General features: G+C 63.1%; 50 protein-coding genes and 2 pseudogenes (2 of these 52 only partly in view). 29 read left to right on the top strand and 23 right to left on the bottom strand.

From position 1 onward, the window contains the following. Both LOY54_RS22185 and olsB read right to left on the bottom strand, forming a co-directional pair. On the bottom strand, window positions 1–578 hold the 5' portion of the coding sequence (locus LOY54_RS22185) for a 1-acyl-sn-glycerol-3-phosphate acyltransferase (RefSeq protein ID WP_258607943.1). 208 nt of this gene lie to the left of the window's left edge; 578 of the gene's 786 nt are visible here — the first part of the coding sequence; the start codon lies at window positions 576–578; its stop codon lies off the left edge, out of view. Further along, on the bottom strand, window positions 578–1,333 hold the full coding sequence (olsB, locus tag LOY54_RS22180; protein ID WP_093379894.1) for an L-ornithine N(alpha)-acyltransferase: 756 nt from the start codon (window positions 1,331–1,333) through the stop codon (window positions 578–580). Before olsB ends, LOY54_RS22185 begins: the two co-directional genes overlap by 1 nt. 133 nt (window positions 1,334–1,466) lie before the next feature. Between olsB and LOY54_RS22175 the strand changes: the two genes are divergently transcribed. From LOY54_RS22175 to LOY54_RS22150, 6 genes are all read left to right on the top strand, one after another. Beyond that, on the top strand, window positions 1,467–2,354 hold the full coding sequence (locus LOY54_RS22175; protein ID WP_258607942.1) for an acyl-CoA dehydrogenase family protein: 888 nt from the start codon (window positions 1,467–1,469) through the stop codon (window positions 2,352–2,354). Window positions 2,355–2,417: 63 nt separating this feature from the next. Then, window positions 2,418–3,494 (top strand): serine hydrolase domain-containing protein, encoded by a 1,077-nt coding sequence (locus LOY54_RS22170; protein WP_408980604.1) that lies wholly within the window; start codon window positions 2,418–2,420, stop codon window positions 3,492–3,494. Next, window positions 3,491–3,787, top strand: coding sequence for an amidase (locus tag LOY54_RS22165; protein ID WP_258607940.1), 297 nt, complete (start codon window positions 3,491–3,493; stop codon window positions 3,785–3,787). Before LOY54_RS22170 ends, LOY54_RS22165 begins: the two co-directional genes overlap by 4 nt. A gap of 45 nt (window positions 3,788–3,832) precedes the next feature. Then, window positions 3,833–4,414, top strand: a complete 582-nt coding sequence (locus LOY54_RS22160) for a YceI family protein (RefSeq protein WP_045197427.1) — start codon at window positions 3,833–3,835, stop codon at window positions 4,412–4,414. Between the two features lies 1 nt (window position 4,415). Further along, complete coding sequence (locus LOY54_RS22155) at window positions 4,416–5,573, top strand: phosphatidylserine/phosphatidylglycerophosphate/cardiolipin synthase family protein (protein ID WP_258607938.1); 1,158 nt, start codon at window positions 4,416–4,418, stop codon at window positions 5,571–5,573. A 290-nt stretch (window positions 5,574–5,863) separates the two neighbouring features. After that, window positions 5,864–7,159: a hypothetical protein gene (locus LOY54_RS22150; protein ID WP_258607936.1), complete on the top strand. Its 1,296-nt coding sequence runs from the start codon at window positions 5,864–5,866 to the stop codon at window positions 7,157–7,159. A gap of 69 nt (window positions 7,160–7,228) precedes the next feature. On the opposite strand, the gene LOY54_RS22145 is transcribed toward LOY54_RS22150, so the two are convergent. Continuing rightward, window positions 7,229–8,752, bottom strand: coding sequence for a fumarate hydratase (locus LOY54_RS22145; protein ID WP_045197431.1), 1,524 nt, complete (start codon window positions 8,750–8,752; stop codon window positions 7,229–7,231). Between the two features lie 316 nt (window positions 8,753–9,068). On the opposite strand from LOY54_RS22145, the gene LOY54_RS22140 reads away from it, so the two are divergent. From LOY54_RS22140 to LOY54_RS22130, 3 genes are all read left to right on the top strand, one after another. Beyond that, complete coding sequence (locus LOY54_RS22140) at window positions 9,069–10,181, top strand: diguanylate cyclase (RefSeq protein ID WP_258607934.1); 1,113 nt, start codon at window positions 9,069–9,071, stop codon at window positions 10,179–10,181. After that, on the top strand, window positions 10,174–11,112 hold the full coding sequence (locus tag LOY54_RS22135; RefSeq protein ID WP_258607932.1) for an iron-sulfur-binding ferredoxin reductase: 939 nt from the start codon (window positions 10,174–10,176) through the stop codon (window positions 11,110–11,112). The genes LOY54_RS22140 and LOY54_RS22135 overlap by 8 nt, the downstream gene beginning before the upstream one ends. Window positions 11,113–11,457: 345 nt before the next feature. Beyond that, entirely contained in the window at window positions 11,458–11,658 is a 201-nt protein-coding gene (locus LOY54_RS22130; protein ID WP_258607931.1) for a hypothetical protein, read from the top strand. Between the two features lie 143 nt (window positions 11,659–11,801). Here LOY54_RS22130 and pyk read toward each other — a convergent pair whose 3' ends face one another. Then, window positions 11,802–13,253 (bottom strand): pyruvate kinase, encoded by a 1,452-nt coding sequence (gene pyk, locus LOY54_RS22125; RefSeq protein ID WP_045197438.1) that lies wholly within the window; start codon window positions 13,251–13,253, stop codon window positions 11,802–11,804. Window positions 13,254–13,497: 244 nt separating this feature from the next. Here pyk and LOY54_RS22120 point away from each other — a divergent pair, with 244 nt between their 5' ends. The 3 genes from LOY54_RS22120 to sbcB all read left to right on the top strand — a co-directional run bounded on the left by LOY54_RS22120 (window position 13,498) and on the right by sbcB (window position 15,862). After that, complete coding sequence (locus LOY54_RS22120; RefSeq protein WP_045197440.1) at window positions 13,498–13,884, top strand: tol-pal system YbgF family protein; 387 nt, start codon at window positions 13,498–13,500, stop codon at window positions 13,882–13,884. Window positions 13,885–14,010: 126 nt separating this feature from the next. Further along, window positions 14,011–14,370, top strand: a complete 360-nt coding sequence (locus LOY54_RS22115) for a PilZ domain-containing protein (protein ID WP_045197442.1) — start codon at window positions 14,011–14,013, stop codon at window positions 14,368–14,370. Between the two features lie 61 nt (window positions 14,371–14,431). Continuing rightward, window positions 14,432–15,862 (top strand): exodeoxyribonuclease I, encoded by a 1,431-nt coding sequence (gene sbcB, locus LOY54_RS22110; RefSeq protein WP_258607929.1) that lies wholly within the window; start codon window positions 14,432–14,434, stop codon window positions 15,860–15,862. Window positions 15,863–15,936: 74 nt separating this feature from the next. Here the strand turns inward: sbcB and mvaT are convergent, their stop codons facing one another. Beyond that, on the bottom strand, window positions 15,937–16,314 hold the full coding sequence (gene mvaT / locus LOY54_RS22105) for a histone-like nucleoid-structuring protein MvaT (protein WP_045197447.1): 378 nt from the start codon (window positions 16,312–16,314) through the stop codon (window positions 15,937–15,939). A 314-nt stretch (window positions 16,315–16,628) separates the two neighbouring features. On the opposite strand from mvaT, the gene purU reads away from it, so the two are divergent. Beyond that, window positions 16,629–17,480 (top strand): formyltetrahydrofolate deformylase, encoded by an 852-nt coding sequence (gene purU, locus LOY54_RS22100; RefSeq protein WP_045197450.1) that lies wholly within the window; start codon window positions 16,629–16,631, stop codon window positions 17,478–17,480. Window positions 17,481–17,503: 23 nt separating this feature from the next. Continuing rightward, entirely contained in the window at window positions 17,504–17,677 is a 174-nt protein-coding gene (locus tag LOY54_RS22095; protein ID WP_176794221.1) for a hypothetical protein, read from the top strand. On the opposite strand, the gene LOY54_RS22090 is transcribed toward LOY54_RS22095, so the two are convergent. From LOY54_RS22090 to LOY54_RS27720, 5 genes and pseudogenes are all read right to left on the bottom strand, one after another. After that, window positions 17,652–18,656: a lysylphosphatidylglycerol synthase transmembrane domain-containing protein gene (locus LOY54_RS22090; protein WP_258607927.1), complete on the bottom strand. Its 1,005-nt coding sequence runs from the start codon at window positions 18,654–18,656 to the stop codon at window positions 17,652–17,654. The two genes, LOY54_RS22095 and LOY54_RS22090, sit on opposite strands and share 26 nt — an antisense overlap. Continuing rightward, window positions 18,653–19,414: a DUF2334 domain-containing protein gene (locus LOY54_RS22085; RefSeq protein ID WP_195884941.1), complete on the bottom strand. Its 762-nt coding sequence runs from the start codon at window positions 19,412–19,414 to the stop codon at window positions 18,653–18,655. Before LOY54_RS22085 ends, LOY54_RS22090 begins: the two co-directional genes overlap by 4 nt. Further along, window positions 19,407–20,528: a glycosyltransferase family 1 protein gene (locus LOY54_RS22080; protein WP_045197455.1), complete on the bottom strand. Its 1,122-nt coding sequence runs from the start codon at window positions 20,526–20,528 to the stop codon at window positions 19,407–19,409. The genes LOY54_RS22085 and LOY54_RS22080 overlap by 8 nt, the downstream gene beginning before the upstream one ends. Before the next feature lie 202 nt (window positions 20,529–20,730). Next, window positions 20,731–21,327: pseudogene (locus tag LOY54_RS27725) on the bottom strand (methyl-accepting chemotaxis protein); the annotation flags it as partial. Window positions 21,328–21,588: 261 nt separating this feature from the next. Beyond that, window positions 21,589–22,467 (bottom strand): annotated as a pseudogene (locus LOY54_RS27720) (cache domain-containing protein); the annotation flags it as partial. A 313-nt stretch (window positions 22,468–22,780) separates the two neighbouring features. Here LOY54_RS27720 and LOY54_RS22070 point away from each other — a divergent pair. Continuing rightward, entirely contained in the window at window positions 22,781–24,259 is a 1,479-nt protein-coding gene (locus tag LOY54_RS22070) for a DUF853 domain-containing protein (protein ID WP_258607924.1), read from the top strand. Between the two features lie 54 nt (window positions 24,260–24,313). Here the strand turns inward: LOY54_RS22070 and LOY54_RS22065 are convergent, their stop codons facing one another. Together LOY54_RS22065 and LOY54_RS22060 are read right to left on the bottom strand one after the other, a co-directional pair. Then, the gene (locus LOY54_RS22065) at window positions 24,314–25,786 is read right to left on the bottom strand and encodes an inorganic phosphate transporter (RefSeq protein WP_045197461.1); all 1,473 of its coding nucleotides are present in this window, start codon (window positions 25,784–25,786) and stop codon (window positions 24,314–24,316) included. Between the two features lie 341 nt (window positions 25,787–26,127). Beyond that, a complete protein-coding gene (locus LOY54_RS22060; RefSeq protein WP_010220873.1) occupies window positions 26,128–26,328 on the bottom strand; it encodes a hypothetical protein in 201 nt (66 codons plus the stop codon). Between the two features lie 607 nt (window positions 26,329–26,935). Between LOY54_RS22060 and pcaR the strand changes: the two genes are divergently transcribed. The 9 genes from pcaR (at window position 26,936) to pcaC (ending at window position 36,435) form a co-directional block, all read left to right on the top strand. Next, the gene (gene pcaR, locus LOY54_RS22055) at window positions 26,936–27,811 is read left to right on the top strand and encodes a pca regulon transcriptional regulator PcaR (protein WP_176794222.1); all 876 of its coding nucleotides are present in this window, start codon (window positions 26,936–26,938) and stop codon (window positions 27,809–27,811) included. A gap of 277 nt (window positions 27,812–28,088) precedes the next feature. Next, on the top strand, window positions 28,089–29,435 hold the full coding sequence (locus LOY54_RS22050; protein WP_093379926.1) for an MFS transporter: 1,347 nt from the start codon (window positions 28,089–28,091) through the stop codon (window positions 29,433–29,435). Between the two features lie 167 nt (window positions 29,436–29,602). After that, window positions 29,603–30,460 carry a CoA transferase subunit A gene (locus tag LOY54_RS22045; protein WP_258607922.1) on the top strand — a complete coding sequence of 286 codons (858 nt, stop codon included), beginning with the start codon at window positions 29,603–29,605 and terminating at the stop codon, window positions 30,458–30,460. After that, window positions 30,457–31,236: a CoA-transferase subunit beta gene (locus LOY54_RS22040; protein ID WP_045197471.1), complete on the top strand. Its 780-nt coding sequence runs from the start codon at window positions 30,457–30,459 to the stop codon at window positions 31,234–31,236. The genes LOY54_RS22045 and LOY54_RS22040 overlap by 4 nt, the downstream gene beginning before the upstream one ends. Further along, on the top strand, window positions 31,233–32,438 hold the full coding sequence (pcaF, locus tag LOY54_RS22035; RefSeq protein WP_195885921.1) for a 3-oxoadipyl-CoA thiolase: 1,206 nt from the start codon (window positions 31,233–31,235) through the stop codon (window positions 32,436–32,438). The genes LOY54_RS22040 and pcaF overlap by 4 nt, the downstream gene beginning before the upstream one ends. Window positions 32,439–32,557: 119 nt before the next feature. Further along, a complete protein-coding gene (locus tag LOY54_RS22030; protein ID WP_045197475.1) occupies window positions 32,558–33,847 on the top strand; it encodes an MFS family transporter in 1,290 nt (429 codons plus the stop codon). 19 nt (window positions 33,848–33,866) lie between these two features. Beyond that, window positions 33,867–35,231: a 3-carboxy-cis,cis-muconate cycloisomerase gene (locus LOY54_RS22025; protein WP_045197477.1), complete on the top strand. Its 1,365-nt coding sequence runs from the start codon at window positions 33,867–33,869 to the stop codon at window positions 35,229–35,231. 11 nt (window positions 35,232–35,242) lie between these two features. After that, the gene (gene pcaD, locus LOY54_RS22020; protein ID WP_258607920.1) at window positions 35,243–36,040 is read left to right on the top strand and encodes a 3-oxoadipate enol-lactonase; all 798 of its coding nucleotides are present in this window, start codon (window positions 35,243–35,245) and stop codon (window positions 36,038–36,040) included. A 2-nt stretch (window positions 36,041–36,042) separates the two neighbouring features. Beyond that, a complete protein-coding gene (gene pcaC, locus LOY54_RS22015; RefSeq protein WP_045197482.1) occupies window positions 36,043–36,435 on the top strand; it encodes a 4-carboxymuconolactone decarboxylase in 393 nt (130 codons plus the stop codon). A 75-nt stretch (window positions 36,436–36,510) separates the two neighbouring features. On the opposite strand, the gene LOY54_RS22010 is transcribed toward pcaC, so the two are convergent. Next, complete coding sequence (locus tag LOY54_RS22010) at window positions 36,511–37,035, bottom strand: DUF962 domain-containing protein (protein WP_258607918.1); 525 nt, start codon at window positions 37,033–37,035, stop codon at window positions 36,511–36,513. 88 nt (window positions 37,036–37,123) lie between these two features. Between LOY54_RS22010 and LOY54_RS22005 the strand changes: the two genes are divergently transcribed. Next, the gene (locus tag LOY54_RS22005) at window positions 37,124–37,813 is read left to right on the top strand and encodes a Crp/Fnr family transcriptional regulator (RefSeq protein WP_258607916.1); all 690 of its coding nucleotides are present in this window, start codon (window positions 37,124–37,126) and stop codon (window positions 37,811–37,813) included. Here LOY54_RS22005 and LOY54_RS22000 read toward each other — a convergent pair. The 3 genes from LOY54_RS22000 to LOY54_RS21990 are packed head-to-tail and all read right to left on the bottom strand — an operon-like array spanning window position 37,785 to window position 41,812. Further along, window positions 37,785–39,386, bottom strand: coding sequence for an arylsulfatase (locus tag LOY54_RS22000; protein ID WP_258607914.1), 1,602 nt, complete (start codon window positions 39,384–39,386; stop codon window positions 37,785–37,787). The two genes, LOY54_RS22005 and LOY54_RS22000, sit on opposite strands and share 29 nt — an antisense overlap. Before the next feature lie 9 nt (window positions 39,387–39,395). Next, window positions 39,396–40,220: an ABC transporter ATP-binding protein gene (locus LOY54_RS21995; protein WP_258607912.1), complete on the bottom strand. Its 825-nt coding sequence runs from the start codon at window positions 40,218–40,220 to the stop codon at window positions 39,396–39,398. Further along, window positions 40,217–41,812 (bottom strand): ABC transporter permease, encoded by a 1,596-nt coding sequence (locus LOY54_RS21990; RefSeq protein ID WP_045197493.1) that lies wholly within the window; start codon window positions 41,810–41,812, stop codon window positions 40,217–40,219. Before LOY54_RS21990 ends, LOY54_RS21995 begins: the two co-directional genes overlap by 4 nt. A gap of 279 nt (window positions 41,813–42,091) precedes the next feature. On the opposite strand from LOY54_RS21990, the gene LOY54_RS21985 reads away from it, so the two are divergent. Continuing rightward, entirely contained in the window at window positions 42,092–43,138 is a 1,047-nt protein-coding gene (locus LOY54_RS21985; RefSeq protein WP_258607910.1) for an ABC transporter substrate-binding protein, read from the top strand. Here LOY54_RS21985 and LOY54_RS21980 read toward each other — a convergent pair. After that, a complete protein-coding gene (locus tag LOY54_RS21980) occupies window positions 43,095–44,021 on the bottom strand; it encodes a LysR family transcriptional regulator (protein ID WP_093379941.1) in 927 nt (308 codons plus the stop codon). The two genes, LOY54_RS21985 and LOY54_RS21980, sit on opposite strands and share 44 nt — an antisense overlap. 182 nt (window positions 44,022–44,203) lie before the next feature. Between LOY54_RS21980 and LOY54_RS21975 the strand changes: the two genes are divergently transcribed. Next, window positions 44,204–45,109 carry a TauD/TfdA family dioxygenase gene (locus tag LOY54_RS21975; RefSeq protein ID WP_258607909.1) on the top strand — a complete coding sequence of 302 codons (906 nt, stop codon included), beginning with the start codon at window positions 44,204–44,206 and terminating at the stop codon, window positions 45,107–45,109. 84 nt (window positions 45,110–45,193) lie between these two features. Here the strand turns inward: LOY54_RS21975 and LOY54_RS21970 are convergent, their stop codons facing one another. From LOY54_RS21970 to LOY54_RS21955, 4 genes are all read right to left on the bottom strand, one after another. Continuing rightward, on the bottom strand, window positions 45,194–46,441 hold the full coding sequence (locus LOY54_RS21970) for an OprD family porin (RefSeq protein ID WP_408980534.1): 1,248 nt from the start codon (window positions 46,439–46,441) through the stop codon (window positions 45,194–45,196). Window positions 46,442–46,692: 251 nt separating this feature from the next. Further along, window positions 46,693–48,147 (bottom strand): AdeC/AdeK/OprM family multidrug efflux complex outer membrane factor, encoded by a 1,455-nt coding sequence (locus tag LOY54_RS21965; RefSeq protein WP_045197503.1) that lies wholly within the window; start codon window positions 48,145–48,147, stop codon window positions 46,693–46,695. After that, a complete protein-coding gene (locus LOY54_RS21960; protein ID WP_045197505.1) occupies window positions 48,144–51,296 on the bottom strand; it encodes an efflux RND transporter permease subunit in 3,153 nt (1,050 codons plus the stop codon). Before LOY54_RS21960 ends, LOY54_RS21965 begins: the two co-directional genes overlap by 4 nt. A gap of 3 nt (window positions 51,297–51,299) precedes the next feature. Further along, window positions 51,300–52,451: an efflux RND transporter periplasmic adaptor subunit gene (locus LOY54_RS21955; RefSeq protein ID WP_258607908.1), complete on the bottom strand. Its 1,152-nt coding sequence runs from the start codon at window positions 52,449–52,451 to the stop codon at window positions 51,300–51,302. 259 nt (window positions 52,452–52,710) lie between these two features. On the opposite strand from LOY54_RS21955, the gene LOY54_RS21950 reads away from it, so the two are divergent. Next, entirely contained in the window at window positions 52,711–53,343 is a 633-nt protein-coding gene (locus tag LOY54_RS21950) for a TetR family transcriptional regulator (RefSeq protein ID WP_045197509.1), read from the top strand. Window positions 53,344–53,392: 49 nt separating this feature from the next. Here LOY54_RS21950 and LOY54_RS21945 read toward each other — a convergent pair whose 3' ends face one another. Together LOY54_RS21945 and pobA are read right to left on the bottom strand one after the other, a co-directional pair. Then, window positions 53,393–54,850 (bottom strand): MDR family MFS transporter, encoded by a 1,458-nt coding sequence (locus LOY54_RS21945; protein WP_408980533.1) that lies wholly within the window; start codon window positions 54,848–54,850, stop codon window positions 53,393–53,395. Window positions 54,851–54,928: 78 nt separating this feature from the next. Continuing rightward, window positions 54,929–56,122, bottom strand: coding sequence for a 4-hydroxybenzoate 3-monooxygenase (gene pobA / locus LOY54_RS21940; protein WP_093379954.1), 1,194 nt, complete (start codon window positions 56,120–56,122; stop codon window positions 54,929–54,931). A 168-nt stretch (window positions 56,123–56,290) separates the two neighbouring features. Between pobA and LOY54_RS21935 the strand changes: the two genes are divergently transcribed. Beyond that, a protein-coding gene (locus LOY54_RS21935) for a helix-turn-helix domain-containing protein (RefSeq protein WP_093379957.1) crosses the window boundary here: on the top strand, window positions 56,291–56,705 show its start. 464 nt of this gene lie beyond the right edge of the window; 415 of the gene's 879 nt are visible here — the first part of the coding sequence; its start codon is at window positions 56,291–56,293; its stop codon lies off the right edge, out of view.

Below are 56,705 nucleotides of genomic sequence, written 5' to 3'. Positions count from 1 at the left end.
GGTGCGATCGCATCGCTCTGGCCGTTGCGCAGGTAGCGCAGGGCGACCGGCTGCAACGGGGTTTGCGTATCGATGGCACTGGCCAGCAGGCGCCCATGAAAGGTGCGCAGGCTGCGCCCGTCGGTGGTGGTGCCTTCGGGGAAAATCAACAATGCGCTGCCTTGTTGCAGGTGCTGGCTGATCTGCTGGCGCAGCAGCTGGCTGTCGTTACCACCGCGGCGGATAAATAGAGTGCCGGCCTTGAGCGCCAGCCAGCCGGCAATCGGCCAGGTGCGCACTTCGGCCTTGGACAGGAACGACAGCGGCGCAAGCATGCCCAGCAACGGGATGTCGGTCCAGGACACATGGTTGCTGACCCACAGCATCGGTTGCTGCGGCACCTGGCCCAGCACCCGCACCTTGAACGGCAGGGCGTTGCTCAGCCTGGCCATGAACAGCTGCGACCAGCGCTGCCGGCGCTCGGTCGAGGCCGGTACGCGCAGGCGCTCGTAGAGGGTGAACAGCGCGGCCATGGCCAGGCCGAACAGCACCACCAGCAGCACCCGAATTACGCGCCCATAGACGCGCAGGCGCTGCATCAGACCGCCGCCTTGAAGTGCCGGGCATAGCGCGGGCACAGCTCGTCGCGCTTGAGCAGGATGAACACGTCGGCGACCTGGAAGTCTTCGTCCCAGCACGGCTCGCCGCAGATCTTCGCCCCCAGGCGCATGTAGGCCTTGAGCAGCGGCGGCATCTCGGCGATGACGTTACCCGGCAAGGCCAGGCTTGGCAGCGGGTTTTTCGGTTCGGCGCGCAGGTGCTCGGTGCACAGGTAACGTTCGCGCAGGCGTTGCATGATCGCATGGGCCTGCACGCCGCCATCCTGCATGGGGATGCTGGCGCAACCCATCAGGTAGCTGTAGCGGCCCTCGTTGAGCACTTCGGCCAGTTCCGCCCAGAGCACGGCGATGGTGCCGCCGTTGCGGTAGGCCGGGTCGACGCAGGTGCGCCCCAGTTCGAGGATCGGCCCTTGCAGGTGGCCGAGGCCGTGCAGGCTGAATTCCTCTTCGCTGTAGAAGCGCCCCAGGCTGCTGGCAGCCTGATGGTCGAGCAGGCGGGTGGTGGCGACCAGGCGTCCGCTGGTCAAGTCGCGCACGCCGATGTGGCGGCAATGAATGTCGTAGTCATCCATGTCCAGGCCCAGTTCGGCGCCTTTGAGCTTGGCCTTGAATTCACCGCTGAATACGCTGAACCTCAGGGCCTGGGCTTCCTGCAGGGCTGCCGGGCCGACCAGGCGTTCGGCTTGCAGACGGCGTTCAGTGCTGTTGTCGCCAGAGCGAGCGATCCGAGTCATTGCGTGTCTCCATAAGCCAGCCATGGGGTTGCGGCCGGTCGACTTTGTTGTGCAAAGTCAGCCTAGGTAGATGCGGTGTCACCCCCGTGAACAATTGGTGATGCTTGTATGACAGCCCTCAAGGAGCGCTTCGATGGCCTGGCTGCAACGACTCAACGACCGACAGCGACACCCCCAGGCGGCCACGCTGGCCGATACCTATTCCACCTTGCTGGCACGCCTGGGCACGGTTAGCCCGTTCGAGCTGGCGGTGCTCGGCGCACGCGCCATGGCCACCCCGGGCCTGGCGTTTCTGCTCGGCTACCAGGCGGCCCTGCGGGTACTGTGGCCGAGCGCGCCGCCGAGCCTCGGCGCCCTGTGCGCCAGCGAGCGGCGCAGCGTGCGTCCGGCCGACATGCAGGTGCGCCTGGATGACCTGCGCCTGAGCGGCAGCAAGGACTTCGTCACCGCCGGGCTGGATGCCGAATGGCTGCTGGTGGCGGCGCGCTGCGAGCCACAAGGGCAGGCGCCTGAGCTGAGCCTGGCGGTGGTTTATGCCGGCGAGCCCGGGGTGCGCCTCGAACCGCTGCCGGCCTTGCCATTGATGCCGGAGGTCGGCCATGCCCGCCTGCACCTGCAAGGGGCGTTGTGCGAACGGCTGGCGGGCGATGGTTGGGATGCCTACGTCAAACCCTTCCGCTCCTTGGAAGACCTCTACGTGCTCAGTGCCCTGTGCGCCTGGCTGTATGGCGTCGGCCAGGAAACAGGCTGGGCGCAAAACCTGCAACTGCGCCTGATCGGCTTGCTCGGCGCCTGTGCCGAAAGCACCCGCCAATGCGCGGAGGCTTCAGCCAGCCATTTATTGCTGGGCGGCCTGTTTGCGCAGTTCAACGCCATGAAGGAGGAGATCAACCAGGCGCTGCTGGCCAGCCCTGGTGAATGGGCAAGCCTGTGGCAGCGCGACCAGGGCCTGCTGGAAATCGCCAGCGCCGCCCGGGCCAAGCGTCTGGCCAAGGCCTGGGCTGCCGCCGGACTGTCATGAAACGCTGGCAGGCTGGGCAAACCCTGGCCTTGAGTAAGCGGCATGAGCAACGTGGCGTGGTGGATGCTGGCGCTGTTGGCCTTGAGCAAGGCCGTGCCAGCGCAGGAGTTGTGGCCTGTACCTGACTGGACCGTTGCGCCCGTGGCCAACCGTAGCGCCTGGCAGGCGGTGGAGCGTTATGCCTTCGCCCCTCGCGATGATCAGCAGCGCCAGGGCGTACGCACCGACGCGCTGCTGGTGATCGCCGACGGGCGCATTGTCTATGAACGCTATGCCGCGCCCAGCAGCGCTGCAACCGCGCACCTGACCTGGTCGATCAGCAAGAGCGTGCTGGCGACTCTGCTCGGCGTCGCCCACGGCGAAGGCCGCTTTGACCTGCACGATCCGCTGGCGCGTTTCTACCCGCCGATGCGCGCCCATCCCCAGGTGCGCATCGAAGACCTGCTGCACTGGGCCAGCGGCCTGGACTGGCAGGAAGTTTACGAGTACGCGCCGCTCAAGTCCTCGGTGGTGGCAATGCTCTACACCCGCGGGCGCGGCGACATGGCCGGCTACACCGCAGCCAGACCCGAAGCGGCCAGCGCCGGGCAGCGTTTTCTTTATTCCAGTGGCGACAGCAATGTGCTGGCGGCGGCCTTGCGCGGCATGCTCGGCGAAGCTGACTATGCGAATTATCCCTGGCACGCATTGTTCGAGCCCCTGGGCATCAGCAGTGCGGTCTGGGAGCGTGACGCTAAAAACACCCTGGTGGGTTCCTCCTACCTGTACATGAGCGCCCGCGACCTGGCCCGTATTGGCCTGTTGATGCTGCGCGAAGGCCGCTGGCAGTCGCGCCAGCTACTGTCCAGCGACTGGGTGGCGTTCAATCGCCAGCCGTTCCTGCCGGCCACCGCCCAGCCGGGTGAAGCCAACCCGGGTGGGCACTGGTGGCTCAACCAGCCGCTGCCCGGCAGCCCGCGACCCTGGCCGGATGCGCCGGCCGATACCTACGCAGCCCTCGGGCACTGGGGGCAGGCGCTGTATGTGCTGCCGGCGCAGAAGCTGGTGATCGTGCGCTACGCCGATGATCGCGATGCCAGTTACGCCCACAACGAACTGCTCAAGCGGGTACTGGCTGCGGTCGATGAGGTGCGGCCATGAAGCGCGTGTTGCTGGTGCTGGTGCTGCTGGCTGGCGCCTGGGCCTGGTATGAGCGCCAGGCACTGATGGATTTCCCTGGCATTCTCAGTGCCTACTCGGCCAAGGAGTACTGCTCGTGCCGTTATGTCATGGGTTTCGATCCGCAGTACTGTCGCAGCTACGTGCAGCAGTACCTGCCGCTCAGCCGCCTGGACGAAGACGCGCAGCAGCGGCTGATCAGTGCTGCCGGCCTGGGGGTGAAGAATCATGCGCAGTGGCTGGGGCTGCGCGAGGGCTGTCGCTTGCTGCCGTGAAGGCAGCCGGGTAAGGTTGACGACCATTGTGTTACAGGATTTCACATGTTCAGTCTGCCGCGTCTTCTGCTTGCCCTGCTGGTCGTCTTGAGTCTCCCTGCCCAGGCCAACTGGCACCTGGACGGCGAATCGTCGCGCCTGTCGTTCGTCTCCAGCAAAAATGGCGACACCGCCGAGGTGCATCGCTTCCTCGTCCTGCATGGCAAGGTCGATCGCAAGGGCGCCGCCGAGCTGCTGATCGAGATGGACTCCAACAGCAGCAGCGTGCCGCTGCGTGACGAGCGCATGCGCAAGGAGCTGTTCGAGTTCAGCAAATTTCCCGAGGCCAAGGTCAACGCACAGATTGACCTGCGTCCGATCAACGACCTGGCCAATGGCGCCCAGGTCGAACTGCGCCTGCCGGTCACGGTCAGCCTGCATGGCAAGCAGCACAGCTACAGCGCCCTGTTGCTGGCGACCCGCCTGGATGAGCGGCGCTTTCAGGTGGTCACCCTGGAGCCGTTGATGCTGCGCGCCGATGATTTCGATCTGCTCCCAGGCCTTGCCACCCTGCGCAAGCTGGCCGGGCTCAAGTCCATCAGCCCGTCGGTGCCGGTGGCTGCGGTGCTGATCTTTACGGCGCGCTGATATGGCCGGACCGGTCTTTCCCTGGCGCGATGGCAATCAGTTCGAGCTATTGATCGACGGTCCGCAATTTTTCCCTCGCATGCTCACCGCGATCGTGCGCGCCGAGCACCAGGTGGACCTAGAGCTGTACCTGGTGGAGGCGGGCGCCTGCGCCGAAACCATGGTCCAGGCCCTGGTGCAGGCCGCCGAGCGCGGTGTGCAAGTGCGTTGCCTGTTCGATGACTACGGCTCGCTGGCTTTTACCCTGAGCCTGCGCCAGCGCTTGCTGGCCGCTGGCGTCGAGCTGCGCTGGTACAACCGCTTGCGCTGGCGCCGGGGCTTGCGCAACCTGTATCGCGACCACCGCAAGCTGCTGCTGGTCGACCAGCGCTGGGCGGTGGTCGGCGGTACCGGGGTTACCGACCAGTTCTGGACCCCCAACGAAGACGTCAGCGAATGGCACGAAGTGATGGTGCAGATGCAAGGCCCGTTGGTGGCCGACTGGCAGATGCTCTTCGACCGCCAGTGGCGGGCCAACCTGCGCCGCACCGCCTGGCGGCCGCCAACCCACTTCGGCCTGCCGCGTTTGCCGCCGATCCCGCTCAGTGGCGCCGGCCTGGGCCGCGTGGCCTATGCCGACGCCCGCCAGCACCGGGACATTCTGCAGTCGCTGGTGCGCGCGCTGAACAGCGGCCAGCGGCGCATCTGGCTGGCCACGCCGTACTTCTTGCCGACCTGGAAAGTGCGCCGTTCCCTGCGCCGGGCTGCTTCCCGCGGCGTCGATGTGCGTTTGCTGCTGACCGGGCCGCGTACCGATCACCCGTCGGTGCGCTATGCCGGCCATCGCTATTACCCGCGGCTGCTGCGCGCCGGGGTGAAGATCTTCGAGTACCAGCCGTGCTTCCTGCACCTGAAGATGGTGCTGGTGGATGACTGGGTGAGCATCGGCTCGTGCAACTTCGACCACTGGAACCTGCGCTTCAACCTCGAAGCCAACGTCGAAGCCATCGACCCACCCCTGACCGCCGACGTGACGGCGAGCTTTGAGCGCGACTTTGCCCAGAGCCTGGCCGTGGACCTTGCCCACTGGCATGCGCGACCGTTGTGGAAGCGGGTGCAGCAACGCTTGTGGGGCTGGCTCGACCGGCTGGTGGTCAACATGCTCGATCGGCGCGATTGAGCCTGAGGCCGGTTGGCGGTCTCAGGCCTTTCCACTGCACCTGCTGCGGTACACGACGGGTGCGAGTGCAACGTCTCCCCCGGCATGGCTGGTTGCTTTCCTGCATTTGCAGGGGACGTGTATTACCCTGTCATCGCGGGCTTGACCCGCGATTGGGCCAGTGCAGCCTGCTCCATGTAATGCCGTGACGGTACTTGCAGTTCCCCTTGACCTGGTATTTTTGCCAGTTGTGGTGTTTCGTTGTGGGTGAAACGCTCCCTGCGTGAACAATCACAACAGGGGTAACGGCAATGGACAGTGTTCAGGCAGGCAAAAATCTCGACAGGTCTTTCGGCGAGGATGGTTATTTCGTTAACAGGAAGTATATCGATCTACAGGGTGTATGCACGCTCAATGGAGGGAAAGCAATCCGCGCTTGTGCAATGGCAGTTCAGCTTAGTTCGTCTATGTATCATGTGCTAGGCATTACGCCCGAGGGCTTGGCGGATCAGGCATTCGGTGAAAACGGCGAAGTGGCCATCTCCATTCCTGGTGGGCACTATGCTGTACCTACATCGATGCTGACAGCTGTCGTTGGCGGGGTTGAAGTATGTTATGTCCTGGGGGAAGTTGTCCACGGCGATATGTTTCGGGCTTTCATTTCTCGTTTGCACGTCGATGGTTCCCTTGATACCTCCTTTGGTAAGCAAGGGACGGTCCTACTGAATTATCCCGTTTCGGTCCCCTATGCCAGCAATTTTTCCGCTCAACGGGTAAGCGTTGATGACGACGCTGGTTCGCGGTTGCGAACCGTGCCTTATCAAACTGGGGCTTCCAGTGGGCATGTTATCGATGGCGCGGGCAGCCTGTATGTTGGGTTTAGATCACAGGAATACGGGTCTTGGATCTTTAAGGTAAACGGGGATGGCACGCTGGACCCGAGTTTCAACCAGAGCGGTATTTTACCCTTCAGCCTGTATGGCAGGCCGGCGAGTATCGGCAGCCTGGTGTACTCCCCTACGCACAAGAGAATCGTCGCCTGTGGTGGTGAAGGGCAATATGCATTTGTCGTTGGTCTGAGCGAGCGAGGGTTACTCGACCCAGCGTTCGGCGAAAACGGCTATGCCATATTCGAGGGGCCGCCGGGGGCCACATTGCACTTTGCCCATGTCGCGGCGCGCAACGAAAAACTGGCAGTGGTCGGACGGTTTGAGCCCCGCAACTCTCCCGACTGGGGAGCCGTTGCACTGTTCAACAGCGATGGCCGGCTTGATAGCCATTTTAATAATGGGCAGGTACTGCTGATACGCCGCACGGGCTTTGCGGCACGCCCTCACGAAGTGACGCTGCTGAGTGATGGCTCACTGATTGCCGTTGGCAACTCTCATATCTTCGTGCACGGTGATATTAGATGGGCTGGCTTTGCGGTAGCCATACGACCCGATGGAGTCATCGACCCGAACTTTGGCGAGGAGGGATGGCAGCTCATGGAGAAAATGTACTGGTACCACAACGCTGCCCCTCAAGATACCCATGTTCTTGTGGGCGGTGTCTCCCATGACTTTAATTTCGGGGTGCTCTGCCGGGTGTTGTTTCCAAGTGTTTGAGCGGTTACAGCGATGTTTATCAGAAAGATGAAGCGGCAGGTGTAACTCCCCCTGCCGCTTATTCAAGGCTTACTTCACTTCCACCGCCAGGCTTTCAGCGATCTTGTGCTGCCAGATCGCAGGGCCGGTGATGTGTACCGACTCGCCGTTGCTGTCGACCGCGACGGTGACCGGCATGTCCTTGACCTCGAACTCGTAGATCGCTTCCATGCCCAGTTCGGCAAAGGCCAGGACCTTGGACTTCTTGATCGCCTGGGCCACCAGGTAGGCAGCGCCGCCGACGGCCATCAGGTACACGGCCTTGTTGTCCTTGATCGCTTCGATGGCGGTCGGGCCGCGCTCGGATTTGCCGATCATGCCCAACAGGCCGGTCTGCTCGAGGATCTGCCGGGTGAACTTGTCCATCCGCGTTGCGGTGGTCGGGCCAGCCGGGCCAACCACTTCGTCACCGACCGGATCAACCGGGCCGACGTAGTAGATGAAGCGACCCTTGAGGTCGACCGGCAGTTCTTCGCCCTTGTTGAGCATCTCGACCATGCGCTTGTGCGCAGCGTCGCGACCGGTGAGCATTTTGCCGTTGAGCAGGATGGTCTCGCCCGGCTTCCAGCTCTGCACGTCTTCCGGGGTCAGGGTGTCGAGGTTGACGCGGCGGGCCGATGGGCCGGCTTCCCAGACGATCTCCGGGTAGGCGTCCAGCGATGGCGCTTCCAGGTCGGCCGGGCCGGAACCGTCGAGCACGAAATGGGCGTGACGGGTGGCGGCGCAGTTGGGGATCATGCACACCGGCAACGAGGCGGCGTGGGTCGGGTAATCCATGATCTTGACGTCGAGCACGGTGGTCAGGCCGCCCAGGCCCTGGGCGCCGATACCCAGCTGGTTGACCTTGTCGAACAGCTCCAGGCGGATCTCTTCGATGCGGTTCTGCGGGCCACGGGCCTTGAGCTCGTGGATGTCGATGGATTCCATCAACACTTCCTTGGCCATCACCGCGGCTTTCTCGGCGGTACCGCCGATGCCGATACCGAGCATGCCCGGTGGGCACCAGCCGGCACCCATGGTCGGAACGGTCTTGAGTACCCAGTCGACAATCGAGTCGGACGGGTTGAGCATGGCCATCTTCGACTTGTTCTCGGAGCCGCCGCCCTTGGCCGCTACGTCCACTTCCACGGTGTTGCCCGGGACGATGGAGTAGTGGATGACCGCCGGGGTGTTGTCCTTGGTGTTCTTACGCGCGCCGGCCGGGTCGGCCAGGATGGATGCACGCAGGACGTTTTCCGGCAGGTTATAGGCGCGGCGCACGCCTTCGTTGATCATGTCGTCCAGGCTCATGGTCGCGCCGTCCCAGCGCACATCCATACCGACGCGCACGAACACGGTAACGATACCGGTGTCCTGGCAGATCGGCCGGTGGCCGGTGGCGCACATGCGCGAGTTGATCAGGATCTGGGCGATGGAATCGCGCGCAGCCGGCGACTCTTCACGCAGATAGGCCTCATGCATGGCCTGGATGAAATCAACGGGGTGGTAGTACGAAATGAACTGCAGGGCGTCGGCAACGCTCTGAATCAGGTCGTCTTGCTTGATCACGGTCATGCAGCGCGCTCCTCTTAAAGACGGGAACATTCATTAAGGTATTCCGACGCGGACTGGCCGAGGTGTCGAAACGACCTTCAACAGGCGCCAACGCAAGGCTGTCGGCGCAAAAAAGGCGCGGCAGTATAGCGCGCATCCGCGGTTGGCACACGTACCAAAGGTCCCCACCAAGGTCGGCAGTGGCCGGGCACTGTTCTTGCCTGAATGCCTGCCAGGGCCGATATGTGCAAACATGGCAATTATTCTTCACACACCCTAAAGTGGCGGTTGGCCATGCCTTATTCCTCTGCCCTGGCCAGAGCACGGTGAGCCACCTGTGACCGAAACAGCGCTGCAGAAGCTTCTCCTCAAACGTTTTCTCATGGCGGCCGGCACCTATCTGTTGGTGTTGGCGCTGGTCTGGGTTGCGCTGTTGAATGGCCATCTGCAAGCCTCCCTGGATGTCTTGTTGCTGGGCAGCGGCCTGTTGCTGGTGAGCCAGTTGCTGCTCGGCTGGGTGTTTGCCAGTGGCCGCAACCTGCGCTTTGGCGACCCGAGCCTGACCGAATTCCAGGTATTGCTGGCGATCGCCTGGCAGACCTGGCTGCTGGCCCAGCTTGACCAGGGCCGCGGTACTTTTCTGATGTTTTATCCGTTGATTCTGATGTTCGGCCTGTTTCACCTGAGGGGGCGGGTGTTCGTGCGCTGCGCGCTGCTGGTGCTGTGCAGCTTCTTCGGCCTGATTGCCTGGGAGGCCTGGCAGGTGCCGCATTTCGCCGGTTCGCTGCTGGCGTTGCAGGCCAGTGCCTTGCTGGTGGTGCTGTGCTGGTTGTGCCTGTATGCCCGCTATGTGCAGGCCGCTCGCCAGCGCATGCGCCAACGCCGCTATGCCTTGCAAGCCCATCAGGACACCTTGCGCGGCATGATGCGCCAGCTTGAAGATCTGGTGGCCACCGACGAACTGACCGGGCTGTTCAACCGTCGGCATTTTCTCAGTCTGGCCAGCCGCGAGCTTGCGCACATGCGCGCAGACAGCAGCCACGGCCTGGCGTTGATCGACCTCGATCATTTCAAGCGCATCAACGATGTCTATGGGCATGCCGCCGGCGACCAGGTGCTGCAAGCCTTCGCCTCGATCGCCAGCGATTGCCTGGGCGACACTGCGGTGCTGGCCCGTTACGGTGGCGAAGAGTTCGTGCTGTTGCTGCCCGATTGCAGCCAAGCGCAGCTGTTCAGCTGTTGTGAACGCTTGCGCAAGGCCTTTGCCCTGGCCCAGCCGCCAGCGGTCGGCTTGCGCGTCGAACCGTTAAGCCTGTCGGCCGGGCTGACCCTGTTGGCGCCTGGCGATGATCTCGATGACGCCTTGCAACGTGCCGATCAGGCCTTGTACCGGGCCAAACACTGTGGGCGCAACCGCTGCCTGGCCGCCTGGGAGGCCGTCGATGCCTGAGTTGCGGGTCGCTGAGCGACAATGGCAGGTGGCCGCGGGCAGCAACCTGCTCGATGCCCTTAATGATGCCGGGCTGGCGGTGCCCTACAGTTGCCGTGCCGGCAGTTGCCACGCCTGTCTGGTGCGCTGCCTGCAAGGCCAGCCCGCAGATGCCCGGCCCGATGCCCTGGCGGCGGACAAACGCCAGCAAGGTTGGCGCCTGGCGTGCCAATGCAGTGTCGAAGAAGATTTGCAGGTGGCCTTGTTCGACCCGCTCGCAGATGGCCTGCCGGCCGAGGTCAGCGGCCTCGACTGGCTGAGCCCGACGGTGCTGCGCCTGCGGCTTGAGCCGCAAAGGGCACTACGCTACCAGGCCGGCCAGCACCTGGTGTTGTGGAGCCCGAACGGGGTCGCCCGGCCTTATTCGCTGGCGAGCCTGCCGGGGGAGGAGGGCTTTCTCGAGTTTCACCTCGATTGCCGGCAACCCGGTGCCTTCTGCGATGCCGCCCGGCAACTGGCTATCGGTGCGACGTTGCGCTTGGGCGAGTTGCGCGGCGGCGCCTTGCATTACGATCCGGACTGGCAGGAGCGCCCGTTGTGGCTGCTGGCCGCCGGCACTGGCCTGGCGCCGTTATGGGGGATTGTGCGCGAAGCCTTGCGCCAGGAACACCACGGCCTGATTCGCCTGCTGCACCTGGCCCATGACCCGCAGGAACATTACCTGGCGCCCGCACTGACGGCACTTGCCAGCCAGCATCCGCAATTGCAGGTCGAGCTGCTGACCCCGCAGCAGTTGCCCCAGGCCCTGGCGGCGTTACGCCTGCCGTCACGCCAGACCGTGACCCTGGCCTGTGGCTCGGCGGCCAGTGTCGAGCAGTTTGCCCGGCGCATGTTTCTCGCCGGCCTGCCGCGCAATCAGTTGCTTGCCGATGTTTTTATTGGCCACGCCTGATTCCGAGCAGGTAAAAAAAGGTTCTTCACAAAATCCCGGGTTGGGATGTTGAGGCTGCGAGTTTATCCATTCAGTGTGGGGCTGCTGCTGGCCCCTTCCGCCTTTACGGCGGCCTACTTTTCTCTTGGGAAGAAGTAGGCAAAACCGCTTGCTCCTGCATACGGCCCTACGCTGCGCTTCGGGTCCCCTCGCTACGGCACCTTCCGGGGCATCGCGGCCTACGACTTGCTTCGCAAGTCTACATCTCGCGTCTTCGGCTGCCGCCGAAGGTGCTGCGCACCGCCCCTACAGGCACCTCCGCTCGGCCTCCTGAAGTCGCTTTTCGCGGCGCCTGGAAGTACGTGCATGAACATCAAGATCAAGATCAAGATCAAGATCAAGACCAAACAAGTTGGTGCTCGTTTTATCAGCGGGCTTGTCCCGCTCCTGCGTCAGCATGGCTTCGCCAACATCAGCTTTCGCAGATACATCAGTGCAGGCGCCGCCCGTACATGTGTCCACCACGTGTCCGGTCCGTACACCAAGAACAAAAGGGACCCGCCGTAAGGGCGGAAGGGGCCAGCAGCGGCGCCACACCGAATGGATAAGCCCGCAACAACCCAAGAATCATAGCCCCAGGGATTCCGTGAAGAATCAAAAAAAAGCCCCGCAGCACAGGCTACGGGGCTTTGTTCAGCAGGGGCTGAGCATCAGACCAGCGAATCACCGACGTGCAGGATCTTCATGCCGTTGGTACCACCGATGGTGTGGTAGCTGTCGCCTTTGGTCAGGATCGCCCAGTCACCTGGCTCGACCGCGCCGCGCTGCAGCAACTCGTCGACTGCCGCCTGGCTGACTTTCTCCGCCGGCAGGGCTGCCGGATCGAAAGCCACCGGGTACACGCCACGGAACATCGCAGCGCGAGCCAGGGTGGCGCGGTGCGGCGAGAACGCGTAGATCGGCACCGAGGAACGCAGGCGCGACATGATCAGCGGGGTGTAGCCACTTTCGGTGAGGGCGATGATCGCCTTGACGCCGGGGAAGTGGTTGGCGGTGTACATGGCCGCCAGGGCGATGCTTTCGTCGCAGCGCTCGAAGCGGGTGTGCAGACGGTGGCTGGACTTCTGGCTGGTCGGGTGCTTTTCCGCGCCCAGGCAGATGCGTGCCATGGCCTGTACTGCTTCGATCGGGTAGGCGCCGGCGGCGCTTTCGGCCGAGAGCATCACCGCATCGGTGTTGTCCAGCACGGCGTTGGCCACGTCGGACACTTCGGCGCGGGTCGGCATCGGGTTCTGGATCATCGACTCCATCATCTGGGTCGCCACGATCACCGCCTTGTTGTTGCGGCGGGCGTGCTGGATGATCTTCTTCTGGATCGCGATCAGCTCGGCATCGCCGATTTCCACGCCCAGGTCGCCACGGGCCACCATGACCGCGTCACTGGCGGCGATCAGGCCGTCGAGGGTCTCGTCATCGGCGACCGCTTCGGCGCGCTCGATCTTGGCCACCAGCCAGGCGCTACCGCCGGCTTCGTCACGCAGGCGACGGGCGTATTCCATGTCGCAGGCGTCGCGCGGGAAGGAAACGGCCAGGTAGTCCAGGTCCATTTCGGCTGCCAGCTTGATGTCGGCCTTGTCTTTTTCGGTCAGCGCCGGAGCTGTCAGGCCGCCGCCGCGACGGTTGATGCCTTTATGGTCGGACAGCGGGCCGCCGATCAGCACTTCGCAGTGCAGGGCGTCGGCGGTGGCGCTGGTTACGCGCATGACCACGCGGCCGTCGTCGAGCAGCAGTTCGTCGCCGACGCCGCAGTCCTTGACCAGGTCCGGATAGTCGATGCCGACGATATCCTGGGTGCCTTCGGTCAGCGGATGGGCGGTGGAGAAGGTGAAGCGGTCACCGACCTTGAGTTCGATACGCTTGTTGCTGAACTTGGCGATACGGATCTTCGGCCCTTGCAGGTCACCGAGCAGCGCCACGTGGCGGCCCAGGCGGGCAGCGATATCGCGGATCAGGCGCGCGCGAGCCTTGTGCTCGTCAGGCGTGCCGTGGGAGAAGTTCAGGCGAGCGACATCCAGGCCGGCGAGGATCAGTTGCTCGATCACTTCCGGCGAGTTGCTGGCGGGGCCAAGGGTGGCGACGATTTTGGTACGGCGGATGGTCATGCACAGACTCCTATAGTGAAGCGCAGCGAAAGGCTACTCCGGAAAATCGCTGTAGTCATTGTTCCTTTGCACTACCTGGCGGTTAGCGCGGGTGGCGTTTGAACGGCTATAGGGCCCGAGCGCCGCTGGTGTGGGAGCGGCGGTGCGACGACTCGACTTGACCCGCGATGAGGCCAGTGCAGCCAGCCATGTCTACAGATTTTCCGCACAAAGCCGATACACTGCTCAATACAGGAGATCCCCCATGCGAGCCTTGATCGTTTTAGCCCTGGCCACCAGCGTCGTCGGTTGCACCCGCTGGTCGATGGACCATCATTTGAACAACGCCTACCGCGCCTATGACCGGGGCAACTGCGAGAAGGTCATGCTCGAGCTGTCCCAGGTCGAGCGCACCAGCCGCGCCCGACCGTTCATCCAGCCGGAAGTGTCGCTGCTGCGTGGCCAGTGCCTGGAACGGCAGAAATTGTTCGTCGATGCGGCGCAGACCTACCAGTTCATTCTTCAGCGCTACCCGCAGAGCGAGTACGCGTTCCGTGCCCGTGCCCGGCTGCAGACCCTCGAACAACTGGGCCACTACCGCAGCGGCGAAGCGGCGATTGCCCGCCCGGCAACCACCACGCCTTGGCGTTAATACTAAAGTCAGCAGGTCTGATTGTGACGCGCGGGTCAGGGTGCGCTAATCTTGTTGCTGAAATGAATGAAAAACAGCAGCCCTAGCGCGGCCCTGCTAAAAGGGTCTTCGACAGCGATCCCGACCATGTTTGACGAGCGCCGCATCGAGCGTCACCAGCTCCCTTATTTTCTCAAAGTCTTCAACCGCTTCACCGACCAGCCCATCGGCTACCTGGGAAATGTGTCCGAAGACGGCCTGATGCTGATCAGCCAGCTGCCGATGCTGGTCGGCCCGGATTTCGAGTTGCAGCTCAAAGTCCCGGGCCGCGATGGCGCAGTGCACCTGATCAACCTCACCGCCAGTTGCCTGTGGAGCCATGAAGACCAGACGCCCGGGCATTACGACTCGGGTTTCATGCTGCTGCAGGCGCCACGTGACTACGAGCAACTGGTGCGTGCCCTGCGCAACTATTTCAGCTTCCATCCGTTGAACGCTTCGGCCTGACGCTGGCCGTGACGGGCTGCTGGCCCTAGACTCTGGGCGACCTTCTGTTCAGGACGACCCCGTGAGCTCCAGCATTTTCTGGCACGACTACGAAACCACCGGTATCAACCCGCGCAACGACCGGCCCTTGCAGGTCGCCGGGGTGCGCACCGACCTTGACCTCAACGAGATCGAGGCGCCGGTCAACTTCTATTGCCAGCCCAGCGCCGATATCCTGCCGCATCCCAAGGCTTGCCTGGTCACCGGCATCACTCCGCAGCAACTGGCCGCCAACGGCTTGAGCGAAGCCGAGTTCATGACCCGGGTGCATGCCGAACTGGCCCGCCCCGGCACCTGTGGCGCCGGCTACAACAGCTTGCGGTTCGACGACGAAGTCACCCGCTACAGCCTGTATCGCAACTTTTTTGATCCCTATGCCCGCGAGTGGCAGGGCGGCAACAGCCGCTGGGACTTGATCGACATCGTACGCACTGCTTATGCCCTGCGCCCGGACGGTATCGAGTGGCCACAACAGGACGGGCGCACCAGTTTGCGCCTGGAGTTGCTCACTGCCGCCAATGGCATCGACCATGGCCAGGCCCATGAAGCGTTGTCTGACGTGCGCGCCACCATTGCACTTGCGCGATTGATCCGACAGAAACAGCCCAAGCTTTATGACTGGTTGTTTCAACTGCGCAGCAAGCAGAAAGTCCTCGACCAGATTCGATTATTACAACCGATGGTGCATATCTCTGGCCGTTTCTCTGCGGCACGCAATTATCTGGGGGTGGTATTACCTCTGGCCTGGCACCCGCGCAATCGCAATGCCTTGATTGTCTGTGACCTGCACCTGGATGTTCAGCCCTTGATAGATGAGGATGCTGATTCACTGCGTCAGCGTTTATACACTCGTCGTGAGGAAATGCCTGACGGACAATTGCCGGTGCCGTTGAAATTAATCCATATCAATCGCTGCCCGGTGGTCGCCCCGTTGAGTGTATTGCGTGGCGAAGATCAGCAGCGTTTGCAACTGGATATGGCTGTTTATCAGGCGCGCGCGGCGAGTCTGATTGCCGCCGCCGGGCAATGGCAGGAGAAATTGCCGCTGGTTTATAGCGCCGAGGAGTTTGCTCCCAGCGAAGACCCGGAACAGCAGTTGTATGATGGCTTTCTTGGCGATCGTGATCGGCGTTTGTGCGAGCAAGTGCGCAGTGTCGATCCGCAGCAACTAGGGCAGGGGCAGTGGATGTTCGATGATGAACGTTTGCCAGAATTGTTGTTTCGTTATCGCGCACGCAATTTCAGCGAAACCTTGAATGCCGAGGAACGCCAGCGTTGGCAAACCTTCTGCCAGCAACGCCTGAGCGACCCGTTGATGGGCGCGCCCAATACCCTTGGGGATTTCGAGCGGGCCCTGCAGGAATGCTGGCTGGACGCCGACGCCCAGCAACAGCTGTTGCTCGGCCAGTGGCGTAACCATGTGCAGGCGCTTAAGTTGCAATTGGGAATGTAAGCAAACGTTGAAAATAAAAAACGCCAGCAAGGCTGGCGTTTTTAGCGAGTAACACAAGGTTACCAGCGGGCTTATTAACCCAGCAGGGTTGCCCAGCCTTCAACCACGTCACCACCCCATTTGGCTTTCCATTCTTTCAGGGTTTTGTGGTTGCCGCCTTTGGTTTCGATGACTTCACCGTTGTGCGGGTTTTTGTATTGCTTGACCTTGCGCGCACGTTTGGTGCCGGTGGTTTTAACCGCGCCGCGCGGGGCTTTGTTCAGTTTGGCTTCTGGATCCAGCAGCGCAATGATGTCACGCAGGGACTTCGAATATTCGCCCATCAGTGCACGCAGTTTGCCTTCGAATTCCAGCTCGGTTTGCAGCTTGTCGTCTTGCGACAGGTTCTGCAGACGCGCTTGCAGTTCTTTGATGGCTTCTTCGGTAGCGCGATATTCGTTGATCAGGGACATGAGGCGTTCCTTGGAAATGAAGGATTTTGGACAGACAGTGCGGCAATAATAATCAGACAGTACCCCCAAGTAAACATTTAAGCAGGCAATTAGCTCAATGAATGCTTAAACACCTCGAGGGATTAGGTTAAGAAAAATTTACAAACTAAGTGGTTTTTCCAATAGTTAACTTGATCGCCAGCCCGCAGCGCTACACGGCAGTGCCCTCTACCGCGCCGCCCGGGCAGGCGACAGGGCGCGTGCAATGAGTACTGCAGTTTTGCCGGGCACTCGCTAGAATGTGCGCCTTTGCGAAAGTTTCTGGAGTCCATTTCATGCGCACCTACCGGCTGGTGATTGCCTGCCCCGACCGTGTTGGCATCGTCGCCAAAGTCAGTAATTTCCTGGCGTCCTATAACGGCTGGATCAACGAAGCCAACCACCACTCCGACGAGCAGAGCGGCTGGTTCTTCATGCGCCACGAAATCCGCGCCGAAACCCTGCCGTTCGGTATCGAGGAATTTCGTGAAGCCTTCGCACCGATCGCCGAAGAGTTCTCGATGGTCTGGCGCATCACCGATACCGACCAGAAGAAGCGCGTGGTATTGATGGCCAGCCGCGAGTCCCACTGCCTGGCCGACCTGCTGCACCGCTGGCATGCCAAGGAACTGGACTGCGACATTCCCTGTGTGATTTCCAACCACAACGACCTGCGCAGCATGGTCGAGTGGCACGGCATCCCGTTCTTCCATGTGCCGGTCGATCCGCAGAACAAGCAGCCGGCCTTTGCCGAAGTCTCGCGCCTGGTCAAGGAGCACGGTGCCGACGTGGTGGTACTGGCGCGCTACATGCAGATCCTGCCGCCGCAACTGTGCCAGGAATACGCCCAGCAGGTGATCAACATCCACCACAGCTTCCTGCCTTCGTTCGTCGGCGCCAAACCGTACCACCAGGCGTCGCTGCGCGGCGTCAAGCTGATCGGCGCGACCTGCCACTACGTCACCGAAGAGCTCGATGCCGGCCCGATCATCGAGCAGGACGTGGTTCGCGTCAGCCATAGCGACAGCATCGAAGACATGGTGCGTTTCGGCCGTGACGTCGAGAAAATGGTCCTGGCCCGCGGCCTGCGTTATCACCTGGAAGACCGCGTGCTGGTCCACGGCAACAAGACCGTGGTGTTCAACTAAGCCTCAGTGCCGGAGGTTGGCCAATGGCCGATCCACTCGACAAGGCTACCTCCAAGGCCCCGCCGACCCTCGGCGAGGGCTGCCTGAGCCGCTACGACCCGGATGCGCTGGACAGCGAAGACGGCACCGATTTTCCCGGTGCCGCCGAGCTCTGGGAGCAGCTCAAGCCGGCTAGCGACGAACCCGCGCCTGACTGAGCCGCCAGCGCTCCAGCAGCGGCCGGCCCAGCAGGCAGAGGAACACCGGGCCACCGGCGACCAGGTAGAAATAGTAGGTCACCAGCCGCCAGATCAGGATGGCCGCCGCCGCGGTCGATGTGCCCACCAAAGGCGAAAGCAATGCGGCCGAGGTCATTTCAGCCGCGCCTGCACCGCCCGGCAGCAGGCTGAATTGCCCGGCGCTGAGCGACAGCATCTGCACCAGAAAGCTCGGTATCCACTGCAGATCGACCCCAAGCCCGCGCAACGCCAGGTACAGCACGCTGTAGCGCAGCCCCCAGTGCACGCAGGTCAGGGCAAACACCAGCGCCAGGGTGCGTTTGGGTAGCCGCCAGGTTTCGCCCAGGGCGCGAAAGAAGTGCAGCAGCTTGTGCGTCCAGCGTCGGCGCCTGCGGGCGGACACCTTGAGCCTGTGCAGCAACCGGCCATTGAGGCGCAGTAGCGCGCGACGGTATCGCAGCAAGCCGAGCAGGGTGGCGAAGGCGGTGAACATCAACAGCGCGCTGCTGAGCAGCAGGCCCTCCAGGCTGCGGTTGAGACTGTGGAACAGCGCGTAGCCGGCGATCCCCAGCATGGCGCAGAAAAAGAACAGCAGATCATTGAGCTGGTCGGCAGCAAATACCGCGCTGCTGCGCGCCGGCCCGATGCGATCGCGGGCCAGCAAGGCCATCAGTGCCAGCGGCCCGCCGCTGCCGCCCGGCGTTGTACAGATGGCAAACTCGGTGGCCATGATTACCCCCAGGCTGCGCAAGCGCCCCAGCGCCGCGCCCTGGCTGCCGAGCAGCAAGCGCAGGCGCATGGCGTTGATGATCCAGCACACTACAATCATGGCGAACAGGCCCAGCAGCAGGTGCGGGGCAAAACCACGCAGGCGCGGCAACAGCTCGCTGCCTCCGAGCAGGGCTGGCACCAGCAGCGCCACGATCAGCGCCATCAGCAGCCAGAGCAGGCGGTTCACCGAGGGTGCCTGCTGGCCAGCCAGGCGGATTTGGTCATCGGCTCGCGGCCCTGGCGCAGCAAGCGCTGGACCGTTTGCAGCCAGTAGCGGCGCGAAAAGCCATGGCGCATGTCCACCGGGTGCAGGCCCAGGCGGATCACCGGCGCTTGGCGCAGGCGCGCCTCACGTACGTCGCACAACACTTTCGACAGCCCGCGGCGCCAACGGCTGCGGGCGCTCCAGACCAGGCCGGGGGCCGCGATCGGGCTGAAGTCGGGCAGTTGAAAGATGTGCTGCGGGTCGCTGGTGTAACGCAGCGGGAGTTGGCGCAAGGCCTGGCGGGTGCCGTCGCTCATCAGCCAGGCCGGGGCGACAAAACCCGCCAGGGGCCAGTCATAGCGGCGAAACAGGTCGATACCGGCTTCAAGGCGTTGCCGCGCCTGGGGCTGGTCGAGGCTGTAGAACTCGCCTTCCCAGGTATAGATGCGGCGCATGAAGTAGTCCCGCGGCGAGCGCGGCGGCGGGCTGTCATCGGCATGAAAGTAGCCATGCAGGGCCATTTCGTCGCCACGCTGCAAGCGCCGGTCGAGCATCAGGCGAAATCCGGGGGCCTGCTCCAGGGCATTGCGCTTGTGAAAGTCCGGCACCACCAGCCAGGTCATGGGAATCTTGCCCAGAGCGTCGATGGCTTCGACGAAGGGTTGGTAGTCCGGCCAGGTTTCCGGCGCGACATCATGCAGCACCAGCAGCAGGCTCGGGCGATCGGCAGGCTCAGGCATGAGCGCGTACCGGCATCGGGTGGCCGAGCACCGCCCGGTAATGCTCGAGCAGGCCATTGACTACGCTGTCCCAGGCGTAGTGCTGCTCGACATGGGCGCGGGCCTGCTGGCCCATTTGCCGGGCACCGGCCTCGAACACCTCGCGCACCGTGCGGGCCATGGCCTGGCCATCGTTGGGCGTACACAGGCGCCCGCACTGGTCGTTGACGATTTCGCTGAAGGCCCCGGCGGCCACGGCAATGACCGGGATGGCGCTGGCCATGGCTTCGAGAATCACCAGGCCGAAGGTCTCTTGGTCGCCTGCGTGCAGCAGGGCATCGGCGCTGGCCAGCAGGCGGGCGACTTCAGCGGCCGGGCAGAAGTGATCGATGACGCTGACGTTGGCCGGCACGGTGGCCGGCATGTGCGAGCCCACCAGCAGCAGGTGATAGTGCTTGCCCAGACGTTTCATGCAGTCGAGCAGCACCGGCAGGTTCTTCTCCCGCGAGCCGCGTCCGGCGAACACCAGCAGGCGCGTGGTATCGGCGAGACCCAGTTGCCGGCGCAGCGACAGGTCACGGTGCTGCGGGTGGAAGGTTGCCAGGTCGACGCCCAGGCGCTGCACATGGACATTGTCGATACCCAGGCCGCGCAACTTGTCGGCCATTACCTGACTCGGTGCCAGCACCCGGTCGAAATTGCCATAGAGTTTGCTGACATAGGCTTCGACGTTGGGCGTGAACCAGTTGCCCATGCGGTTGCTCACCAGCAACGGCAGGTCGGAGTGATAGAAGCCGATCACCGGCACATCCAGCTGGCGCCGGGCATCCAGCGCCGCCCAGGCGGTCAGGTAGGGGTCACCGACCTCGATCAGGTCCGGCTGAAGGTCGTGCAGGACATTGCGCCAAGGTGCCAGGCGCAGGGGGAAGCGATAGCCGTTGCCGAATGGCAGGGCCGGGGCCGGCACCTTGTAGATGCCGTTATCGTGGCTGGCGCTGGCGCCGGGAATCAACAGGCTGTGACGAACACCGGGGGTAAGGCCCAGGCGGCGGTGTTTGGCATCAAGATAGGTACGCACGCCGCCGCTGGCGGGCGCGTAGAACATGGTGATGTCAGCGATGTGCACGATCAGCATCCCTCCGAGATCGTCTCCAGAGTGTGTCACCAGGCGGCTTTTCGCCGCTGGAGACGCGCCCTAAGGTTGACCTCTATGAAGGATAGTTTGTTCGATTGGGTTCGGTAGCGGCTAGCGGCAAGCTACAAGCTGCAAGAAAAAGCAGAGCGCACTAGGCTCTGTTTCTTCTTGCAGCTTACAGCTTGTAGCTTGCCGCTCAAGCTCAAATACGGAAGCTGCCCACCAGTTGTTTCAGGCGGCTGGCTTGTTGCTCCAGGTCGGCGCAGGCGCGCAGGGTCGACTGCAGGTTCTCGACCCCTTCCTGGTTGAGCATGTTGATTTCGTTGATATCCATATTGATCGAATCGACCACGGCTGTCTGTTCCTCGGTGGCGGTGGCCACCGACTGGTTCATGCCGTCGATCTCGCCGATGCGCAGGGTTACGCTGCCCAGACGCTCACCGGCCTGGTTGGCGATCTCGACGCTGTCCTGGCTGTGGCGCTGGCTTTGGCCCATGGTGTCGACCGATTCACGGGCGCCGACCTGCAGCTCTTCGATCATGTTCTGCACTTGCTGCGCCGACTCCTGGGTGCGGTGCGCCAGGTTGCGTACTTCATCGGCGACCACGGCGAAGCCGCGACCGGCTTCCCCTGCGCGTGCCGCCTCGATGGCGGCGTTGAGCGCCAGCAGGTTGGTCTGCTGCGAGATGCTGGTGATCACTTCGAGGATCTGGCCGATGTTCACCGTCTTGCTGTTGAGCGTCTCGATGTGTGCGCTGGAAGTGCAGATCAGGTCCGACAGACGGTTCATCGCCTGGATGCTGCGATCGACCACCTGCTGGCCTTCTTCAGCCAGGTGACGCGCCGAGCTTGCCTGTTGCGAGGCTTGCGCAGCGTTGTGGGCGATTTCCTGGGCGGCGGCGCCCAACTGGTTGATCGCCGCGGCAACGCTGTTGGTGCGGTTGGACTGCTCGTCGGAGTTGACCATCGACGAGTTGGAGGCACTGACTACCCGCAGGGCCACTTCGTTGACCTGCTCGGTGGCCGAAGACACTTCGCGGATCGAGCCGTGGATGCGCTCGACGAAGCGGTTGAAGGCGGTGCCGAGGATGCCGAATTCGTCGTGGTTATGGATCGCCAGACGCTTGGTCAGGTCGCCCTCACCTTCGGCGATGTCCTCCATGGCCCGGGTCATGGTGTGCAGCGGTTGCATTAGTACGCGGATCAGCAGGCCGAGCAGGGCAATGATGATGACCACGGCGACCAGGGTGGCAATCACCGCCGAGGTGCGGAACTTGCTCAGCATCGAGTAGGCCTCGTCCTTGTCTACCGACAGGCCGATGTACCAGTTGGCCGAAGGCAGGCCCTTGACCGGGGCGAAGCTGAGGATCCGGGTCTTGCCGTCAAGTTCGACCTCGCTCGGTTCCTTGCTGATGCGCGGGGTGTTCTGTGGGAACAGGTCCGACAGCGACTTCATCACCAGGTTTTTATCCGGGTGCACGAGGATCTTGCCTTGATCGTTGATCAGGAAGGCGTAGCCCATGCCGCCGAAGTTCAGCGAGTTGATGATCTCGGTCAGGCCGTCCAGGGCCAGGTCGCCACCGACCACGCCAACGTTGCGCGCAGCGGTCGCCACCACCGAAATGACCATCTTGCCGGTGCTGACATCAATATAAGGTTCGGTCAGGATCGGCCCGTTGGCGGCCATGCCGTCTTTATACCAGGGGCGTACGCGCGGGTCGTAGCCGTCGGGCATCTTGGTCTGAGGGCGGATGGTGAAACCGCCGTTGACGTCACCCAGGTAAATGGTCAGGAAACTTGAGACCAGCGCTTGTTGGCCGAGCAGCGTGCCGACTTTGTCAGCCTCGGGAAACGCGGCAATGTTTTGTGCAACGTTTTGTACCAGCAGAATACGACCGTCAAACAGGTTCTTGATATTGGTCGAAGTGGTTTCGCCCATTTCTTCAAGATAGTTTTCCAGATCCTCGCGAATGGCATTACGCTGCAAGAAATCGTTGTACAAGGTAAACAGGGTAAAGGCGATCATGACGATCAGCGAGGCGGCCAATAGGATCTTGTGGCTGAATCGGAGGCTTTTGTTCATAACGTGTCGGTCCGCTAAGGTCTTGTTATCCGGGTCGTTCGCACAAAGAACAGCGTGAAAGCAGTGCAGGTCCCAATTCCTTGTCGGGCTATTCCTGTCTTCCTGGTGGTCTATCGCTATTTAATATCGGCCGTTTCAAGCCAAAGCTTTAAACAGAGGGTGAAAAAACATGCCTGACTCTTCGCAATTCGTGCTCGGCGCCGACCTCGCCGGGCAGCCGGTGGCCCAGGCCATGCGCCTGGCCAACCGTCACGGCCTGGTGGCCGGGGCGACCGGTACCGGCAAGACCGTAACCCTGCAACACATGGCCGAAGCCTTCAGCGACGCTGGCGTGGCGGTGTTTGCTGCCGACGTCAAAGGCGATCTGTGCGGCCTGGGCGCGGCGGGCAACCCCCAGGGTAAGGTGGCCGAGCGCATTGTCGGCATGCCCTGGCTTAACCATCGGCCTCAGGCTTATCCGGTCAGCTTGTGGGATATTCACGGCCAGTCTGGTCATCCGCTGCGCACCACCCTCAGCGAAATGGGCCCGTTGTTGTTGGGCAATTTGCTGGAGCTGACCGACAGCCAGCAGGCGGCGTTGTATGCCGCGTTCAAGGTCGCCGACCGCGAAGGCCTGTTGCTACTCGACATCAAGGACCTCAAGGCGCTGCTGGCGCACCTGAAGGACAACCCGCAACTGCTCGGTGAAGACAGTGCGCTGATGACCACCGGCTCCAGCCAGGCCCTGTTGCGGCGCCTGGCCACCCTCGAGCAGCAGGGCGCCGAAGCGTTGTTCGGCGAGCCGGCCTTGCAACTGGAAGATATCCTGCAGCCGGATGCCGATGGTCGCGGGCGCATTCACCTGCTCGACGCCAGCCGCCTGGTGCATGAGGCGCCGAAAGTCTATGCGACCTTCCTGCTGTGGCTGTTGGCCGAACTGTTCGAGCAATTGCCCGACCGTGGCGATGCCGACAAACCGTTGCTGGCGCTGTTCTTTGATGAGGCCCACTTGCTGTTCAATGGCACCCCCAAGGCCCTGCAGGACCGGCTGGAGCAGGTGGTGCGGCTGATCCGTTCCAAGGGCGTAGGTGTGTACTTTGTCACCCAGTCGCCGGGCGATCTGCCGGATGATGTCCTCGCGCAGTTGGGCCTGCGCGTCCAGCACGGCCTGCGGGCATTCACCGCCAAGGAGCAGAAATCCCTCAAGGCCGTGGCCGATGGTTTCCGCCCCAACCCGCAATTCGACACCTTGAGCGTGCTAACCGAGCTGGGCATCGGTGAGGCGCTGGTCGGTACCCTGCAGGAAAAGGGCACGCCGGGTATGGTCCAGCGTGTACTGATTGCCCCGCCGCAGTCGCGCATCGGGCCGCTGAGCGCCGCCGAACGGGCAGCGCTGATTGCCGCTTCACCCTTGGTCGGGCGTTATGACAAACCGATCGACCGTGAGTCGGCCTATGAAATGCTCAATGCCCGTAAAGGCGGCGCTGCTGAGCCTGAGCAGGCGCCGGCTGCGGCTGAAGAGAGCTTGGCCGACAAGGCCGGCGAGTTCCTGCAAAGCGCAGCAGGGCAGGCGATCAAGTCGGCGGTACGCCAGGCGGCCAACCAGTTCGGGCGCCAGTTGGTACGAGGCCTGATGGGTTCGTTGCTCGGTGGCAGCAAGCGCCGCTGATTGCATCAGGCATAAAAAAGGCGCCCCTCGGGGCGCCTTTTTACTGCGGGGGGGTTAGCCGATGGCTTTGGTCGCCAGCCAGAACAAAGCTGCCGACAAGCCCACGGTAGCCGGAAGGGTCAGTACCCAGGCCAGCAGGATGGTGCGCACGGTGCCACCTTGCAGGCCGCTCTTGTTCGCCACCATGGTACCGGCCACACCCGAGGACAGTACGTGGGTGGTCGAGACCGGCAGGCTGAAGATGTTGGCCATGCCGATGGCGCAGGCTGCGGTGATCTGCGCCGACATACCCTGGGCATAGGTCATGCCCTGCTTGCCGATCTTCTCGCCGATGGTCAGCACTACGCGTTTCCAGCCGACCATGGTACCCAGGCCCAGGGCCAGGGCGACCGCGAGAATCACCCAGAACGGTGCGTACTCGGTGGTGGCGGTGAGGTCCTTGCGCAGTTTGTCCAGGTCCGCCTTCTCGCGTGCCTGCAGGCCTGGCAGCTTGCCGACCTTCTTGGCGGTGTCGTCCAGGCAGAGCAGGTAACGACGTACTTCAATGCGTTTTTCCGGCGTCAGCGAACGGTAGTCGGCCACACCTTTGAGCGAATCGAGCAAGGCATTGATGGTCGGCTCGGTCTGCTGCGGGTTGCAACTGAACTGTTCTGGCAGGTCGCCTTCTTTGGCTTTGCCCAGGGCCAGGAATTCGCCCAGGGTCGCTTCGTTGCGCTGGTAGAACTGGTTCAGGTGCAGCGTGGCGTCGCGGGTCCGCTCGATCTGGTAGGTGGTGCTGTTGAGGTCGAGAACGAACGCCGACGGAACGATACCGATCAAAACCAGCATGATCAGGCCGATACCTTTCTGACCGTCGTTGGAGCCGTGCACGAAGCTCACACCCATCGCCGAAATTACCAGCACCAGGCGGTTCCAGAATGGCGGGTGCTTCTTGTCGTCGAGCTTGCGGCGCTGTTCCGGCGTCTTGTGCATCTTCGACAGTGGTCGCCACCATTTCAGGCCCAGCAGCACCAGTGCGGCGACAGCGAAACCGGCCATTGGCGACAGCACCAGCGACATGCCGATATCGATTGCCTTCTGCCAGTTGACCCCGTCACCCAGCGGAATGTCGCTGATCAGGGCGTTGGCCAGGCCCACGCCGAGGATCGAGCCGATCAACGTGTGCGAACTGGACGCCGGGATCCCGAAGTACCAGGTACCCAGGTTCCAGGTGATGGCGGCAGCCAATAGAGAGAAGACCATCGCCAGGCCGTGGCCGGTGTTCACGTTGATCAGCAGTTCGACCGGCAGCAGGTGAACGATGGCATACGCCACGCCGACACCGCCGAGCAGAACCCCGAGGAAGTTGAACACGCCGGAGAAGAACACGGCCAGGTGCGGCGGCATGGCTTTGGTATAGATGACTGTAGCTACCGCGTTAGCGGTGTCATGAAAGCCATTGATGAACTCGAAGGCGAGTACGAAGGTCAGAGCGAGCAGCAAGCTCACCAGTACCCAGGCATCAAGTCCGCTGAATAAATCGATCATGAAGGAATTCTGACCCGGTCATAAGGGGGCGCGATTATGCCAGAAATCCCCGGTAATCGATGCCCCTGCGACGGACCGCTCGACGACTTTTCTACCCCATTGCCCAAGCCGCTGAGTCGGCGATGCTTCGGTGATCGTCGGCTAAAATCGAAAAAAATCGAGAAAAATTAAACATTTGCATGATTTCATGCGTGTCAGAAAAAAATCAAACGGCCGTATGAAATTTGTGAAATTCCGTTACCGCATGCGTATGACGGCGCAAAAATCAGCTGCATCGTGTTCAGCTAAAAGCATCCCCGCACGCCATGGAGCGGCGTGTTGCGATCGCCATCAGGCGTGGCTCAGGGCGCCTGGTCCTTGAGTTCTTTCTCGATTTTTTCCAGTTCCTGGGCGAAGGCCTGGTCTAGCACGCTTGCGCGTTTGCGCCATGGCTTGCGTTCCGGGTCGGGTTGCGCGGCATAAGTGGTCACTTCACCGCCATAGACGTCCTTGTAACGTTGTTCCTGGCGCTCTAGTTCGGCGCGCAGTTCATCTTTGGTCACAGTATTACCTGTATGGATATAAACCCTGGCGTTTACGCGGGCAATTGAGTGCGCGGGGCACAACATGCACACGGCTACGCGGCCAGAGCGACATAACTGTCGCAGCAACAGTAGGTTGTGGTGGTGCAAGCGAAAGTGAACATCGAGGTGTTCACGTTAATGGCACTTGCAGCGATCCGGTTGTGTCTGCCTGGGGGCAGCAGCGGATTGGATCCGCACTATCCTCGCCCAAGGGCGTGGATACGAAGTTTTATTATAGCAAGCAGATTGTCTGACACTAGTACTCTCTATTGTTGATAAGAACAATAGAGCGGCGGTTTTGTTACCAAGTTATGAATGCGCTCAGTCCGCCGAGTATGAAATTTGAACCGGGCGCCGAGAAAAAGTTCTCTGGCCACCGACCCCGTCTTTTACGGAGGAAGGAAAAACGGCCTCGCTTCGTGGGCAAGGCCGTGCCTGGGACTTCTACGGTGGGTACCTGACCAGTCTCTCCAAGAAGCCACATGGTGGCGGGAGAAAGGTATAAGCAATTGAGGGTAGCGGTCAATTGCGATTATCGGTCGATGGTTCGATAATCGCCCCAGTGACCGTGTTGCCGAGGCTAGCCATGACAGAAGAAACCACGCCCAAAGGGCCAGGATTGAACGACAACGTGCGTAGCTCGTTTGCGTCCCTGGCGCCGCCTATCGTTGCCTCGCCGGCCAAGCGTATCCAGGCCTTTACCGGTGACCCCGATTTCATGACCTCGCTGGCCCGGGGCCTGGCGGTAGTTCAGGCGTTCCAGGAGCGCAAGCGCCACCTGACCATCGCCCAGATCAGCCACCGCACGGAAATCCCCCGCGCCGCGGTACGCCGCTGCCTGCATACGCTGATCAAGCTCGGCTACGCCACCACCGACGGGCGCACCTATTCGCTGCTGCCCAAGGTGCTGACCCTGGGTCACGCCTACTTGTCGTCGACGCCGCTGGCGGTATCAGCGCAGCCTTATCTGGACCGCATGAGCGACCAGTTGCACGAGGCTTGCAACATGGCCACCCTGGAGGGCGACGACATTCTCTACATCGCCCGCTCGGCCACGGTGCAGCGCCTGATTTCGGTCGACCTGTCGGTTGGCGGGCGCCTGCCGGCTTATTGCACCTCCATGGGCCGTATCCTGTTGGCGGCGCTGGACGACGCAACCCTGCACGAATACCTCGAGCACGCCGACCTGCAGGCCAAGACCAGCCGCACCCTCCATGACCCGGTGGCCTTGCTCGAGTGCCTGCAGCTGGTTCGCCAGCAGGGCTGGTGCGTGGTCGACCAGGAGCTGGAGCAGGGCTTGCGCTCGATTGCCGTACCGGTTTACGACGCCTCCGGCCAGGTGTTGGCGGCGCTCAACGTCAGTACCCATGCCGGACGGGTCAGCCGCACCGAGCTTGAACAGCGCTTCCTGCCGATCATGCTTGCCGCCAGTCGTGACCTCAGCGCGCAATTGTTCGCCTGAACGTTCCTGTTCGATAAACGCACAGAGATGCGTTTATCGAATTGCGCCGCGCCCGCCTGCTTATTAATGTCCCTCGCAGCGGTCAGCCTGCCCTGACCGCCCATAATAATGAGCGAGAGGCAAACGCCCCATGACCGACTTCCTGTCCCTGCACGGTTTGCACCTGTCCTACGCGGGACTGCGCGGCAGCTGATCCAGTTTTTCGATCCCGTCCCTGTTCGTCCGTGCCGTTCACGCGCGCACCCGCACACGCGCGCGCTTCTTCTGGATAAAAATAATGAATAGTCCTCAAGCTGCTGTCGGAAACTGCCTTGATGTGCAGTCCTTTATCAATAGCCAACCGCTGTCGCGCTACCAATGGCGGGTGGTGATCCTGTGCTTTCTGATCGTCTTTCTCGACGGCCTCGACACCGCTGCGATGGGCTTTATCGCCCCGGCCCTGTCCCAGGACTGGGGCATTGACCGGGCCAGCCTCGGCCCGGTGATGAGCGCCGCGTTGATCGGTATGGTCTTCGGTGCGCTGGGGTCCGGGCCGCTGGCTGACCGTTTCGGGCGCAAGGTGGTGCTGGTAGGGGCGGTGCTGCTGTTCGGTGCTTTCAGCCTGGCGTCGGCCTACAGCACCAACGTCGACCAGTTGCTGGTGCTGCGTTTTCTCACCGGGCTGGGCCTGGGCGCGGGCATGCCCAATGCCACGACGCTGCTGTCCGAATACACCCCGGAGCGGCACAAGTCGCTGCTGGTGACCAGCATGTTCTGCGGCTTCAACCTGGGCATGGCCGGGGGTGGCTTCATTTCTGCCAAGCTGATCCCGGCGTTCGGCTGGCACAGCCTGCTGCTGATCGGCGGGGTTCTGCCACTGGTGCTGGCGGTGGTGCTGGTGTTCTGGCTACCGGAGTCGGCGCGTTACCTGGTAGTGCGCAACCGCGGCACCGACAAGGTACGCAAGACCCTGGCGCCGATCGAGCCGGCCATCGTCGGCCAGGCATCGAGCTTCAGCGTGCCGGAGCAAAAGACAGTCAAAGCCCGCAACGTGTTTGCGGTGATCTTCTCCGGGACTTACAGCGTCGGCACTCTGCTCTTGTGGCTGACCTATTTCATGGGCCTGGTGATCGTCTACCTGCTGACCAGCTGGCTGCCAACCCTGATGCGCGACAGTGGCGCGAGCATGGAGCAGGCCGCCTTCATCGGTGCGCTGTTCCAGTTTGGCGGGGTGCTCAGCGCCGTGGCGGTGGGCTGGGCCATGGACCGTTACAACCCGCACAAGGTTATCGGTACCTTCTACTTGCTGGCTGGGGTGTTTGCCTACGCGGTAGGGCAGAGCCTGGGCAACATCACCCTTCTCGCGACCCTGGTGCTGATTGCCGGTATGTGCGTCAACGGTGCGCAGTCGGCGATGCCGTCGCTGGCGGCCCGCTTCTACCCGACCCAGGGGCGCGCCACCGGGGTGTCGTGGATGCTCGGTATCGGCCGTTTCGGGGCGATTCTCGGGGCGTGGATGGGCGCAACCCTGTTGGGCCTGGGCTGGAATTTCGAACAGGTGCTGACCGCGCTGGTGATCCCGGCGGCACTGGCCACCACGGCGGTGATTATCAAGGGCATGGTCAGTCACGCAGATGCGACCTGACAGCCCTCGCACGAGTTGTTAGCAAGATAACAATCAGTTCGATAATCGAACGGTTAGTCGATTATCGGATTGAACAGCCCCCCAGCCCATCTTAATCTGAACCCATGACCGGCGCCGCCCGAGGCGCCTTGAAACCGACCCCGACTCAGCATATCCAGGAGTCTGCAATGGCTGAAATCCTCTCGCTCCACGACGCCGTGAAGCAGTTCGTCAACGACGGAGACAGCGTCGCCCTCGAAGGCTTCACGCACTTGATTCCGACTGCCGCCGGGCATGAAATCATTCGTCAGGGCAAGAAAGATCTGACCCTGGTACGCATGACGCCTGACCTGATCTACGACCAGCTGATCGGCGCCGGTTGCGCCCGCAAGCTGATTTTCTCCTGGGGCGGCAACCCGGGTGTCGGATCCCTCCATCGCCTGCGCGACGCGGTTGAAAAACACTGGCCGCACGCTATCGAGATCGAAGAACACAGCCACGCTGACCTGGCCAACGCCTACGTCGCCGGCGCCTCGGGCCTACCCTTCGCGGTGCTGCGTGCTTACGCAGGTTCCGACCTGCCGAAGGTCAACCCACTGATCAAGAGCGTCACTTGCCCGTTCACCGGTGAAGTCCTCGCCGCCGTGCCTTCGGTACGCCCGGACGTCACCGTGATTCACGCGCAAAAGGCCGACCGCAAGGGCAACGTGCTGCTCTGGGGCATTCTCGGTGTGCAGAAGGAAGCAGCCCTGGCGGCCAAGCGCTGCATCGTCACCGTCGAGGAAATTGTCGACGACCTCCAGGCGCCGATGAACGCCTGCGTGTTGCCGACCTGGGCGCTGTCTGCGGTGTGCCTGGTGCCGGGCGGCGCGCATCCGTCCTACGCCCATGGTTACTACGAGCGGGACAACCGCTTCTACCAGGCCTGGGACCCGATTGCCCGCAGCCGCGAAAGCTTTACGGCGTGGATCGACCAGTACATTCGCGGCACCGCCGACTTCACTGAATTCAAGGCAAAACTGGCCAGCGCGGAGGCTGCACAATGAGCTACTCCACCAATGAAATGATGACCGTTGCCGCGGCCCGTCGCCTGCGCAATGGCGCCGTCTGCTTCGTCGGCATCGGCCTGCCGTCCAAGGCCGCCAACCTGGCGCGCCTGACCTCGTCGCCCGATGTCGTGCTGATTTACGAGTCCGGCCCGATCGGCGCCAAGCCAAGCGTGCTGCCGCTGTCGATCGGTGACGGCGAGCTGGCGGAAACCGCCGACACCGTGGTGCCGACCGGCGAGATCTTTCGCTACTGGCTGCAGGGCGGGCGTATCGATGTGGGCTTTCTCGGCGCGGCCCAGGTCGACCGCTTCGGCAACATCAACACCACCGTGGTCGGTGACTATCACCAGCCCAAAGTTCGCCTGCCAGGTGCCGGTGGCGCGCCAGAGATCGCCGGTTCCGCCAAGCAGGTGCTGATCATCCTCAAGCAGTCGAACCGCGCCTTTGTCGACAAGCTCGACTTCATTACCTCGGTCGGCCACGGCGAAGGCGGTGATTCACGCAAGCGCCTGGGCCTGCCAGGCGAGGGGCCGGTAGGCATTATTACCGACCTGTGCATTATGGAGCCGGAAGCCGGTACTCATGAGTTCGTGGTGACCTCGATCCACCCGGGTGTGACCCGCGAGCAGATCATCGCTGCCACCGGCTGGGCCATCCGTTTTGCCGACAACGTGCAAACCACCGTCGCACCGAGCGATGTCGAGCTCAACGCCCTGCGCGACCTTGAAGCGCGCACCGCCGCCGCCCACGGCCAAGCGCCAGGAGAAGCCTGATGCGTGAGGTATTTATCTGCGATGCCATTCGCACCCCCATTGGCCGCTTTGGCGGCGCCCTGGCCAGCGTGCGCGCCGACGACCTGGCGGCAGTGCCGCTCAAGGCGTTGATCGAGCGTAACCCGCAGGTACAGTGGGATCAGCTCGACGAGGTGTTCCTCGGTTGCGCCAACCAGGCCGGTGAAGACAACCGTAACGTCGCGCGCATGGCGCTGCTGCTGGCCGGCCTGCCAGACAGCGTGCCGGGGGTGACCCTCAACCGCCTCTGCGCCTCGGGCATGGACGCGGTGGGCACGGCCTTTCGCGCCATCGCCAGCGGCGAGATGGAGCTGGCGATTGCCGGCGGCGTCGAGTCGATGTCCCGGGCGCCGTTCGTCATGGGCAAGGCCGACAACGCCTACTCGCGCAACATGAAGCTGGAAGACACCACCATCGGCTGGCGCTTCATCAACCCGCTGATGAAGGCCCAGTACGGCGTCGATGCCATGCCGCAGACCGCCGACAACGTTGCCGACGATTACCAGGTCTCGCGTGCCGACCAGGACGCCTTTGCCCTGCGCAGCCAGCAACGCACGGCTGCCGCCCAGGCTGCGGGCTTCTTTGCCGAAGAGATCGTGCCGGTGCGCATCGCCCATAAAAAGGGCGAGACGGTCGTTGAGCACGACGAGCACCCGCGCGCCGACACCACCCTCGAAGCCCTGGCCCGCCTCAAGCCAGTCAACGGCGCGGACAAGACCGTCACCGCCGGCAATGCCTCGGGGGTCAACGACGGTGCTGCGGCGCTGATCCTGGCCTCGGCAGACGCAGTGAAAAAGCATGGCCTGACCCCGCGGGCGCGGGTGCTTGGCATGGCCAGTGCCGGTGTGGCGCCGCGGGTAATGGGCATCGGCCCGGTGCCGGCGGTGCGCAAACTGACCGAGCGCCTGGGCGTGGCGGTGGCTGATTTTGATGTCATCGAACTCAACGAAGCCTTTGCCAGCCAGGGCCTGGCCGTGCTGCGCGAACTCGGCCTGGCCGACGATGCGCCGCAGGTCAATCCCAACGGCGGCGCCATTGCCCTTGGCCATCCGCTGGGTATGAGCGGCGCGCGCCTGGTCCTTACCGCTTTGCACCACCTGGAGAAATCCGGCGGACGCAAAGGCCTGGCGACCATGTGTGTCGGCGTCGGCCAGGGCCTGGCCCTGGCCATCGAGCGGGTGTAAACCAATGACCCGGCCGCGCCGCCTCCACGCAAGGCGGCGCGGCCGGCGTGATTGTTCTGTGGAACGTGAGTGTTACTGAGTGTGTCTAGACTCTCAGAACCCACCAAGAGTAAGCAGCCATGACTTCAGCCTATTACACCGGTGAGGAGCGTAGTAAACGCATCTTTGCCATTGTCGGTGCGTCCTCGGGCAACCTGGTCGAATGGTTCGACTTTTACGTCTATGCCTTCTGCGCCATCTATTTCGCCCCGGCCTTTTTCCCCTCCGACGATCCGACGGTACAGTTGCTCAATACCGCCGGGGTGTTCGCCGCCGGCTTTCTGATGCGACCGATTGGTGGCTGGCTGTTCGGCCGCGTCGCCGACCGTCATGGCCGCAAGAATTCGATGATGATTTCGGTGCTGATGATGTGCGCCGGATCGCTGGTCATCGCCTGCCTGCCCACCTATGCCTCGATCGGCGCCTGGGCGCCGGCGCTGCTGTTGCTGGCGCGGCTGTTCCAGGGCCTGTCGGTGGGCGGTGAATATGGCACTACCGCCACCTACATGAGTGAAGTGGCGCTGCGCGGCCAGCGCGGTTTTTTTGCCTCGTTCCAGTACGTGACCCTGATCGGCGGGCAGTTGCTGGCGGTGCTGGTGGTGGTGATCCTTCAGCAGTTGCTCAGTGAAGACGAACTGCGCGCCTGGGGCTGGCGCATCCCGTTTGTGGTCGGTGCGATTGCTGCGCTGATCTCGTTGTTTCTGCGCCGCTCGCTGGAAGAAACCAGCAGCGCCGAAACCCGCAACGACAAGGACGCCGGCAGCATCGCCGGGCTGTTTCGCAACCACAAGGCGGCGTTCATCACCGTGCTCGGCTACACCGCCGGCGGCTCGCTGATCTTCTACACCTTCACCACTTACATGCAGAAGTACCTGGTCAACACCGCCGGCATGAGCGCCAAGACCGCAAGCTTCATCATGACCGGCGCATTGTTTTTGTACATGTGCATGCAGCCGTTGTTCGGCATGCTCTCGGACCGTATCGGCCGGCGTAATTCGATGCTGCTGTTCGGCGCGTTGGGCACGCTGTTCACCGTGCCGATCCTGCTGGCGCTGAAAACCGTCACCAGCCCGTTCCTGGCCTTCGTGCTGATTACCCTGGCGCTGTGCATCGTCAGCTTCTACACCTCGATCAGCGGTCTGGTCAAAGCCGAAATGTTCCCGCCGCAGGTACGCGCCCTGGGCGTCGGCCTGGCGTATGCGGTGGCCAACGCGCTGTTTGGCGGCTCGGCCGAGTACGTCGCCTTGGGGCTGAAATCCATGGGCATGGAAAACACCTTTTACTGGTACGTTACGGCGATGATGGCGATTGCCTTCCTGTTCAGCCTGCGCTTGCCGAAGCAGGCTGCGTACCTGCACCACGACCATTGACCTGTTCAAGGACCTGCCAATGAACCCGCGTCCGGGCAATCAGCTGTTCGATGCCTATTTCACCGCGCAGGGAATGCGCGAGATTTTCTCTGACCGTGGCCGGGTGCAGGGCATGCTTGATTTCGAAGCGGCCCTGGCCCGTGCCGAAGCGGCCACTGGGGTAATCCCCCAGGTGGCGGTGGCGGCGATCGAAACCGCCTGCCATGCCGAACGCTATGACTTTGCCGCGCTGGCCGAGGCGATTGCCGTGGCCGGCAACTCGGCGATCCCGCTGGTCAAGGCGCTGGGCAAGGTGATTGCCAGTGGCGTACCGGAGGCCGAGCGTTATGTGCACCTGGGCGCCACCAGCCAGGATGCCATGGACACCGGCCTGGTGTTGCAACTGCGGGCGGCGCTGGCCTTGATCGAGGCCGACCTGGCGCAACTGACCAACGCCCTGGCGCGCCAGGCCGAGATTCACGCCGAGACGCCCCTGGCCGGGCGCACCTGGCTGCAACATGCTACGCCGGTCACCTTGGGCATGAAGATTGCCAGCTGGCTGGGCGCCTTGAATCGCCATCGCCAGCGCCTGCAGGAACTCAAGCCGCGCCTGCTGACCCTGCAGTTTGGCGGCGCCTCCGGGACCCTGGCGGCGTTGGGCGACAAGGCCTTGCCGGTGGCCGAAGCCTTGGCCGCAGATTTGCAGCTGACGCTGCCTGAACAACCCTGGCACACCCAGCGCGACCGTCTGGTGGAGTTCGCGGCGGTGCTGGGCATGATTGCCGGCAGCCTTGGCAAGCTCGGCCGTGACGTCAGCCTGCTGATGCAGACTGAAGCGGCTGAGGTGTTCGAGCCTTCGGCGCCGGGCAAGGGCGGTTCCTCGACCATGCCGCACAAGCGCAACCCGGTCGGCGCTGCGGTGCTGATCGGCGCCGCCACCCGGGTCCCGGGCCTGCTGGCCACGCTGTATGCCGCCATGCCCCAGGAGCACGAACGCAGCCTCGGCCTGTGGCATGCCGAATGGGAAACCCTGCCGGAGATCTGCTGCTTGGTCTCCGGGGCGCTGCGCCAGGCACAGATCATCGCCGATGGCCTGGAAGTGGACGCCGAGCGCATGCGCCGCAACCTCGACCTGACCCAGGGCCTGGTGCTGGCGGAAGCGGTGAGTATCGTCCTGGCCCAGCGCCTGGGCCGTGACCATGCCCATCATTTGCTGGAAACCTGCTGCAAGCGGGCCGTGGCCGAGCAGCGCCATCTGCGCGCCGTGCTGGGTGACGAGCCACAGGTCAGTGCCGAACTTTCGCCAGACGAGCTCGATCGTCTGCTCGACCCAGCCCACTACCTCGGCCAGGCCCGTGCCTGGGTCGAGCGGGCGCTGGCTGAACATCACCGCGTCAATGCCTGAAGGAGGCTGCAGTGGCACAGGTACAACTCGCCGATGGCGTACTCAACTATCAACTCGAAGGCCCGGAACACCTGCCGGTGCTGGTGCTGTCCAATTCTCTGGGTACTGACCTGCACATGTGGGACACCCAGGTCCCGGCTTTGACTGCGCATTTTCGCGTGCTGCGTTATGACACCCGCGGCCATGGCGGTTCGCTGGTAACCCCGGGGCCGTACAGCATCGAACAGCTGGGGCAGGATGTAGTGGCGTTGCTCGATGCTTTGCACATCGAACAGGCGCATTTCTGCGGTCTATCGATGGGCGGGCTGATCGGCCAGTGGCTGGGGATCAACGCCGGTCACCGGCTCCTGCGCCTGATCGTGTGCAACACCGCGGCCAAGATCGGCGCGCCGGACACCTGGAACCCACGCATCGAGCTGGTATTGCGTGATCGCCAAGACGCGATGGTCGGCTTGCGTGATGCCTCGATCGAGCGCTGGTTCACCAAAACCTATGCCGAGGGCAATCCCGACCAGGCCAAGCGGATTACCGATATGCTCGCCGCCACCTCGCCTGAAGGCTATGCGGCCAACTGCGGGGCGGTGCGCGATGCTGATTTTCGTGAGCAACTGGGCCAGATCACGGTGCCGCTGCTGGTGATCTCCGGCAGCCACGACGCGGTGACGCCGCCGGCCGGTGGGCGTTTCATCCAGGAGAACGTGGCGGGCGCGCAGTACGCCGAATTCCACGCTGCGCACCTTTCCAACGTCGAAGTCGGTGCGCCGTTCAGCCGCCGGGTAATTGATTTTCTGCTGGGCCGAGAGGGCTGACCATGGACGAGAAACAACGTTATGACGCCGGCATGCAAGTGCGCCGCGCGGTGCTCGGCGATGCCCATGTCGACCGTAGCCTGAGCAACCTGAGCGAGTTCAACAGCGAGTTCCAGGAAATGATCACCCGCCACGCCTGGGGTGACATCTGGACCCGCCCGGGCCTGCCCCGGCATACCCGCAGCCTGATCACCATTGCCATGCTGATTGGCATGAACCGCAACGAGGAGCTGAAGTTGCACCTGCGCGCGGCGGCCAACAATGGCGTGACCCGGGAAGAGATCAAGGAAGTGCTGATGCAGAGCGCGATCTACTGCGGCATTCCGGCGGCCAATGCCACCTTCCACCTGGCCGAGTCGGTGTGGGATGAGTTGGGAGTTGAGTCCAGGGGCTGACCCTCAGGGCCTCATCGCGGGGCAAGCCCGCTCCCACAGGTTTGGTGTAAGCGCAGGGCTGCAAAGCAGCCCCGCTTAGACCGCTGCCTTCTTCTGCCGAACCGCCACCGGCCCGACATTTTCCTCGATGGCCTTCTTCAGCTCCGGGCGCAGCCCCAGCAAGAACCCCAGCTCCACCACCACGAACAACGGCCCGATGATCAAGCCCATCAGATCATCGACAAACGCCGGTTTGCGGCCTTCATAGTGGTGGCCGACAAACTGGATCACCCAGCCGATCACGAACAACGCCAGCCCGGCACTCAGCCAGACCAGGGTGCTTTGCACCGCCAGCGCCTGCCCGGCCCACAGGCACAAGCCCAGCAACAACGCCATCAGCAGGCCCAGGCGTTGGTCCAGGCGCAGGTAGAACCAGCCGGTAACCAGCGCCACCAGCAGTGCTGGCGACAGCCAGACGCCAGCTAGTTCGGTGCCCGGGCGTGACAGCAAAACCGTTACCGCCAGCACGATCAGCGGTATGCCGATGAAGTGGGTGGCGATGTTGCGTGGGTCGCGGTGGTAGGCGGCGTATTGACTCAGGTGTTCGACCAGGTTTTTCATTGTTGTTCCTCCTGTAGGTGACGTGAGCATGTCCTACAGATATCCACCTGTCTGTCGGCTAGCCGACAGAGTTCAGCTTCGAGGCGCTATGCGCGAAACCCTGCTGCAAGGTCACTGGTTCCAGGCATTGCCTCCCAGCTTTCAGGATAGCCTGCTGGCACTGGCCCGGCCGCGTCAGCTGGCGGCCGGGCAATACCTGTTCCAGCGCGGCGATGCGCCGTGCGGGCTGTATGCGGTGCTCGACGGGGCGATGCGCGTGGGCGCGGTGGCCACCGATGGCAAGGAGGCGCTGCTGACCCTGATCGAAGCGCCGCACTGGTTCGGCGAGATCAGCCTGTTCGACGGCCAGCCGCGCACCCACGACGCCCAGGCCGAAGGACTGACCCAGTTGCTGTGGATCCCCCAGGCGCCGCTGTTGAAGTTGCTCGATCAACAGCCCCGGCACTGGCGCGACGTGGCCTTGTTGATGAGCCATAAACTGCGCGTGGTGTTTGTTGCGCTGGAGCAGCAGAGCCTGCTGGCCGCCGCACCGAGGCTGGCCCACAGGCTGTTGCAGATCGCCGCCGGCTATGGCGAGTTGCTTGGCAGCCGGCGCGTGCTGCAACTGTCCCAGGAGCAACTGGCGCTGATGCTCTCGCTGTCGCGCCAGACCACCAACCAGATCCTCAAGTCGCTGCAGCAGGAAGGCGCCTTGCGCCTGGGCTATGGCGAGATCGAGATCCTCGACCCGGCACGCCTGCAGGCCCTGGCTAGTCCGGCTGGAACGGCGACTGACTGAGGAACACTCCGGTCTCCTCGACATACTTCTGCCATTCGCCCAGCAGCGCCTGCAGCTTCGCCGGTTGTACTGCGGCCAGGTCGTTGATTTCGCCCGGGTCGCTGGCCAGGTCGTACAACTGCCAGGTGGCCGGGCCGACCGGGCCGGGAATGTACAGCGCTTTCCAATGGCCCTGGCGAATGGCCCGGCGGCCGAACAGCTCCCAGCCGGTGACGGTGTTTTCGTCGTGCACTTGCTCGGTCTCGCCCGACAGGTAACCCAGCCAGGATTTACCGCGCAGCGGCGCCACCTCACGGCCGCGCCAGCGCTTGCCGGGGTGGCGCACGCCGGCAAGATCGAGCAGGGTCGGGGTGATGTCCATCACCGTGCTGAACTGCTGGCTGATCTGACCCTGGCGTGCCAATGCCGGGTAATGCACCAGCGCCGGTACGCGAATCCCGCCTTCGCTGGTAAAGGCCTTGTACAGCCGCGACGGTGCGGTGGCCGCCTGGGCCCAGTGCGGGCCGTACCAAACATAGGAGTTGGCCCGGCCGATGTTGTCCAGGCTGTTGTCGTAGTGCTGGTCGAGGTAGCTGGCCAGTTGCGGGCCGAACTTGGGGAAGGCTTCGAGCAGCGCACCTTCGGCGCCGTTGTCGGACATGAACAACACCAGGGTGTTGTCGAGCAGGCCCTGCTTGCGCAGGTAGTCGAGCACCCGGCCGATGTTCCAGTCCATGCGCTCGACCATCGCCGCGTACACCTCCATGGCCCGCGCCGAGCGCTGGCGTTGCTCGTCGCTGAGGCTGTGCCAGTGGTTGTCGACCGGGTGGGCCTGGGTGTCGGCGGCGATCAGGCCGAGCGTGCGCAGTTTTTCCAGGCGCTCCTGGCGCAGCACTTCGGGGCCGGCGTCGTAGCGGCCCTGGTAGCGCGCCACCACTTCGGCCGGCGCCTGCAACGGCCAGTGCGGCGCCGAGAACGGCAGGTAGGCGAAGAACGGCCGGCTCTGGTCGCGCTCCTTCAGGTACTGCAGCAGCTTGTCGCCGAAGGCGTCGGAAGAATAGAAATCCTTGGGCAGTTCGTCGATGAAGGTCTGGTCTTCGATGTACAACGCCGGCGTTGATTTGAGCAGGCCCGGGGTGTGTTCGTCGTAGGTCGGTTCAAAGCCGTAGTGGTTGGCCGCGCCCGGCAGCAGGGCGAAGGAGCGCTCGAAGCCGCGGGCCTGGGGCGCCAGCTCGGCGCTCAGGCCCAGGTGCCATTTGCCGCTCATCAGGGTCTGGTATCCGGCATCGCGCAGCAGCTCCGGCAAGGCCACCACGCGGTCGTTGAGGTAGCCTTCGTAGCCCGGCTTGCCGATCAGCTCCGGGGTCAGCGCCTCGGCCATGGTGCCGATGCCGGCGATATGGTGATCGGTGCCGGTGAGCAGCATCGAGCGGGTGGGCGAGCAGGTCGGCGCGGTATGAAAGTCGGTCAGGCGCAGGCCGGCGGTGGCCAGCGCGTCGAGGTTCGGCGTGGCGATTTCGCCGCCGAAGGCGCCGATATCGGAGAAACCCAGGTCGTCGGCAACGATGACCAGAAAGTTGGGGCGTTGGCTCATGGTCGGTTCTCAGTAGGCAAGGTAGGTCAAGGGCAGGTCGCGGATCTGTTCCTGCGCCGGTGGCAGGTAGCGCGCGTCGGCAGTCAGTTCGTGCAGCAGGTCTTCGCGCAGGCGGTGGAAGGCCAGGCTTGCGCGTTGGCGCGGGTGCGCCAGGTCGATCTCGACGATGCGCTTGATCCGCCCCGGGCGCGGCTCCAGCACCACCACGCGGTCGGCGAGAAACAGCGCTTCCTCGACATCGTGGGTCACCAGCAGGGTGGTGATGCGCGCGCGCTCGCGAATCGCCAGCAGTTCGTCCTGCATCTGCTGGCGGGTCAGCGCGTCGAGGGCGCCGAAGGGTTCATCGAGCAGCAGAATGCGCGGGCTGGCCACCAGGCCGCGGGCAATCGCCACGCGCTGGGCCATGCCACCGGACAGCTGGTGCGGGTAGGCCTGGCTGAAGTCCTCAAGGCCCACCAGGGCGATGTACTGGTTGATGCGTTGCTGGCGCTGCGAGGGGCTCAAGGGTTCGTTGACCAGGCCCAGGGCGATGTTTTGCGAAACGGTCAGCCAGGGGAACAGCCGGTGCTCCTGAAACACGATGCCGCGTTCGCTGCCGATGCCATCGAGCGGCTTGCCATCGATCAGGATCTGCCCCTGGTAGTCGTTGTCCAGGCCGATCAGCAGGCGCAGCAGGGTGGATTTGCCGCAGCCGCTGGCGCCGACGATGGCGACGAATTCACCGTCGGCGATCTGCAGGTTGAAGTCGCGGATGGCTTCCAGCTCGCCGCCAGCAACGGCGAAGTGTTTGCCGACCTGATTGAAACTGACCAGGGCAGGGGCGATGGCGTTCATGCTCGTCTCCAGCGCGTGGCGCGCAATTCGAGGTGTTGTCCGAGGGCGCCCAGCAAGGCGCCGGTGAGGCCGACCAGGAGCATCCCGGCCATGATGATGTCCATGCGCAGCAGTTGCTGGGCGCCGATCATCAAGCTGCCGATACCGCCGCCCGAAGGCATGAAGTATTCGGCGCCGATGGTGCCCAGCCAGGCGTAGATCAGGCTGATGCGCAGGCCGGCGAAAATCCCCGGCGCCGCGCCTGGCAGCACCAGCCGGCGCAAGCGCTGGGGCAGATCGAGGTGCAGTACGCGGGCGGCTTCCTCCAGCTGTGGCGAACGGCTGGCCACCGCCCGCTGGGTGGCAATGAACAGCGGGAAGAACGCCGCCAGGCCAACGAACACCCACTTGGCCAGTTCACCAAGGCCGAACCAGGCGGTCAGCAGCGGCACCCAGGCGAAGATTGCGATCTGCCGCAAGCCGGCCAGGCTGGGCCCGAGCAGGCGTTCGGCAGGCGTCGACAGCCCCAGCCACAGGCCCAGGGCGAAGCCCAGGCCACCGCCGAGCAGCAAACCGCCCAGTGCCCGGCCGACACTGATGGCCAGTGCGCCGCTGAGCGAGCCGTCAAGCAGGCCGTCCCAGGTGGTGTGCAAGACCTGCAGCGGGGCGACCAGGATCTGCGTGTCGACCCAGTCCAGCTGATTGGCCAGTTGCCACAGCACCAGCAGCGCCAACGGTAGCAGCAGGGCCTGCAGGCGCTGGCCACTCTGCAGGCGCGAGACCCGCAGCTCGGCGCTGGGCGGGTGCGGCCAGTGCACCAGGCGCCGGTCGAGCCAAGCCAAGCCACGGTCCATGACAAAACCCAGCAGGCCGATGACCAGGATGCAGACGAAGACGATATCGAGCATGAACAACTGCCGGGCCCAGACCATCAGGTAGCCGATGCCTTCACTGGAGGCCAGCAGCTCTACCGCCAGCAATGAAGTCCAGCCTGTGGCCAGGGCCAGGCGCACGCCGGCGAGAAAGGCCGGCAGGGCCGCCGGAAAAATCAGCCGGCTGATCAACAGGCGCGGCGGCAGGCGCAGTACCGTCGCCGCTTCGCGCAGGCGTGGCTGGGCATCGCGCACGCCGACCAGGGTGTGCAGGGTCACCGGGACGATGATCGCCTTGACCAGCACCACCAGCTTGAGCACCTCGCCGATACCGAACAGCACCATGAACAGCGGCACCCAGGCCAGGGTCGGGATCTGCGCCAGGGCATTGAAGGTCGGCAGCACCAGGCGTTCAGCGCGACGGCTGAACCCCAGCCAGGCGCCGAGCAAGGCGCCGCTGGCAACCCCCACCAGCAGGCCCAGGGCCAGGCGTTGCAGGCTGATCGCCAGGTGTGTCCACAGCTCGCCCTGGGCCAGTTCCAGGCCGCTCTGCCAGACCAGGCTCGGCGCTGGCAGTATCTGTTCGCTCATCCACTGGTTGCGACTGGCCAGCCACCACAGGGCGGCCAATGACAGCGGCAGATACCAGGCTTGCAGGCGGCGCAGGGGCAGGCCGCCGAACCGTCGCGTCCGGCCTGGGGGGCTTGCCAGTGGCAGGCTGGAAAGTGAAGCTCGGGCCATGGAAAACCTCCGCACATTGGCTATTTGCTTATTCTTAAATTGAATTATTCGGTGATTTTCAATGCGTTTAGGTGATAAGAACCTGCATTTAAAGCCGCTGCCATAACCCGTAGCCAATGCATTCGAAGCATATTTTTCTTGTGTCTGATGCATGGCACGCTGCAAGGCACGTGCTGCGGTATTTATGCCTACAGGTTATTAAAATGTAATTTATTAGTATTTATTTAATGGTTCGGGTTGTCGGTAGCGTGGGCGCACCATTACCAGGAGTCGCGTGCCATGAACCTGTCGATCAACCGTGTGTTCAACCTGTTTGCCGTTCCCGCCCTGGCCGCGGTGGTCGGCTGGCTGCCGCCGCTGGCCCTGGCTGGCGAGGTCAAGGAAATCCGCATTGCCGTGCCTGACCTGAGCGCCGGCACCCAGCATTCCGGTGGCGGTGTGACCGACGTGCTGCGCGACCAGCAGCTGCTGGAAAAAGCCTTCGCCGCCGATGGCATCCACATTCAATGGAACTACTTCAAGGGCGCCGGTCCGGTGATCAACGAGGCCTTTGCCAACGGCCAGGTCGACTTCGCCTACCTTGGCGACCTGGCGGCGATCATCGGCAAGGCCAATGGCCTCGACACCCGCCTGCTGGCCGCCACCGGGCGCGGCATCAAGCACTACCTGGGGGTGGCGCCGGGCAGCAACATCAAAACCCTGCAAGACCTCAAGGGCAAGCGCTTGGCGGTGTTCCGCGGCACCGCCACCCAGCTGTCGTTCGACGCCGCCCTGGCCAGCCAGGGCCTGAGCGAGAAGGACCTGAAGGTCATCAACCTGGATTTCAACGCGGCGATTGCCGCCCTGGCCGCCAGGCAGATCGACGCCACTTGGGGCTCGACCGGCATCAGCGCCCTCAAGCAACGCGGCCTGGCCGAGCTGCCGTTGAATACCCGCGACCTGGGCGGCGCCGGCAATGTCCAGGCGGTGCTGGTGGGCTCCGGGCGCTTTGTCGACGAGCATCCCGAACTGGTGGAAAAACTGCTGGCCGCCCAGCAGCAGGCCGTGCACTGGCTGACCCAGGACGACAACAAGGACGCTTATATCCAGCTGGTTTCGGGGCTGGCCAGCTACCCGCCGGCGATCCTCCAGCAAGACTTGCAGGATGAGCAACTGAGCAAGATCTTCCCCTCGACCCTGGATGCCGACTTCCTGAGCAAATTGCAGGCGTCAGTGGACCTGGCCGCCGAGCAGCGGCTGATCCGCAAAGGGTTCAAGGTCGATCAGTGGCTGGCACCGCAGGCTATCCGGCCAGCACCTGTACCTCTGGCTGCCGATCGAGGCTGACCAGGGTTTCGATCATTGCCCGGGCGGCGGGCGAGAGGCGGTAACCGCTGCGGCTGACGATGCCGCAGCGGGCGTTGAGGCTATCAAGGTTGGCCGGCAGGTTGCGCCAGTGCAGGCGCACCAGGCGGCCGTGGTCGATGTCCTCGGCAAAGGCTTCTTCGGTGCCGATGCCAATGGCATCGGTACCCAGCACGATTTTCACCAGGGTCGGCAGGTGCTCGGTTTGCACCTGTGGGGCGAAGTCGGTCTTGCCGCTGAGGTTGGCCAGCAGCTTGCGCACCCCCGGCGGGATCAGGGTGGTGGCCAGCGGGTAGTCGAACATGTCGTTGGTCGACAGGCTGTCCTTGGCCAGCAGCGGGTGCCCCGGGCGGCAGAAGAACAGGCCGCGGCGCGGGCTCAGCGCTTGGGTCTGGAAGTTCGGGTCGGCCTCGAAGTGGCGGATATCGGCGACGAAGAATTCGATCTCTTCACGGTTCAGCGCGCGGCTGAGTTTTTCCCAGTTATCCACGTCGAAGCAGGTGCGCACCTTGGGGTGGGCGGCGAGAAAGCGCGCCACCGCCTGCGGCACCAGGTGCACTGCCGGCGCCGGGCCGCAGCCAAAGCGCAGCTCGCCGGCATCGAGCTTGGTCATCTGCTGCACCTCGCTGTTGAGCTGCGCTGCGCCTTGCACCAGGCGCAGCGCGTGTTGCAGCACCACCTGGCCTTCGGGGGTGGGGCGCAGGTCCTTGTTGCCGCGATCGATCAGCACGCAGCCAAACTCTTGTTCCAGGCCCTGGATACTGCGGCTGAACGCCGGTTGGGTGATGCCCATCGCATCGGCGGCGCGGACAAAACTGCGGTGTTCGGTGAGGGCGATGAAGTAACGCAGTTGGCGAAGATCCATATGCTTTCCCGGCATTCCAAAAATACGGCGAAGGTATTTGCCGCCGCGCAGGCTCAGGTTTTAAATGCAAGCTCTTATTCCGTCAATGAAGCATCTGTTTATTTGTTAGAGCTTATTTGCATATCAATAGAGCAGAGCTTTCATCGGCACTTAGCGCAACCTAGCCAGATGAGGGTCAAACCATGAGCAATGCCGCACGCGCCGTAGTACCTGTCACCCATACCCTGGAGATTCACCCGGTGGCCGGGCGCATCGGTGCCGAGATTCGTGGCGTCCAGTTGAGCGCCGACCTTGAACCGGCCGTGATCGAGGCCATCCAGGCTGCGCTGGTGCAGTACAAGGTGGTGTTCTTTCGCGCCCAGACCCACCTTGATGACCAGGGGCAGGAGGCCTTCGCGCACCTGCTCGGCGAGCCGATCGCCCACCCGACCGTGCCGGTGCGCGAAGGCACCCGCTACCTGCTTGAGCTTGATGGTGGCGAAGGGCGCCGGGCCAATTCCTGGCACACCGACGTGACTTTCGTCGATGCCTACCCCAAGGCGTCGATCCTGCGCTCGGTGGTGGCACCTGAATCCGGCGGCGATACCGTCTGGGCTAACACCGCCACGGCTTACCAGGACCTTTCCGCCGAGCTGCAGGCCTTGGCGGACCAGCTCTGGGCGGTGCACAGCAACGAGTACGACTACGCCGCTGCCAAACCCAACGTGAGCCTTGAGCAGCTGGAAAACTACCGCAAGATCTTCACCTCGACGGTGTACGAAACCGAGCACCCGGTGGTGCGCGTGCACCCGGTCAGCGGCGAGAAAAACCTGCTGCTAGGGCACTTCGTCAAACGCATCAAGGGCTATTCGCAGAGTGACTCGGCGCACTTGTTCAACCTGCTGCAAAGCCATGTCACCCGGTTGGAAAACACCGTACGCTGGCGCTGGCAGGCCGGCGACGTGGCGATCTGGGACAACCGTGCGACCCAGCATTACGCAGTGGACGACTATGGCACCCAGGGCCGGGTGGTGCGCCGGGTGACCTTGCAGGGCGATGTGCCGGTGGGGGTTGCCGGGCAGCGCAGCCGCACGACTCGCGGGGCTTGAAGCCATCGCGGGTCAAGTCGAGTCGTCGCACCGCCGCTCCCACAGGTGTCCCAAATACCTGTGGGAACTGGCGTAGCAGCAGATTCAGAGAATACCGATCGGATAACTGATGATCAGCCGGTTTTCGTCAAAGGCGTTGGTGCTGTAGTCCCGGCGCATGGTCGAGTTGCGCCATTTCAGCGACAGGCTCTTCAAGGTCCCGGACTGGATTACATAAGCCAGCTCCGATTCCCGCGCCCATTCCTTGCCATCGCTGATGGCGCCGGTATGCACGTTGTCGCCGCTGATGTAGCGGTTCATCAGGGTCAGCCCGGGCACGCCGAGGGCGGCGAAGTTGTAGTCGTGACGCAACTGCCAGGAGCGCTCCTGGGCGTTGTCGAAGCTTGAGTTGTAGCTGTCGTTGGCCAGCGTGCCACCACTGGTGCCATTGACCCGCATCCAGGCATCGTCGCCGCTGACTTTCTGCAGGCCGACATAGAAGGTACTGGCGCCGTACTTGGCCGAGAGCATTGCCGAGGCAGTGCGGTTGTCCAGTTTGCCTGCGCGTTCGGCGCCGTCTTCCTTGCCGATGAAGTAGCCGAGGTTGGCGCCCAGGGTCCAGTCGCCCAGCGGCTGGCTGTGCACCAGATTGAGGTACTGCTGGTTGTAAATGTCCTTGAGCTCGGCGTTCCACAAACCGATCATCGTGCGCTTGTCGTTGAAGCTGTATTCGCCACCGGCAAAGTTGAAACGGTCGGAGGTGAAGGCCGCGCGGCCGTTCATCGACATGTCTTCCATGCTCGCATCGTTACGCGGGCTGTTGCCGCGAAACTGCCCGGCGTACAGGGTCAGGCCGGCGATTTCCTGCGAGGTGAGCTGGCCGCCACGGAAGGTCTGCGGCAGCGAGCGGCCGTCGTCGGAACGCAGGATCGGCAGCACCGGCATCCATTCGCCAACCTTAAGCTCAGTGTTGGAGATCTTCGCCTTCAGCGCCACCCCCAGGCGGCCGAAGTCGTCGGCCGGGCGGCCATCATCGTGCACCGGCAGCAGGTGGGTACCCGCTGTGCCCTTGCCGCCATCGAGCTTGACCGAGTACAGGCCCAATACATCCACGCCAAAACCGACCAGGCCCTGAGTAAAGCCGGAGCGGGCGTCGAGGATGAAACTCTGGGTCCATTCCTCGCCCTTGCCCTGGGGGTTGGCAGGGTCGACGAAGTTGCGATTGATGTAAAAGTTGCGCAGGTTGAGGCTGGCCTTGGCGTCCTCGACAAAGCCGCCTTCGGCCGCGAGGGCGGGCAGGGCGCAAGTCATTGCCAGCAAGCCGGGAAGCAGGTGTCGTGCGGGTGTGGTCATCGTCAGTTGTCTCTTGTTTTTATGTAAGCCGAAGCCATCCGCTGCGACGCTTGGAGGTCACAGGCCGGGCTACGATCTTTGGGAATACGCTTTGGAAAAGCTGCGAAGCGATGGTGCGGCGGCGGGCGGGGATGAATCAATTCGTTACGGGCGGAATTGGGCGATAATCGAACGGTAACTGTTTGGTTAATTCATTCTACGGGCAAAAAAAAGCCCACCGCCAAGGGTGGGCTCTTCTACAGCACAGGGCCTCAGCCTTTCGGCGTCTGGACCGCTGCCTGCTGCTGCGCCTGACCGGTCTGCTCGTACCAGCCGCCACCGAGGGCCTTGTACAGGTTGACCTCGCTGACCAGCTGCGACAGGCGATCGCTGATCAACGACTGCTGGGTGTTGAACAGCTGACGCTGGGCGTCGAGGAAGGTCAGGTTGCTGTCGATACCGATGCGGTAGCGACGCTCGGCCAGGCGGTAGTAGTCCTGGTTGGCGGCAACCAGATCACGCTGGGCCTGCAACTGCTGGTTGAAGGTCTGGCGCGCGGCGAGGCCATCGGAGACTTCCTGGAAGGCGGTCTGGATGGTTTTCTCGTATTTCGCGACGTTGATGTCCTTCTGGATCTTCGAGTAGTCGAGGCTGGCGCGCAGGGCACCGGCGTTGAAGATCGGCAGGTTGATCTGCGGCTGGAACAGCCAGGTGCCCGAACCACCCTTGAACAGGCCGCCCATGTCCGGGCTCAGGGTGCCGGCATTGGCGGTCAGGCTGATGCTCGGGAAGAACGCTGCGCGGGCGGCGCCAATGTTGGCATTGGCGGCCTTGAGCAGGTGTTCGGCTTCCTGGATGTCCGGCCGGCGTTGCAGCAGGTCGGACGGCAGGCCCGCCGGCACTTCGGCCAGCAGGTCGCTGTCGAGCTTCTGCGCGGTCGGCAGGTTGGCCGGCACGCCGGTGCCGAGCAGCACGGTCAGGCTGTTGAGGTCCTGGGCAACCTGGCGCTGGAACTGCGCCAGCTTGACCCGCGCGCCCTCAACCGAGGTGCGTGCCTGGCTCAGGTCCAGAGCCGAGGCCACCCCCACTTCATTGCTACGCGCGGTCAGCTGATAGCTTTCCTCGTAGGTCTTGAGGGTGTCTTCGGTCAGCTTGAGCAGTGCCTGGTCGGCCTGCCAGGTGAAGTAGGCGTTGGCCACACTGGCCACCAGGCTGATCTGCGTCGAGCGCCGGGCTTCTTCGCTGGACAGGTAGTTCTCCAGCTGTTGCTCGGTCAGGCTGCGCACCCGGCCGAATAGGTCGAGCTCGTAGGCGCTGACCCCGAGGGTCGCCGAGTACTGGCTGGTGATGCCCGATTCGCCGGTTTGCGACATGTTCGCCGGCATCCGCTGGCGGCTGCCGCTGCCATTGGCCGAAACCGCCGGGAACAGGTCGGCACGCTGGATGCGGTATTGCGCACGGTAGGCATCGATGTTCAGCGCCGCGACCTTGAGGTCGCGGTTGTTGACCAGCGCGGTCTGGATCAACTGCTGCAGCGCCGGGTCATGGAAGAACTGACGCCAGCCCTGTTCGGCGGCGGCCACCTCGGCCGACTCGGTCGGCGAGTAGGCAGGGCCTTGCGGCCACTGCGCGGCCACCGGCGATTCCGGGGTCTGGTAGTCAGGGATCAGCGAGCAGCCGCCAAGAATGAAAGCGGTTACTGCCAGGGACAACAGGGACTTACTCATTGCCCGGCCTCATAGCGTGGAGTTTCAGGGGTGGCGTCCTCTTCGGGCTTCTTGCTACCGAACAGCGACGACACACTTACGAAGAACAATGGCACCCAGAAGATCGCCAGTACCGTGGCGGTGATCATGCCGCCGATCACCCCGGTACCGATTGCGTGCTGGCTACCCGAGCCTGCACCGCTGGAAATGGCCAACGGTACCACGCCGAGGATGAACGCCAGCGAGGTCATGATGATCGGCCGCAGACGCATCCGGCAGGCTTCGATGGCTGCGTCGATCAGGCTGCGGCCCTGCTCGTGCAGCTCTTTGGCGAATTCGACGATCAGGATCGCGTTCTTCGCCGCCAGGCCGATGGTGGTCAACAGACCCACCTGGAAATACACGTCGTTGGACAACCCGCGCAGGCTGGTGGCCAGCAGCGCACCGATGATCCCCAGCGGTACCACGAGCATGACCGCGATCGGGATCGACCAGCTTTCATACAGCGCCGCCAGGCACAGGAACACCATCAGCAGCGACAGGGCGTACAGCGCTGGCGCCTGGGAGCCGGACAGCCGCTCCTCGTACGACAGGCCCGTCCATGAGTAACCGATACCCGCCGGCAGTTGCGCGGCCAGGCGCTCGACCTCAAGCATGGCTTCACCGGTACTGTAGCCAGGGGCTGGTGCACCGAGGATTTCCATGGCTTCGACACCGTTGTAACGCGACAGCTTCGGTGCACCGTAGATCCACTCGCCCTTGGCGAAGGAGGAGAACGGCACCATCTCGCCGGCGGCGTTGCGCACGAACCACTTCTGCAGGTCTTCCGGGCTCATCCGTGCACCGGCTTCACCCTGGATGTAGACCTTCTTGACCCGGCCGCGGTCGATGAAGTCGTTGACGTAGCTGGCACCCAAGGCAATCGACAGGGTGTTGTTGATGTCGGCGATGGTCACGCCCAGGGCACTGGCGCGCTCGTCGTCGACGGTCAGCTGGTACTGCGGTTCATCGTTCAGGCCGTTCGGGCGCACTGCCGAGAGGATCTTGCTTTGCGCAGCCATGCCGAGAAACTGGTTACGCGCTTGCATCAGTTTTTCGTGGCCGACACCGGCACGGTCTTGCAGGAACACGTCGAAACCGGTGGCGTTACCCAGCTCCAGTACTGCAGGCGGGGCAAAGGCGAACACCATCGCGTCGCGGAAGCTGAAGAAATGCTGCTGGGCACGGTTGGCCAGGTTGAACACGTTGTTCTCGGCCGAACGTTCGCCCCATGGCTTGAGCATGATGAAGGCCATGCCCGAGCTCTGGCCGCGACCGGCGAAGTTGAAGCCGTTGACGGTGAACACCGAGGCAACGGTATCGGCTTCCTTGTCGAGCAGGTAGCTGCGCATCTCGTCGATCACCACCTGGGTGCGCTCGGCGCTGGAACCGGCCGGGGTCTGCACCTGGGCAAACAGTACGCCCTGGTCTTCCTCAGGCAGGAACGCCGTCGGAATGCGGGTGAACAGCCAGATCATGCCGACCACGATCAGCAGGTAGGCCAGCAGGTACGGGGCCTTGTGCCGCAGCATGTTGCCGACGCCGCGCTCGTAGCTGCGCACGCTGCGGTCGAAGTTGCGGTTGAACCAGCCGAAGAAGCCGCGCTTGGCAACGTGGTGCTCGCCCTTGGCAATCGGCTTGAGCATGGTCGCGCACAGTGCCGGGGTGAAGATCAGTGCCACCAGTACCGACAGGGCCATGGCCGAGACGATGGTGATGGAGAACTGTTTATAAATCACCCCGGTGGAGCCGCCGAAGAAGGCCATGGGCAGCAGTACCGCCGACAGCACCAGGGCGATACCGACCAGGGCGCCCTGGATCTGGCCCATGGACTTTTTGGTCGCTTCCTTGGGTGACAGCCCTTCTTCGGACATTACCCGCTCGACGTTCTCCACCACGACGATGGCATCGTCCACCAGCAAGCCGATGGCCAGTACCATGCCGAACATGGTCAGGGTGTTGATGCTGAAATCGAACGCCGCAAGAATCCCGAACGTACCCAGCAATACCACCGGTACGGTCATGGTGGTGATGATGGTGGCGCGGAAGTTCTGCAGGAACAGGTACATCACCAGGAACACCAGCACGATCGCTTCGATCAGGGTGTGGATTACCCCGCTGATCGACTCGGTCACCACTGGCGTGGTGTCATACGGGAACACCGCCTTCATGCCTTCCGGGAAGAACGGTTCCAGGTCGGTGATGGTCTGGCGCAGGGCCTTGGCGGTATCCAGGGCGTTGGCGCCGGTGGCCAGTTTCACCGCAAGGCCAGAGGCCGGCTTGCCGTTGAACTGGGCGCTGATTGCGTAGTTTTCACCACCCAGGCCGACCTTGGCGACATCGCTCAGGCGCACCTGGGAGCCGTCACGGTTGACCTTGAGCAGGATCTTCTCGAACTGCTCGGCGGTCTGCAGGCGGGTCTTGCCGATGATCGTGGCGTTCAGCTGGGTACCCGGCAGGGCAGGCAGGCCGCCGAGCTGGCCGGAGGACACCTGGACGTTCTGCGCGGCCACGGCGGTACGCACGTCGACCGGAGTCAGCTGATACTTGTTCAGCTTGGCCGGGTCGAGCCAGATGCGCATGGCGTACTGCGCACCGAATACCTGGAAGTCACCGACACCGGCAGTGCGCGAGATCGGGTCCTGCATGTTGGAGACGATGTAGTTGGCCAGGTCGTCCTTGGACATGCTGCCGTCTTCGGACACCAGGCCGATCACCAGCAGGAAGTTCTTCACCGCCTTGGTCACGCGGATACCCTGTTGCTGCACTTCTTGCGGCAGCAGCGGGGTGGCCAGGTTGAGCTTGTTCTGCACCTGGACCTGCGCGGTATCGGGGTTGGTACCCTGCTCGAAGGTCGCGGTAATGGTCATGCTGCCGTCGGAGTTACTTTCCGACGACACATAACGCAGGTTGTCGATACCGTTGAGCTGCTGCTCGATCACCTGCACCACGGTGTCCTGCACGGTCTGCGCCGAAGCGCCCGGGTAGGTCACGGCGATGGCGATGGCCGGCGGCGCGATGCTCGGGTACTGGTTGATCGGCAACTTGAGGATCGACAAGGCGCCGACCAGCATGATCACCAAGGCGATCACCCAGGCAAAGATCGGGCGATCGATAAAGAATCTCGACATGGTTTACTCCCCTTTGGCCCCTGCAGTCGTTGCATTGGCCTGGGTTGGCTGGGCAGGCTTGACGTTGGTGGCTTCGCTGACCTTGACCTCGACGCCCGGCTTGACGAACTGCAGGCCTTCGGTGATCAGGCGGTCGCCCGGGTTCAGGCCTTCCTCGATCAGCCAGTCGCTACCGACGGTACGGCTGGCCTTGAGCTGACGCAGCTCGACCTTGTTGTCCTTGTTGACGATCAACGCGGTCGGCTGGCCCTTGAGGTCGCGGGTCACGCCTTGCTGCGGCGCGAGGATGGCGGCGCTGTTGACCCCGGCAGCCAGGCGCGCATGCACGAACATGCCCGGCAGCAGGTTGTGCTCGGGGTTGGGGAACACGGCGCGCAGGGTCACGGAGCCGGTGGTCTGGTCAACCGAGACTTCGGAGAACTCCAGGCGACCTTCCTTGGCGTAGGTGCTGCCGTCTTCCAGGGTCAGGGTGACCTTGGCGGCGTTGTCGCCGACCTTCTGCAACTGGCCGCTTTCCAGCTCGCGGCGCAGTTTGAGCAGCTCGGCCGAGGACTGGGTGACGTCGACATAGATCGGGTCGAGCTGCTGGATAACGGCCATGGCGTCGGCCTGGCCGTTGTTGACCAGCGCGCCTTCGGTTACCGAAGAGCGGCCGATACGGCCGCTGATGGGCGCCAGTACCTTGGTGTAGCGCAGGTCGATCTGGGCACTGCGCAGCGAGGCTTCAGCCTGCAAACGTTTGGCTTGGGCGTCGTCGTATTCCTGGCGGCTGACAGCCTGTTCGTTGACCAGCTGCTTGTAACGCTCGGACAGCGAACGGGTCGATTGCAGGTTGGCCTGGGCGCTGTTCAGGGTCGCCTCGTACACCGACGGGTCGATCTGGTACAGCTGCTGGCCGTCTTTGACCTCGCTGCCTTCCTTGAACAGACGCTTGAGAATGATGCCGTTGACCTGTGGGCGAACCTCGGCGATGCGGTACGCAGTGGTACGGCCGGGGAGGTCGGATGTCAGGGTATAGGCCTGGGTTTGCAGGGTCACGACGCCGACCTGAGGAGCTTGCGCCGCAGGCGCCGCCTCTTCCTTTTTACAGCCGCTGAGCAGTGTTGCCAGGGCGACGGCGGAAACCAGAGCGGTAACAGCTGGCTTGAATTGCATGAAGATCCTCGGGTCGCAAGAGCTGAAGACGCTCAAGAATAATGGAAAGGGTGCGCTATAAAAAATGCTGTCGAGTGGATAAATAGCTTGCTAAGGAATATACTTACATTCATGGTTGTTTGTAAATACCTCGCAGGCGACGTGTTCAGCCAATGCGAGCCCCCAAATTAATACAGCCGGTAACAGCCTGCAGAGGCTGACCCGGCCCGACTCCCAGGCACCCTGCGTGCGTGCCCGGGCCTGATGAGGTTGTACTGCCATGGTCCGTCGAACCAAAGAAGAAGCCCAGGAAACCCGCGCCCAGATTCTCGAAGCTGCGGAAAAGGCCTTCTACAAGCGCGGGGTAGCGCGTACCACCCTGGCCGATATCGCCAAGGAGGCGGGTGTGACCCGCGGTGCTATCTACTGGCACTTCAACGACAAGGCCGAACTGGTGCAGGCCATGCTCGACAGCCTGCACGAGCCGCTGGACGCCCTGGCCCGGGCCAGCGAAAGCGAGGATGAACTCGACCCGCTCGGCTGCATGCGCAAGCTGCTGGTACGCTTGATGCACCAGATGGTGCTCGATCCGAAGACCCGGCGAATCAATGAAATTCTGCATCACAAATGCGAGTTCACCGATGATATGTGCGAGATCCGCCAGCAACGGCAGGCCTCGACGATCGAATGTCATGCCCATATTGCGTTGTCGCTGGGCAATGCAGTCAAGCGCGGGCAACTGCCCGCCGACGTGGACCCAGAGCGCGCAGCGCTGGCCATCTATGCCTATATAGACGGACTGATTCGCCGCTGGCTACTGCTGCCCGACAGCTTCGACCTGCTCAACCAGGCCGAGCAGTGGATCGATACCGGGCTGGATATGCTGCGCTTGAGCCCCGCCTTGCGCAAATGAGACTTTGTGAAGCTTTGTGATCATTTGTTTCCACGTCAGTTATAAGGTCTTACGGGCGGCCGCGCAATTGTCTGTCAGGCAAGGCCAGCGCCGCCGTCAGCCCCAGCAGTGAAACTGCCGCGCTGCCGAGCAGCAGGTTGCGAAAGGTCAGCAGCAATTCAGCCTGCATTGCCGCGGTCGGTTCGCCTGCCTGCAGGCTGCCAAGCAGGGCATCGCCGGCCAGGCTCAAGCCGCCCTGGGCCAGCATCGCCAGCAACAGGGTGGACATGATAGCCACGCCCATGGCCCCGCCCAGTGAGCGGAACAGGTTGGTGGTACTGGTGGCCACGCCGATATCTCGCGGTTCTACCGCACTCTGGGTTGCCACCAGCGAGGTGGGGAACTGCAGGCCCGAGGCAATGCCGGTCAACAACATGAACACGCCACTGAACCAGGCCGCCTGCGGCGGGCTGAAGGCCATGCCGACGATGGCAAACGGCATCAGCAGTGCGCCGCCGAGAATCTGCGGTTTGTAGCGCCCTGTGTGCGAAGTCATGCGGCCGCCGCAATAAGCGCCGATGGGCAAGCCGATGGCCAGCGGCAGCAGGTGCAACGCGGCGCTGTCGGCACCGGCACCGGTGATGCTCTGGTAGCGCAGCGGCATCAGCATGGTCAGCGAGATGGCCTGGAAGCTGGTAAAGAAAATCGTGCACCAGCACAGGGTGGCGATGCGATTGGCGAAGAACTTGAGCGGCAGCAGCGGTTCGGCGGTTCGCTGTTCATGCAGTACGAACAGCAGCAGGCCGATCAGCGCACAGCCGAGCAGGCTGGCCACTTGCGCAGAATCCCAGGGCTGGCCCTGGCCGATCAGGGTGATGCCCAACAGCAGGCTGCCCAGGCCAAGAATCAGCAGCGCGGCGCCGAGGTAATCGACCTGCGCCTTGCGTGTAGGCACCTGCAGGCTGCGCAGGGCTCGGCGGGTCACCCACCAGGCGGTCAGGCCCAGCGGCAGGTTGAGCCAGAACACCCAGCGCCACGACAGGTATTCGGTGAGTATTCCGCCCAGCACCGGCCCGGCGACACTGGCCAGGGCGTACATGCTGCTGAAATAGCCCTGGTAGCGGCCGCGTTCGCGCGGCGGCACGAAGTCGCCGATGATCGCCTGGCTGACCGAGACCATGCCGCCGGCGCCGATACCCTGCAGCACCCGCGCGAGCACCAGTTGCTCCATGTTCTGCGCCAGTGCGCAGAAGATCGACGCCAGGGTAAACAGCGCAGTGCCGGTAAGAATCATCCGCCGCCGGCCGTACAAGTCGCCGAGCTTGCCGTAGATCGGCACCGCTACGGTCATGGCCACCATGTAGCCGGAAATCACCCAGGCGAGCAGGCCGACGTCGTTGAATTGCGCCGAAATCGCCGGCATCGACACGGCGACGATGGTCTGGTCGAGGGCGCCTAGGAAGATCGCCAGCATCAGCGCGACGAGCACGCTGCGCAGCACCGGTTGCGGAGTGTTCAGTTGAGTCACGGGCCAGCTCGGGGGCAGGTGAAGCCCGCAGCCGTTACGCTGCGGGAACAGGTGCTGACCAGTCTACTCGATAGCTTGCTAAGCGTCTTCTTCGATTGGCTCGTAGGGCAGGCCGACGTAGTTTTCTGCCAGTGTTGTGCGACCGGCTGCGGAGCTCACGTAATACTCAAGCTCGGTTTGCTGGATACGCTGGCTGAAGGCGTCGCTGTCCGGGAATCGATGCAGCATGGAGGTCATCCACCAGGAAAACCGTTCGGCTTTCCAGATCCGCCGCAGGCAGATCTGCGAGTAGCGCTCGAGTAGATCGGTGCGCCCTTCGCCGTAGACCTTGCGCAGGATGTTGTACAAGGTGCTGACATCGCTGGCCGCCAGGTTCAGGCCCTTGGCGCCGGTGGGCGGGACGATGTGCGCGGCGTCTCCGAGCAGGAACAGCTTGCCGTACTGCATGGGTTCGACGACGAAGCTGCGCAGCGGCGCGATGCTTTTCTCGATTGACGGGCCGGTCACCAGGCGCTCGGCAAGATCCGTGGGCAGGCGCGATTTCAGTTCAGTCCAGAAGCGCTCATCGGACCAGTCCTCGACCTTTTCTTCAGCCGCCACCTGCACGTAATAGCGGGTGCGGGTCGGCGAGCGCATGCTGCACAGGGCGAAGCCGCGCTCGTGGCGGGCGTACACCAGTTCGTCGCTGACCGGCGGGGTATCGGCCAGCACGCCGAGCCAGCCGAACGGGTAGACCCGCTCGAAAATCTTCAGCGCCTCGGCGGGAATCGATTGCCGGGCGATGCCGTGGTAGCCGTCGCAGCCAGCAATGTAGTCGCAGTCCAGGCGCAGCACTTCGCCGTTTTTTTCGAAGGTCAGGTAAGGGTGCTCGGACTTCAGATCATGGGGTCGGACATTGTCGGCTTGATAGACCGTCACGGCGCCGCAGGCCTGGCGCGCTTGCATCAGGTCACGGGTGACTTCGGTCTGGCCGTAGATCATCACCCCTTTGCCGCCGGTCAGGCCCTTGAGATCGATGTGTTCGCGGCGCCCGTCGAAGGCCAGTTCAAAACCGCTGTGGGGCAGGCCCTCGGCGTCCATGCGCGCACCGACGCCGGCTTCGCGCAGCAATTGGACCATGCCTTGTTCCAGCACCCCGGCACGGATGCGCCCGAGCACGTAGTCGGCGCTCTGGCGCTCGACGATGACGTTGGCAATCCCGGCCTTGTGCAGCAACTGGCCGAGCAGCAGTCCGGCAGGGCCGGCACCGATAATGGCGACTTGAGTCTTCATGGTTGTTATCCCAGGCAAGCTTCAGCGCAGGGCCGAAAGCAGCTTATGATTGTTGTGCTTGCATTTTTCGCTTGGAAAGACGGGCGAAGAAGGGATAAAAACCGCAGGAAGCAGGACTTTTCACTAATCAGTGCGATTATCGGGCATTGCCCTGGAGCCAGTTGATCAATGAGCAAGGCGTCGATACCGGTATTCAAACTGTATGGCGAACAGTTGCAGTGGCCGACCCCGGACCTGCTGCACTGCGAGTCGATCCCGGCGCGCAGCCGCTTGCACGACTGGGAAATCGAGCCCCATCGGCACGCCGATCTGTGCCAACTGCTGTTTCTTTATGCCGGCCAGGCCGAGATCGAAGTCGAAGGCCAGGTGCGGCGCCTGGAACAGGCGGCGATTCAGGTGGTACCGGCGCTGTGCGTGCACGGCTTTCGTTTTTCCAGCGATGTCGACGGCTACGTGGTGACGCTGGCGGCGCCGCTGGTCAACCTGCTGCACACGCAACTGGCCGGCGCACCAGCGGCCCTGGCCCAGGCCGGCACCTACCTGGCAGGCGACGATCGCAACTATCTCTACAGCCTGTTCAGCG

Origin of the sequence: Pseudomonas sp. B21-032 (assembly GCF_024748965.1) — a bacterium.
Lineage (GTDB): Bacteria > Pseudomonadota > Gammaproteobacteria > Pseudomonadales > Pseudomonadaceae > Aquipseudomonas.
The sequence above is the reverse complement of the archived record's forward strand: the minus strand, read 5'-3'. Positions and strand labels throughout refer to the sequence as shown.

Coding starts and splice junctions, on each gene's coding strand:
- LOY54_RS22070 (WP_258607924.1), top strand. CDS start 22,781: ATGCCTGACTCTTCGCAATTCGTGCTCGGCGCCGACCTCGCCGGGCAG.
- LOY54_RS21995 (WP_258607912.1), bottom strand. CDS start 40,220: ATGAACGCCATCGCCCCTGCCCTGGTCAGTTTCAATCAGGTCGGCAAA.
- LOY54_RS21955 (WP_258607908.1), bottom strand. CDS start 52,451: ATGCAATTCAAGCCAGCTGTTACCGCTCTGGTTTCCGCCGTCGCCCTG.
- LOY54_RS22130 (WP_258607931.1), top strand. CDS start 11,458: ATGAACATCAAGATCAAGATCAAGATCAAGATCAAGACCAAACAAGTT.
- LOY54_RS21975 (WP_258607909.1), top strand. CDS start 44,204: ATGAGCAATGCCGCACGCGCCGTAGTACCTGTCACCCATACCCTGGAG.
- purU (WP_045197450.1), top strand. CDS start 16,629: ATGCGCACCTACCGGCTGGTGATTGCCTGCCCCGACCGTGTTGGCATC.
- LOY54_RS22095 (WP_176794221.1), top strand. CDS start 17,504: ATGGCCGATCCACTCGACAAGGCTACCTCCAAGGCCCCGCCGACCCTC.
- LOY54_RS21985 (WP_258607910.1), top strand. CDS start 42,092: ATGAACCTGTCGATCAACCGTGTGTTCAACCTGTTTGCCGTTCCCGCC.
- LOY54_RS22010 (WP_258607918.1), bottom strand. CDS start 37,035: ATGAAAAACCTGGTCGAACACCTGAGTCAATACGCCGCCTACCACCGC.
- LOY54_RS21965 (WP_045197503.1), bottom strand. CDS start 48,147: ATGAGTAAGTCCCTGTTGTCCCTGGCAGTAACCGCTTTCATTCTTGGC.
- LOY54_RS22175 (WP_258607942.1), top strand. CDS start 1,467: ATGGCCTGGCTGCAACGACTCAACGACCGACAGCGACACCCCCAGGCG.
- LOY54_RS22165 (WP_258607940.1), top strand. CDS start 3,491: ATGAAGCGCGTGTTGCTGGTGCTGGTGCTGCTGGCTGGCGCCTGGGCC.
- LOY54_RS22030 (WP_045197475.1), top strand. CDS start 32,558: ATGACTTCAGCCTATTACACCGGTGAGGAGCGTAGTAAACGCATCTTT.
- LOY54_RS22155 (WP_258607938.1), top strand. CDS start 4,416: ATGGCCGGACCGGTCTTTCCCTGGCGCGATGGCAATCAGTTCGAGCTA.
- LOY54_RS22135 (WP_258607932.1), top strand. CDS start 10,174: ATGCCTGAGTTGCGGGTCGCTGAGCGACAATGGCAGGTGGCCGCGGGC.
- LOY54_RS22065 (WP_045197461.1), bottom strand. CDS start 25,786: ATGATCGATTTATTCAGCGGACTTGATGCCTGGGTACTGGTGAGCTTG.
- LOY54_RS22170 (WP_408980604.1), top strand. CDS start 2,418: ATGCTGGCGCTGTTGGCCTTGAGCAAGGCCGTGCCAGCGCAGGAGTTG.
- LOY54_RS22050 (WP_093379926.1), top strand. CDS start 28,089: ATGAATAGTCCTCAAGCTGCTGTCGGAAACTGCCTTGATGTGCAGTCC.
- LOY54_RS22005 (WP_258607916.1), top strand. CDS start 37,124: ATGCGCGAAACCCTGCTGCAAGGTCACTGGTTCCAGGCATTGCCTCCC.
- LOY54_RS22040 (WP_045197471.1), top strand. CDS start 30,457: ATGAGCTACTCCACCAATGAAATGATGACCGTTGCCGCGGCCCGTCGC.
- LOY54_RS22120 (WP_045197440.1), top strand. CDS start 13,498: ATGCGAGCCTTGATCGTTTTAGCCCTGGCCACCAGCGTCGTCGGTTGC.
- LOY54_RS22085 (WP_195884941.1), bottom strand. CDS start 19,414: ATGCCTGAGCCTGCCGATCGCCCGAGCCTGCTGCTGGTGCTGCATGAT.
- LOY54_RS21960 (WP_045197505.1), bottom strand. CDS start 51,296: ATGTCGAGATTCTTTATCGATCGCCCGATCTTTGCCTGGGTGATCGCC.
- LOY54_RS22045 (WP_258607922.1), top strand. CDS start 29,603: ATGGCTGAAATCCTCTCGCTCCACGACGCCGTGAAGCAGTTCGTCAAC.
- LOY54_RS21970 (WP_408980534.1), bottom strand. CDS start 46,441: ATGACCACACCCGCACGACACCTGCTTCCCGGCTTGCTGGCAATGACT.
- LOY54_RS22000 (WP_258607914.1), bottom strand. CDS start 39,386: ATGAGCCAACGCCCCAACTTTCTGGTCATCGTTGCCGACGACCTGGGT.
- LOY54_RS22080 (WP_045197455.1), bottom strand. CDS start 20,528: ATGCTGATCGTGCACATCGCTGACATCACCATGTTCTACGCGCCCGCC.
- mvaT (WP_045197447.1), bottom strand. CDS start 16,314: ATGTCCCTGATCAACGAATATCGCGCTACCGAAGAAGCCATCAAAGAA.
- LOY54_RS21990 (WP_045197493.1), bottom strand. CDS start 41,812: ATGGCCCGAGCTTCACTTTCCAGCCTGCCACTGGCAAGCCCCCCAGGC.
- LOY54_RS22115 (WP_045197442.1), top strand. CDS start 14,011: ATGTTTGACGAGCGCCGCATCGAGCGTCACCAGCTCCCTTATTTTCTC.
- LOY54_RS21980 (WP_093379941.1), bottom strand. CDS start 44,021: ATGGATCTTCGCCAACTGCGTTACTTCATCGCCCTCACCGAACACCGC.
- olsB (WP_093379894.1), bottom strand. CDS start 1,333: ATGACTCGGATCGCTCGCTCTGGCGACAACAGCACTGAACGCCGTCTG.
- pyk (WP_045197438.1), bottom strand. CDS start 13,253: ATGACCATCCGCCGTACCAAAATCGTCGCCACCCTTGGCCCCGCCAGC.
- LOY54_RS21950 (WP_045197509.1), top strand. CDS start 52,711: ATGGTCCGTCGAACCAAAGAAGAAGCCCAGGAAACCCGCGCCCAGATT.
- pobA (WP_093379954.1), bottom strand. CDS start 56,122: ATGAAGACTCAAGTCGCCATTATCGGTGCCGGCCCTGCCGGACTGCTG.
- pcaR (WP_176794222.1), top strand. CDS start 26,936: ATGACAGAAGAAACCACGCCCAAAGGGCCAGGATTGAACGACAACGTG.
- LOY54_RS22145 (WP_045197431.1), bottom strand. CDS start 8,752: ATGACCGTGATCAAGCAAGACGACCTGATTCAGAGCGTTGCCGACGCC.
- pcaC (WP_045197482.1), top strand. CDS start 36,043: ATGGACGAGAAACAACGTTATGACGCCGGCATGCAAGTGCGCCGCGCG.
- LOY54_RS22160 (WP_045197427.1), top strand. CDS start 3,833: ATGTTCAGTCTGCCGCGTCTTCTGCTTGCCCTGCTGGTCGTCTTGAGT.
- LOY54_RS22025 (WP_045197477.1), top strand. CDS start 33,867: ATGAACCCGCGTCCGGGCAATCAGCTGTTCGATGCCTATTTCACCGCG.
- LOY54_RS22150 (WP_258607936.1), top strand. CDS start 5,864: ATGGACAGTGTTCAGGCAGGCAAAAATCTCGACAGGTCTTTCGGCGAG.